Below are 57,671 nucleotides of genomic sequence, written 5' to 3'. Positions count from 1 at the left end.
TGCACCTGCTGGGGGGTCTCCAGCGCCCCGACGGCGGCAGCCTGTGGATCGACGGCCGCTGCATGGACGACCTCAGCGAGTCCCGCTGGGCCGTGACCCGGCGCAGCGGCATCGGCATCGTCTTCCAGTTCTTCAACCTGGTCACGAACCTCACCGTCGCCGACAACATCGAGCTGCCCGCCCTCCTGGCCGGCGCCTCCCCGCGGGACGCCCGCGCCGGGCGGCGCGAACTCCTCGACGAACTGGGGCTCACCGGCAAGGAACGCGCCATGCCGGCCGAACTGTCCGGTGGCGAACAGCAGCGCGTCGCCCTGGCCCGCGCCCTGGTGAACCACCCCGGCATCCTGCTCGCCGACGAACCCGCCGGCAGCCTGGACAGCAAGGGCACCCGCGAGGTCATCCGCCTGCTCGGCCGCTTCCACCAGCGCGGCCAGACCATCGTCATGGTCACCCACGACGCGCGGATGGCCAGTGCCGCCGACCGTGTCATCAGCTTCTTCGACGGGCGCATCCTCGATGACGCCGACCTCGCCGCCGGCGGCGGCAACCGTTCCGGCAAGGCTCCCGGGGGCGTCACCGGCGTGCTGGAACTGGGCACATGACCGTGCGCGCGACCCTGCGCTGGGCGCACGCCGACCTGCGGGCCCACCGGGGACAGACCCTGTTCACCGTCCTCACCACCGCAGGCATCATCGCCTCCCTCGTGCTCGCCGCGGCGCTGTTCAGCTACGCCACCAACCCGTGGGAGCGCGTCTTCACCCAGACCCGCGGCGCCCACGTCTGGCTCCACACCACCGCCGACGCCCCCGCGGGCGAACTCGTCTTCCTCGACGGCGTCCGTGACGCGGCCGGGTCGTACCCCACCACCCGCACGTCCGCCGAGGCGCGCGGTGTCCGGGCCGGGGTGGAACTGCGTTCCGCGGACGCGACCGAACCCCGGGTGGCCCGCCCCCAGATCACCGCCGGCGACTGGCTCGACCCCGGCGACCCCGACGGCATCGTGCTGGAGCGCTCGCTCGCCGAGGCCCTGTGGGTCGAACCCGGGGACGCCCTCACCTTCCCCGGCGGGCAGGCGGCGGACGGCCCGCAGACGCTGGAAGTCGTCGGCGTGGCCGAGACCGCCGAACTCCACTACCGGCCCGGCGAACAGCCCGGCATCGCCTGGGCCCTGCCCGACGCCTTCGCCCGCACCGCCGTCGAGGGCCGCGGCGGCCAGGCGGTCGGGCTGCGCCTGAAACAGCCCGAAGACCTGGACTTCCTCGTCCAGCGCGCGGTCACGGTGCTCGGCGCCGACCAGGTCACCCAGGTCACCAAGTGGCAGGAGGCCCGCGCCGATGCGGAGGACGGCTACCGCCTGCTCGGCCTGGTCTTCGGCATCTTCGGGTTCGGTGCGCTGCTCGCCGGTGCCCTCGTCGCCTCCGGCGCTATCAGCACCCGCATCCGGGGACAGCTCCGCGACATCTCCGTGCTCAAGGCCATCGGCTTCACGCCCGGCCAGGTCGTCCGCGTCTTCCTCGCCCAGCACCTGGGCATGGCACTCCTCGCGGTCGCCGTCGGCACCGGCCTGACCCTCGCCCTCGGCCCCCACATACCCGGCCGTATCGGCGAGGCGATGTCGGTGTGGCACCAGCTCCCCGGACACCTGCTGCTGCTCGCCGGCATCCCGGCCGGAGCGGTGCTCGTCATCGTCGTCGCCACGACGCTCGCCGCCTGGCGCGCCGGACGGGTGCCGCCGGTGCCCGCCTCCCGCGCCGCCCTGCCGTCCGCCGGCCCGGTCACCCCGCTCACCCGGCGCTTCCTCGGCATGTCCTTCTCCTCCACCGTCCTCCTCGGCTGGCGCGGCGCCTTCCCGCGCCGGGCCCGTGCCGTCACCGCCGTCGCCCGGCTCACCGTCCCGCTCACGCTCATCACCATCGCGCTGAGCGTGTGGACCACCATCGACCGCTTCCAGGAGGCCCCCGGAAGCATCGGCCTGCCCGCCGCTCTGACCGCCCGCTCCGCGCAGGGCGGCGAACTCGGCCCGCAGGAGACCCGGCGCCTGCTCGCCGAGCACCGCGAGGTCGAGGCCGTCCATCCCGGGGCGGAGGTCGCCGCCCTCGTCCCCGGCCAGACCGGCACCATCACCCTGCGCGGTCTGGGCACGCAGGAGGACCCCTACCCGTTCACCCTCGCCGAGGGGGAGTACCCGGACGGGCCCGACGAGGCCGTCGCGGGGCAGGGGCTGATGGACCTGCTGCAGGTGGAGATCGGCGACTGGGTGCGGATGACCGTCGAGGGCAGACCGCAGATCCTGCACCTCGTCGGCCGCAGCCTCGAACCCGAGGACGGCGGCAAGGTCGTCTCCACCTCGCTGGACACCCTGCGGGAACGCGACGCCGAACTGCGGCCGGAGTTCTCCCTGCTGCTGCTCGAACCCGGCGCCGACCCGCGCGCCGTCAGCTCCCAGCTCGCCGAGAACGCCCCCGGCGGCCTGGAGATATGGGAGGTCCCCAACCCTGCGGACGGGCTCGCCCCCGCGCTGTGGGGGATCGCCGGGCTGGTCACCGTCCTGGCGCTCATCGGCCTCACCGAACTCCTCACGTCCATCGGCTCGTTCGTCCGCGACCGCAGCCGCGACCTGCTCGCCCTGCGGGCCATCGGGCTCACGCCGCGGCAGATCAGCGGCGTCATCGTGGCCTCGGCGGGCTTCATCTCGCTGGCCGCGGCGCTCATCGGCACCACGCTGGGGGTGCTGCTCAGCGGCTGGCTCATCGACCTCCAGGGAGCGATGAGCGGCATCGGCTCGGGCATCGCCGCGCTGCCGTCCTTCTGGACGCTCCTCGCCCTCGCGGCCGCCGCGGTGTGCGGCGCCGTCGCCGCAGCCGCCCTCCCGGCGGCCCGCATCACCCGCCGCCGCCTCGCCGATTCGCTGAGCGCGACGCTCTGACCCGTCGGGGCGCACGGCGCGTGAGCCGGCCGGGGCCTCCCTCCTCCGGGACGGCGGCTCGGCGGACGGCCGAGAGCGGCCGGCGCCTGGAGGCGGCCCTCACCCGTCGCCGCCGCCCTCGCGGATCCACGAGCATGCGGCCGGGCACTGCCTGGGCCCGCGGGCCCTCACACGCTGGACGGGCTGGGAGCGGCCGGGCGGGCTGCGCGGGTCATGGCGCTGGCCAGGAGAGCGAGGTCGGTCGGCCCGTTGCCCAGTTCGCGGACCGTGCGGCGGGTCGGAGGGTCGCCCGCCCGCGCCCAGTCGAGCGGGACGACCGTCGGCCGGAGCGTGGCCGTGCGGGGGATGCGCCCGGAGACGCGTCCGCCCTGGAAGGGGAGGGAGGTGCCGTCCGGGAGGCGCAGGGAGCCGCGGCCGGGAACCGGGTCGTCGCCGTCGCGCCCGGTGAGACGCACCTCGAACGCGGCGCCGCGCGCCGTCGCGGTGTCGGCGACGGCGTCCGGGCGGCCGGAGGCGGCGATCAGGTGCACGCCGAGCCGGGCACCGTCGCGGGCCACGGCCTCCAGCGCGCGGACGACCGAACCGGCCGACGGCCGCCCCGGATTGCCCAGCGCCGGGTCGACCAGGGTGTCGAAGTCGTCGACCAGGACGACGAGCCGGGGCAGTGGGGGCGCGGCGGGGCGTGCGGTGGCTGCCGTGCCGAGCGGGCGGCGAGGGGAGACCACGCGGGTGGCGTCCGCCGGAGGGCCGTCGGAGGACCGGCCGTCGGCGACGAGTTCGGCGCGGCGTTTCAGTTCGGCGCTGAGCGACTGGGCGAACTCCCGCATCCGCACCGGGTCGCCCGCGACGAGGTGGTCCCCGGCGGGCGGCAGGTCCGCGCACCCGGACAGGCCGCCGCCGGCGGTCGCACGGTCCGCGTCGCCGTCGACGAGCAGCAGGGCGAGCCGGTCGGCGGGCGTGTCGGCGGCCAGCGAGGCGGCGACCGCGCGCAGCAGCTCCGTCTTGCCCGAACCGGCAGGACCGGTGAGGAGGAGGTGCGGGTGCGTGGTGGTGAGCGCGGCGGCGACCGGACCGCGCGGTCCCGCTCCCAGGGTGAGCGGCAGCCGGGTCGGCTGCGCGGCGGAAGCCGCCCACCGGGAGAGCAGCGCCGCCGGGGTGGCCCGCGCCAGGCCCAGCTCGTCGAGCAGCCGGCACGTCCGGGGCAGGGCGGCCGGGACGCGCGGGAGGTCGGTGCCACCGGACCCGGCCGGGGAGCCGTCGGCCTCGCGCAGCGGCGCCAGGGCGCGCGCGAAGCGCTCGGCCCAGGCGGCGGACACGCCGTCCATCGTGGCCACCGTGCCGTCCGCGTGCCGGCGGCCGGGGCGCACTATCCGTACGGCGGTCGCCACCGCGCCGCTGAGCAGCGCGAACGTGCCGCACGAGCGGAACGGCGGTGACGCCTCACCGGCGGCGCGGACGGTGTCGTCCAGCGGGGAGGCCGGTGTCGCCGACGGCGTCTCGGCCAGGCACAGCACATGGATGCCCGCCGCGGCGCCCTCGGCGGCCAGCCGGGCGACGGCGTCCCGCACGGGGGCCGGGCCGGGGTCGCCGTCCACGACGAGGACGGTGCGCGGGCCCCGGTACGCGGCGGGGGAGACGGATGCGGTCTCGTCGAGGCGGCGGACCAGTTCGCTCGTGCGGGCGGCGGCCTGGTCGCCGTCGTAGGCGACGAGCAGCCGGCAGTCCTGTCCGTGCGCGGGCCGCACGTGGGGCAGCCAGCCGAGCCAGGCCCAGTCCCGGGTGCGGTCGGTCTCGGCGCGCGCACGGTCGGCGGCGATGAGCACGGTCTCCAGCGCGCCGGGCCCGTGGAGGGCGGTGAGTTGAGCGAGGAGTGCGCGGGCCAGCGCGGCGAGCCGCGTGCGGGGCCCGGCCATGCCGAGGGAACCGGCGGTGCGGAGATCGACGGTGACCGGCTCGCCCGGCCCGTGGCTGCGGTGCGCGATGCCGATCCGCACGGTCAGGGCGTGCGGGTGCTGCGGCCCCCGCTCCCACAGCAGGGGGCCGGGGCCCAGTGCGGTCAGCAGCACGGTGGCGAGGTCGGGCCGCGTCACGTCCCGCGCGGCGGGGCCGCCTTCCGGTGGCCCGGGGGCGCGGCGGGCGGCAGCCCCGCCGCGAGCATCGAGGCTGGGCGCCGCTTCCGCCCGCCAGGTCGCCCATTTCCGCGCCCAGCCGGTGAGCCCTCGGCCCGAAGGCGCCGACGGCCTTGACGGCCCCGACGGCGCGGCGTCGCGGTCCGCGACCTCCGTCCCGCCCTCCGGTTTCGTGCGGTGGCCGTCCGCGACAGACATGCCGGGCGGGCCGGGCGTCGGGTCGGGGCCGCGACGGGCGGCGGTCCCGCCGCCGGGGGCGCGGCTGGGCGGCGGAGCGCTGAGCGTTCCCGGCGGCTCCGGGCCGGCCACGGGGCTCGGTGCAGGAGCCGGCTCGCCGGGGCCGTCGTCGGCGCCGGGGACCGCGGGCTGTGCGAGGCGGAGGCGGCCGTCGCCGTCCGGGACGGTGCCGAGCGGTACCGCGTCGCCGTCGGAGGTCTGGACGCGCGCCGCGGACTCGCCGAGGCGGACGGTGGCCCCCGCCCGCAGCGGCACCGTGCGGCCGCTCGGCACGTCCGAGCCGTCGAGCGCCGTCCCGTTGGTCGACTCCAGATCGGTCACGGTCAGCTGCCCGGAGTCGGTGACCGTCACCGCGCAGTGCAGCCGGGAGACGTCGGGGTCGTCGAGGGGCACGTCGGCTTCCGCGGAGCGGCCGAGCGTGACCCGTCCGCCGTGCAGGAGGTGCACGCCGCCCGCGTCGGGTCCGGCGACCACGTGCAGCCGGGCCCGCGCCCCGCCGGACGCCTCGGCGTGCGCGGCGGGGGAGGGGGCGTACAGCGACACCTCCGCGCCGTCGACCAGCGGCGGTAGGCCCACGATCTGCCGATGCGGGTCCAGCCGGCGTTCGCCGACGTACACCGGCACCGTCTCGTGCCCCCGGTCGCGGTCGCGGTCGCGTTCGGGCCGCTCGCTCCGCTCGGCGCCGTCCGGCGCGCCGGCGGCCGCGGCGACCAGTCCTTCCGCGATGGTGGCCAGGACGGTGCCGCTCGGGGCCGTGACGACGACGTCGGTCGCACGCGCGGCGGCCTGCCCGCCGCGCGACGCCAGGACGCCCAGACGGATCTGCATCGGTCCCTCCCGCTTCCCACCACCGCGTGCGTCTGCTCCCGCAGGCGCTCTCCGGCATCCTCGCATCCGGCGCCGACATCCGGCCGCGCCCGCACCGCCACATGATCTTGATTGGCGCGTTCGGTGCGCAAGGTGTCCGAGTGGGATTGTGCGTGATCCGGCCGCGATCGGTCCGGCCCCGAGGGTGATCGCTCCCGGTCTCCGCGACCGGGGCGCCGCCGGTGTGGGAGATCCCCCGGTCTTTCGCCGCGGGGGCGCTCGCCCGGTGTCCGGGAAGACGCCCGTGCGGGAACCTGCCGCCCCGCCCCGCACGTCTTCGACAGGAAGCGGTCGCCCCTGGGCCCGCAGGGCCCGCGTACGATCGCCTCGGCCCGGCCGCCGCCCGGTGCGACGGCCGTACAGTGGGCGGGACAGCAGTGCGAGACCCAAGGAGCGCATGACGTGCGGCCGGTAGGCAGCAAGTATCTCCTCGAGGAGCAGCTCGGGCGCGGGGCCACAGGCACCGTGTGGCGGGCGCGGCAGCGGGAGGTCGCGGGGGACGAGGCCGCGGTCGCCGGGCACCCCGGTGAGGCCGTGGCGATCAAGGTCCTGCGCGAGGAGCTCGCCCACGACCCCGACGTGGTGATGCGTTTCCTGCGCGAGAGGTCCGCCCTGCTGCGCCTCACCCACCGCAACATCGTCCGCACCCGCGACCTCGTCGTGGAGGGCGACCTGCTGGCGCTGGTGATGGACCTGGTCGAAGGCCCCGACCTGCACCGCTACCTCCGGGAGAACGGCACGTTCTCCCCGGTCGGCGCCGCCCTGCTGACCGCCCAGATCGCCGATGCACTGGCCGCCAGCCACGCGGACGGCGTGGTGCACCGCGACCTGAAACCGGCCAACGTGCTGCTGGCCGAGGGCCCGGACGGCATGCACCCGATGCTCACCGACTTCGGCATCGCCCGCCTCGCCGACTCACCCGGCCTCACCCGCACCCAGGAGTTCGTCGGCACCCCGGCCTACGTGGCGCCCGAGTCGGCCGAGGGCCGCGAGCAGACCTCCGCCGTCGACGTGTACGGCGCGGGCATCCTGCTCTACGAACTCATCAGCGGACGCCCGCCGTTCGGCGGCGACTCCACCCTGCAGGTGCTGCGCCGCCACCTCGACGACGAGCCGCAGCGTCCCCCCGGCGTCCCCGACCCGCTGTGGACGGTGATCGAGCGCTGCCTGCGCAAGCAGCCCGCCCAGCGCCCCAGCGCCGTCAACCTCGGACGTGCCCTGCGGACGGTCGCGGCGGGCATCGGCGCGCAGGCCACCCCGCAGCAGGCGGGCGCCGCGATGGGCGTCGCCGCGCTGCTCGCGCCCGACCCCGAGCCGACGACCGTGCCGGACGGCCGGCTGATCGGCGACTCCGCGCCGACCGAGGTCCTGCCGCAGGGCGGCGCCGCCGCGTACGACGGTCAGGGCGGCCCGGGGCAGGGCGGCTACGGGTACGACCCGAACGCCGCCACCAGCGTGATGCCGCAGACCGGCGGCCCCGGCGGACCCGGCCCCGGCGGCTATGGCGCCCCCGGCGGCTCCGAGGACGCCACCCGCGTCATGCCGACCAGCGGTCCCGGCGGACCGGGCGGCCCGCAGCAGTACCCCGAGCAGCAGCCCCCGCAGCCGGAGGGCCCCCACCCGTGGGAGAGCCAGCTGCGCGCGGCCCGCGACCGCAACGAGCAGACCCAGGTCCAGCCGCTCGACCCGTCCCTCGACCCGCTGCGCCGCCGCCCCCAGCGCCGGGCCCAGCAGCCCCCGCCGCCGCAGGCGCGCCCGCAGCAGCAGCGTCCGCAGCCCCACCGGCAGTCCTACGGCGGCGCCCCGGAGGCGCCGCCCCGCCCGCCGGCGCGCCGCCCCGAACGGCCCGCCCCGCAGCGGTACGAGCCCCGGCGTGCCGCGCCGCGCGAGGCACCACCGGCCCGCGAGCCGCGCCGCCGCAGCGCGAACCCGACGCGCATCCCGGGTCTGGGCTGCCTGAAGGGCTGCCTGGTCTCGATCCTGATCCTGGTCGTCATCGCCGTGCTGGTGTGGAACTTCACGCCGCTGCCGGAGTGGTGGGAGACCGGTCAGCAGTGGTGGGATCAGACCAAGGAGTTCTTCAACGACGTCGGCGACTTCTTCAGCAGCGCCGAGGACGCCACCGGCGGGCAGTAGCCCCCTCCGGACGGCACGTCACCGGGGAGATTTGTCGACTCTGGGAGGGTAAAACCCTCGCATTCACGACATGTCACCCCCGTTCTCCCGCCCGCAGGGGCCCTCGGCGCGTACTTTGTCGCCGTGCGGCCCCTCTTCCGTGACGGCGGGGCCGGTCACTCGGCGCACTCGGCTCACCCCACCCGGCTTCAGCGAGGGACGGAACGTGGCACGGAAGATCGGCAGTCGCTACACCGCTCGGCAGATCATCGGACGCGGCAGCGCGGGCACCGTATGGCTCGCGGACGGCCCCGACGGCCCGGTCGCCGTCAAGCTGCTGCGGGACGACCTGGCCTCGGACGAGAACCTGGTCGACCGCTTCGTGCAGGAACGGGCCGCGCTGCTCTCCCTCGACCACCCGCACGTCGTCGGCGTGCGCGACCTGGTCGTGGACGGCACCGACCTCGCCCTGGTCATGGACCTGGTCCGGGGCACCGACCTGCGCACCCGGCTGGAACGCGAACGACGCCTCGCGCCCGAGGTCGCCGTCGCGATCTGCGCGGACGTCGCCGACGCGCTCGCCGCCGCCCACGCCGCGGGCGTCGTCCACCGTGACGTGAAGCCGGAGAACGTGCTGCTCGACGCACACGGCCCCGGCGGGCCGGGCGGAGCGCCGCCGGCCCTGCTCACCGACTTCGGTGTGGCCAAGCTCATCGACTCGCCCCGGCGGCGGGCCGCCGCAGGGCTCCCGGCGGGTGCCGCCGGGACCGCCTCGGGAACGGGCGCGGCGACGGGGGGCGAGCGCACCCCGCGCGGACTCATCGGCACCCCCGACTACCTGGCCCCCGAACTCGTCGAAGGGCTGCCGCCGCGTGCCTTCGTCGACGTCTACGCCCTCGCCACCGTGCTCTACGAGTTGCTCGCCGGGTTCACGCCGTTCGGCGGCGGACACCCCGGCGCGGTGCTGCGGCGGCACGTCACCGAGACCGTCGCCCCGCTGCCCGGCATCCCGGACGAGCTGTGGCAGGTCGTCCACCAGTGCCTGGCGAAAGCCCCGGCGTCCCGCCTGCGCGCCCCCGAACTGTCGGAGCGGCTGCGCGAGGTGCTGCCCCTGCTGCGGGGTCTGCCGCCGCTGGACATCGACGACCACCCGGACGAGCCGTACGGCGCCGCCGCCGGTTCCGCGCCCGCTGCCGCGAGCGCCGACGAGGCGGCCGTCCCGGCGCAGGCGCGACCGGAGCCGGGGCGCGCCGCGGTGCCGCTGGTGCGCAGCAGCGCGAGCCCCGACGCGAACCGCGACACCCACACCTCGATGCGGGTGCCCGGCGCGGACGAGCTGGCCGGCGGCGCCCACGGTACGGCGCGCACGCCGCGGGCGGCGGGTGCGCGACGGGCCGGGTCGGCGCGCAACCGTGCGGCCGCCGCGGGGCGGCGGCGCCTGGTGCTGGCGGTCGCGGGAGTCGCCGTCGCGGCGGCGGTCGGCGTCGGAGGGTGGCTCGCGGCCGGGGACGACGGCACCTCGACGCGCCCCGCGCCCGCCGTCCAGCAGCCCTGAGCAGGGCCGCCCCCTCCGCCTCCCCCGCACGACGGGGCCCCGGGGGAAGCCCCCGGCCCCGTGCGGCGCCGCAGCGGGGCGCCCCCGGAGGGGCCGGGTCCGCCGGGCCAGCCGTTAGGCTGGGGGCGTGGCAGTCGTCGATGTATCCGAAGAGCTGAAGTCCCTCTCCTCCACCATGGAGTCGATCGAGGCCGTCCTCGACCTGGACAGGCTGAGGGCCGATATCGCCGCGCTCGAGGAGCAGGCGGCGGCCCCCGACCTGTGGGACGACGTGGACAACGCCCAGCAGGTCACCAGCAAGCTGTCCTACCTCCAGGGCCAGCTCCGCAAGGCCGAGGACCTGCGGTCCCGCATCGACGACGTCGGCGTGCTCTTCGAGCTCGCCGAGGACGAGGGCGACGCCGACGCCCGCGCCGAGGCGGAACAGGAACTGGCAAGCGTCCGCAAGGCCGTGGAGGAGCTGGAGGTCCGGACGCTGCTGTCCGGGGAGTACGACCCGCGTGAGGCCGTGGTCAGCGTCCGCGCCGAGGCGGGCGGTGTCGACGCCGCCGACTTCGCCGAGCAGCTGATGCGCATGTACCTGCGCTGGGCCGAGCGCAAGGGCTACCCGACCGAGGTGTTCGACATCAGCTACGCGGAGGAGGCGGGCATCAAGTCCGCGACCTTCACCGTGAAGGCGCCGTACGCCTACGGCACGCTCTCCGTCGAGCAGGGCACGCACCGCATGGTCCGGATCTCGCCGTTCGACAACCAGGGCCGCCGCCAGACGTCGTTCTCCGGCGTCGAGGTGCTTCCCGTTGTGGAGCAGACGGACCACATCGACATCCCGGAGAACGAGCTCCGCATCGACGTGTTCCGGTCGTCCGGTCCGGGCGGCCAGTCCGTCAACACCACGGACTCCGCCGTGCGGATGACGCACATCCCGACCGGCATCGTCGTGTCGTGCCAGAACGAGAAGTCACAGATCCAGAACCGCGCCGCGGCCATGCGCGTCATGCAGGCCCGCCTCCTCGCCCACCGGCGGGAGGAGGAGCAGGCCAAGATGGACGCGCTCAAGGGCGACGGCGGCAACTCGTGGGGCAACCAGATGCGTTCCTACGTGCTGCACCCGTACCAGATGGTCAAGGACCTGCGGACGGAGCACGAGGTCGGCAACCCGCAGGGTGTGCTGGACGGCGACATCGACGCGTTCCTCGAGGCGGGCATCCGCTGGCGCAAGCAGCAGGAACAGGCCGGGCAGAACTGATCCCCGCCCCACGCGGCACTCGCCCCGCCGATCTCCGAACGGTAACGATTTCCCGGCGCCCGGCCGCGCCAGTGGTCTGGGCCAGTGCCGCACCGCAGGCCCCGCACCTGCCCTGCGCAAAACGCACGTCCGTGCCCCGACGTGCGGTGCGGCGAAGTCGTGCGCGGTAGTTGACCACCGGGCACGGGGTCGGTTCACCTGAGGCGGTTCACTCGGAACCACTTCGAGGAGGCTGCACCGTGGCAGGGACGATCCCCCGACGACCCGGCAGACGACGCACCGCGTACGCGGTGGCCGGCGTCGCCGCGGCGGCGCTGCTGGCGCCACTGGTCACCGCCGTGCCCGCATCGACCGACGAGACCGCGTCCCGCTCCCTCCAGGGGGCGTACGAGCGGGCGGCGGAGCGGTACGAGGTGCCGCGGAGTGTGCTGCTGGGGGTGTCGTACCTGCAGTCGCGGTGGGACGGGCACGCCGGTGCGGCGAGTGTGTCGGGCGGGTACGGGCCGATGCATCTGACGGATCTGCGGACGGCGTTGGCCGAGTCCGGGGAGCACCATCACGGGGGTGCGGAGGATCCGCGGGGCGACACGGCCCGTCCGCTGGACGTGGCGGCGCTGTCTCAGACCGCCCGGGCGCACGAGAGCCGGGAGGCCGGGCGGGTGCCGGAGCGGCTGCGGACGCTGCCGGAGGCGGCGGAGCTGACGGGTATCGCGGCGGAGCGGCTGCGGGAGGATCCGGCGGCGAACATCGCGGGTGGTGCGGCGCTGCTGGCGCAGGCGCAGCGGGAGCTGGGTCTCCCGGCGAGCGAGGACCCTGCGGACTGGTTCGGCGCGGTCGCCGCCTACTCCGGAGCGGACGACGAGACCACGGCCGCGGTGTACGCGGGCGACGTCTTCGACGTCATCCGGAACGGCGCCGCACGCACCACGGACTCCGGCCAGCGGGTGACGCTGAACGCCCACGAGAAGGTCGAGCCCGAGGTCCGGCAGGTCCGGAAGCTCGGCCTGAAGAAGGGCGAGCGGAACCCGAACCTGGAGTGCCCGCGCAGCATCTCCTGCACGTGGATGCCCGCCCCGTACGAGGAGTGGACCAACCCGGACGGCTCCACGGACTACGGCAACCACGACAAGGGCGACCGCCCGCGCACCCAGGACGTGGACTACATCATCGTCCACGACACCGAGGCGACGTGGGACACCACACTCGACCTGGTGCAGGACCCGACCTACGTCTCCTGGCACTACTCGCTGCGCTCCTCCGACGGGCACGTGGCGCAGCACCTGAACCTCAAGGACGTCGGCTGGCACGCGGGCAACTGGTTCGTCAACGCCAAGTCGGTGGGTCTGGAGCACGAGGGCTTCCTCGTCGACCCGGACGCCTGGTACACCGAGGCGATGTACCGGACGTCGTCGCGGCTGGTGCGCCACCTCGCCCGCACGTACGACATTCCGCTGGACCGTCAGCACGTCCTCGGCCACGACAACGTGCCGGGCACCGTGCCTGCCACCATCCCCGGTATGCACACCGACCCCGGACCGTACTGGGACTGGGCGCACTACTTCCGACTGCTCGGCGCCCCCTTCCACCGCGAAGGCTCCTGGCGCGGCGCGGACATGGTGACGATCCTGCCCGACTACGACGCGCACCGGCCGGTCTACACCCGCTGCGACGACTCCGGCGACCCGTGCGCCCCGCACGGCTCCGCCGCCGTCCGCCTGCACACCGCGCCCGACCCGGACGCCCCGCTGGTGAAGGACATCGGCCTGCGCCCGGACGGCGACCCGTCGACCACCGGCGTCAACGACACCGGCGCCCGGGCCACCACGGGTCAGCAGTACGCCCTCGCCGGCCGCGACGGCGACTGGACCGCGATCTGGTACCTCGGCCAGAAGGCCTGGTTCCACAACCCCGCGGAGGAGCGGACGGCGGTCCCGGCCCGCGGCTGGGTCGTCACCCCGGAGGACGGTGAGGACTCGATCCCGGTCTACGGCCGCGCCTACCCCGAGGCGGGCGCCTACCCGGAGGACGTGCCCGTGCAGGCCGTGGTACCGCACCCGTACGAGCTGAAGGCGGGTCAGGAGTACGTCGCCGGACTGCGGACGAAGGGCGAGTACTACTACGCCGTCGAGTTCGACCCGTCCGGCCACCAGGTGGTGCGGGGCGAGGAGACGTACTACCAGATCCAGTTCGGACATCGCGTCGCATTCGTGAAGGCTTCGGACGTCGACGTGCGCCGCGCGCGCTGACGCAGCTCCGCTGTCTACCCGGGTGTCGGGAGACTCACACTCTCTTCACCCGGGTTGGGCAGGTCTTCGCTTGACGAGGGTGTGAAAACTGGGAAAGCTGTTCGCTCGGCGGGCGTGTGAACGGGGCGCGTTCGGGCGGGAATCGATGTGAACGACGACGACTTGACGCCCGGCGCCATGACGGCCCCTCACATTTCGGCACCTTCTGACGAGCATCTACTGGGGGTAGTTGGCAGATGAGCAAATCCAAGACGCGTGTGCGCGTCGCGCGCGTGGCGGCCGGTGCGGTGTTCGCCGCCGGCCTGTCGCTGACCGCGAGCGGTGCGGCGTCGGCCGTCGGCATCGACCTGGGCATCATCCAGGTCGGTGTCGGCGAGGAGGACGGCACCGTCGCCGGCGTGACCGAGGGCTCCACCGAGGGCACGGCGGTCGGCGTCACCGAGGGCCAGACCGAGGGCACCATCGCCGGTGCCATCCAGGGCACCGAGGGCGGCACCACCACCGACGGCGGCACCACCACCGACGGCGGGACCACCACGGACGGTGGCACCACCACCGACGGTGGCACGACCTCCGAGGGCACCGACGGCGGCACGACGACCGACGGTGGCACCACCACCGACGGCGGCACCACCTCCGAGGGCACCGACGGCGGCACGACCACCGACGGCGGCACCTCGAACGGCTCCACCGGCGGCGACACCGGCTCCACCGGTGGCGGCGAGGAGCCGAACACCGTCGGCGGCAGCGGTGGTGGCGAGGAGCCGGCCACCGTGGGCGGCAGCTCCGGTGGCAGCACCGGCGGCGACACCACCCCGGAGGGTGGCGGCAGCACCCCGGTCGGCCAGGAGCAGCCTCAGGACGAGCTGGCCGAGACCGGCTCCGCCGAGACCGCTCTCCTGCTGGTCGGTGCCGCGACCATGATCGCGGGTGGCGTCGGCTTCCGCCTGATGCCGCGCCTGCTCAACCGTGGTGGCGGTGCCGCGGCCGCCTGACACCAGGCGCCGTAGCGCTGCGTGACCTCCGGTGACGGCGGTCGCACCAGGCACGAGAGACGAGGGCCCGGAACGCGTACGCGTTCCGGGCCCTCGTGCGTTGGATCACGGGTGTGCGGAGCGCGGTCGCGCGCTCACACGGGGTGGAGTTCTAGGCCGTGGCCATCCGCTGGGCCAGGAAGGCGACCAGCGCGGCCAGTGCGAGCAGCAGCGCCATCAGCGCGGGACTCAGGGCGCCCAGCGGTCCGCTGAGCTGGAGACGTTCACGCTGCGCACGGCAGACCGAGCACCGGCCCTCGCTGACGGGACCCGCGCAGTTGGCACACACCAGTCGGTCGCATGTCATGCGATCCTCCTCCTCTGCCCGCCGTCGCCGTCGCCGTGGGACAGGTTCCCCGACGGCTCACCGGGCATTCCCTTCCCCTCCACTGTGCCAGGTGTCGGCGGCGGGTGCAGAAAAGCAGGCAGGCGTGCTGCCTGTTATGCGGTGGTACGTACCGTGAAGAAACCCACCTGTACCGGACGGCCACTGCGCAGCGCGCAGCGCGTCGCGTAGTGTCGCCTCAACCTGGGGGGAGCCGGTCATGGGCTTCCCCTCCTCCTACCCAGGCCAACGTGGTGCGAAAACCGTGATCCGATTCGACAATGTCTCCAAGACCTACCCCAAGCAGAACCGTCCCGCGCTCCGCGACGTCTCGCTGGAGGTCGAACGGGGCGAGTTCGTCTTCCTGGTGGGTTCCTCCGGCTCCGGAAAGTCGACCTTCCTGCGGCTGATCCTGCGCGAGGAGCGCGCCAGCCACGGTCAGGTCCACGTTCTGGGCAAGGACCTGGCCCGGCTCTCGAACTGGAAGGTGCCGCAGATGCGCCGCCAGCTCGGCACCGTCTTCCAGGACTTCCGGCTGCTCCCCAACAAGACCGTGGGCGAGAACGTCGCCTTCGCGCTCGAGGTGATCGGCAAGTCGCGCGGCCAGATCCGCAAGACCGTGCCCGAGGTCCTCGAACTCGTCGGTCTCGGCGGGAAGGGCGACCGGATGCCCGGCGAGCTGTCCGGCGGTGAACAGCAGCGCGTCGCGATCGCGCGGGCGTTCGTCAACCGGCCGATGCTGCTGATCGCCGACGAACCGACCGGCAACCTCGACCCGCAGACCTCCGTCGGCATCATGAAGCTGCTGGACCGCATCAACCGCACCGGCACCACCGTGGTGATGGCGACCCACGACCAGGCGATCGTCGACCAGATGCGCAAGCGCGTCATCGAGCTCGAGAAGGGCCGCCTGGTCCGCGACCAGTCGCGCGGCGTCTACGGCTACCAGCACTGACCCCCGGGCGGCGGCCCGCCCGCCGTCCCCCGCGGCACCCCGCTCAGCTCGCCCCCGCACGGAAGCAGGAAGGACGCCATGCGCGCCCAGTTCGTAATGTCGGAGATCAGCGTCGGTCTCCGCCGCAATCTCACCATGACGTTCGCGGTGATCGTCTCGGTCGCCCTCTCGCTGGCGCTGCTCGGCGGCTCGCTGCTCGCGACCGAGCAGGTGAACGCGATGAAGGGCTTCTGGTACGACAAGGTCCAGGTGTCGATCTACCTCTGCAACGAGAACGACGCCGAGTCGGACCCGAACTGCGCCAAGGGTGCCGTGACCCAGCAGCAGAAGGACGAGATCGAGGGAGACCTGAAGGACCTCGGCGTCGTCGAGAAGGTCTACCACGAGTCCGCGGAGCAGGCGTTCCAGCACTACCAGGAGCAGTTCGGCGACTCTCCGCTCGCGGACTCCCTGACGGCGGACCAGATGCAGGAGTCCTTCCGCGTGAAGCTGGAGGACCCGACGAAGTTCAACGTCATCAACACGGCGTTCTCCGGGCGGCAGGGCGTCCAGGAGGTGCAGGACCAGAAGAACCTGCTGGAGAACCTCTTCGGGCTGCTCAACGGAATGAAGATCGCAGCGCTCTTCGTGATGTGCATGATGCTCGTCGTCGCGTTGCTGCTGATCATCAACACCGTGCGGGTGTCGGCGTTCAGCCGCCGGCGGGAGACGGGCATCATGCGGCTGGTCGGCGCGTCCAGCTTCTACATCCAGATGCCGTTCATCCTGGAGGCGGCCATCGCCGGCCTGATCGGCGCCGGGTTCGCCTGCGTGCTGCTGGCCGGCGGGAAGTTCTTCCTCATCGACAACTGGCTCCAGCAGGAGATCGTCCTGATCAACTTCGTGGGCTGGGACGCCGTGGTGAAGGTGCTGCCGCTCATCCTGGCAGTTGGTGCGCTGATGCCCGCCTTTGCAGCTTTCTTCGCTCTGCGCAAGTACCTGAAGGTGTGACACACGACGCGAGTGACTGTTCCGACATCGCGTCTTCATCGGGCCGTGACTGCCCTAGACTCCGCAGCATGTCGGGCACGTGGAGAAATGCGCCTCCTCGCCGGGTACGGCGGGGGGCGGCGCTGACCCTGGTCTTCGCGGGCGCCCTGGCCACCGGTGCCGCCACCAACTCCTGGGGCGGCGTGCCGGGAGGGCCGGGCGCACCCGGAGTGCCCGGGCCACGCCACGAGTTGAACGGCGCGGCCGGCCGTACGCCGGGCGGCGCGGGCGCGGTACCGGCCGAGGCGGCCGAGGCCGCCGAGGCCAAGGTCGCCGCCGAGGAGCTGGTGAGCCGCAGCGGTGACCGCTGGGAGGCCGCCTACAGCGCCCACGAGTACGAGGGCTTCGAGCGTCGCATGGGCGGCGCGTACGTCGGCGTCGGCGTCTCCGTCGAGCGGTCCGACGTCTCCGGCGGCGACGAGGTCGTGCGCGTCGAGGACGTGCTGCCGGACAGTCCCGCGGACCGGGCCGGCCTCCGGCCGGGGGACCGGCTGCGAGCCGTCGACGGCGTGCCGGTGACCGGCGAGCCGGTCACCGAGGTGGTCGCGCTGCTGCGCGGTGCCACCGACGCGTCCCCGGGCCGCGCCGCCGACCCCGGTACGGCCGTCGACCTCACGCTCAGCCGCGGCGGCCACCAGTGGAGCGAGACCCTGGAGCGGGCCCGGCTCGCGGCCCGTTCGGTCTCCGTCTCCCAGCCGTCTTTGCGGGTCACGCGTATCGAGATCTCCTCCTTCACCGAGGGCGTCGGCGCCCGGGTGCGCCGGGCCGTGGCGGAGGCGCCCGAGGGCAGCGGCTTCCTCCTCGACCTGCGCGGCAACTCCGGCGGCCTGGTCGCCGAGGCCACCGAGTCCGCCTCCGCCTTCCTCGACGGCGGGCTGGTCGCCACCTACGACTACGACGACGAGCAGCAGGCGCTGTACGCCGAGGGCACCGGGAACACCGGGGCGCCGCTGGTGGTTCTCGTGGACGGCGGCACGATGAGCGCCGCGGAGCTGCTCACCGGAGCCCTCCAGGACCGGGGACGCGCGGTCGTCGTCGGGAGCCGGACGTTCGGCAAGGGCTCGGTCCAGGTGCCGCACCGGATGCCGGACGGGTCGGTCGCCGAGCTGACCGTCGGCCACTACACCACCCCGTCGGGCCGCCGGGTCCACGGCCGGGGACTGCTGCCCGACCTGGAGGTACGGTCCGGGGACCGCGCCGCCGAGCGGGCCTGTCGGGTATTGAGTGGCCTCGCAGCCGGGTCGTAGAGAAGAATGGCCTGGCTATGGCGAAGATGAAGACCCAGAGGGCCGGCAAGAAGGCCAAGGGCGCCGGCTCCGACCGGACGCTCGTCGCGCAGAACAAGAAGGCGCGGCACGACTACCTGATCCTGGACACGTACGAGTGCGGCATCGTCCTGACCGGCACCGAGGTCAAGTCGCTGCGGCAGGGCCGGGCTTCGCTGGTCGACGGCTTCGGCCAGGTCGACGACGGCGAGGTCTGGCTGCACAACGTGCACATCCCCGAGTACGCCCAGGGGACGTGGACGAACCACAGCGCGAAGCGCAAGCGGAAGCTGCTGCTGCACCGCTCGGAGATCGACCGGCTGATCGGCAAGACGCAGGAGACCGGCCACACGCTGGTGCCGCTCCAGCTCTATTTCGTCAAGGGCCGCGCGAAGGTCGAGCTGGCGCTGGCGAAGGGCAAGAAGGAGTACGACAAGCGGCACACGCTGCGCGAGAAGCAGGACCGGCGCGAGGCGGAGCGCGTGATCTCGGCGGTCCGCCGCCGCCAGCGCGCGTGATCGCGCCTGCGCCCCGGGCGGGACGGGGCGCGCCGGGCGGCCTGAGCCGACCGGGTGGCCGCCGGGAATACGGTGGCAGCCCACGGCGCTGATCCCGTACGATGGTCCCGTACCCGGGCGCTGCGGCGCATCGGGTGCGGAGATTCTCAACTCAACATGGGGATGATCGGTTTCGACAGCGGATGTCGAAGCAGGGGAAGCGAGCCGAGGAACGCGGCAATGATCTCGTTAACCATGTGCCGCAAAAAAATAATCGCCAATTCCAAGCGCGATTCCTTCGCCCTCGCTGCCTAAGTAGCGACTTGCGAAGTGTCGGCCCGGGGATGTTCCCGACCCGGTGTCCGGCATCAGCCAGGGGACTCACCGCGTAGGTCCGGTCACGGGACCTGCAGGGACATTTCACAGTGACTGAGCCCGTCGGAGACGTGTCCGCGAGATCTCCGGGGCTGAGAAAATCGCAGCGGACTGCGCTCGGAGAAGCCCTCCTTCTGCTCCGTTGGACGCGGGTTCGATTCCCGCCATCTCCACCATCACCATGTGTCGAAGAGCCCCTGACCGGCGGTACCACCGCCGGTCAGGGGCTCTTCTGCGTGCGGGGTCGCAGGTCGCGGGTCGCGGGTCGCGGTCGAAAAACATTGGTCCATACCTTGACTGGTCTGGACCAAACGGCTTGACTGCACTCCATCAACCTTCCCCCACCTCGCGGCCCACCGCAGGGCCGCGCGCGAAGGAGTGAGCAGTGTCCAGCAGCACGCGTAGACGCAGCTTGACCACCCGGCTCAAGGCCCTCCTCGCCGCCGCCGGCCTGGCCGGCGCGCTGGCCGTGGCCCTCCCGATGTCCACCGCCACCGCGGCGCCCGCCTGCGAGGCGGCCTGGAACTCCGGCACCGCCTACACCGGCGGCGACGTCGTCTCCCACGGTGGCCACAACTGGGAGGCCAAGTGGTGGACGCAGGGCGAGACGCCCGGCACCACCGGACAGTGGGGCGTGTGGGCGGACCAGGGCACCTGCGGTGACGGCGGCGACCCGGATCCCGACCCGGACCCGTCCGGCTTCCTCGTCAGCCAGGCGCAGTTCGACCAGATGTTCCCGAGCAGGAACTCCTTCTACACCTACGACGGCCTGGTCGCCGCGCTCGGCGCCTACCCGGCGTTCACCAACACCGGGAGCGAGACCGTACGCCGCCAGGAGGCGGCCGCGTTCCTCGCCAACGTCAGCCACGAGACGGGCGGGCTGCGGTACGTCGTCGAGCAGAACGAGGCCAACTACCCGCACTACTGCGACGAGTCGCAGCCGTACGGCTGCCCCGCGGGCAACGACGCCTACTACGGCCGCGGGCCCATCCAGCTCAGCTGGAACTTCAACTACAAGGCCGCCGGCGACGCGTTGGGCATCGACCTGCTGAACGACCCCTGGCAGGTGCAGAACGACTCGGCCACCGCGTGGAAGACCGCGCTCTGGTACTGGAACACCCAGTCCGGCCCCGGCACCTACACCGGTCACGAGGCCCTCACCGGCGGCCACGGATTCGGCGAGTCCATCCGCAGCATCAACGGCGCCCTGGAGTGCGACGGCGGCAACCCCGCCCAGGTCCAGAGCCGCATCGACAAGTACCGGGCGTTCACGCAGATCCTCGGCACCACCCCGGGCGGCAACCTCAGCTGCTGAGACGCCCTCCGTACCACCCCTCACCCTTCCGCCGCCGGCCGTGCCCGTCTCACGCCGGCGGCGGAAGGCCGCGCGGGGCCCGTCCTGCTGTCACCCGAACGGGTGGGTCTTGTGCCTTCGGCATATTCCGCTTCCGCGCGATCCCTACCGTGCCTCCCATGGTCACCTCCTCCCACGAGGCGTCGCACCGGATCTTCCAGGACCGCCCCGAACTCCTGGCACCGGTCTTCCGCCTTCTCGGCGTTCCGCTGCCGTCGCCTGCGGCGGTCGAAGTGCTCTCACCGGACGCCACCGAGATCCGGCCCCTGGAACGCAGAGTCGACAGCGTCCTGCGAATCCGGCCCGAAGGGGCGTGGGACGACTTCCTGCTCGCCATCGAGGCCCAGGGCCGCCGGGACCCCGCCAAACGGCGGAGCTGGGCGTACTACCTCGGCCATCTCGGTGCGAAGTACGACTGCCCCGTCCTGCTGCTGGTGACCTGCCAGGACCGGAGCACGGCCCGCTGGGCGTCCGGCCCGTTCTCCCTCGGACCGGACGGCTGGCGCACGGCCCTCACCGTCCACCCGCTGGTGCTCGGGCCGGACAACGTCCCCGTGATCACGGAGCCCGAGCACGCGGCACGCGACCTCGCGCTGGCCACGTTCTCCGCGATGACGCACGGGAACCATCCGGATGCCGCTGCCATACTGGAAGCTCTCGCCGCCGCGCTGGGTGCGGCGGACGGCGAGTCCGCTGAGTACTTCACCGAACTGCTGGAGATCGGACTGGGCGACAGCCCGGCCCGTGCCACCTGGAGGAAGCTGATGAGCATGGGGACCTTCTTCCCCGGGCGGGGGACCATCGTCGAGGAGTCGTACCTCAAGGGCATGGAGGAAGGCCGGGAAGAGGGGTGCGCCGCCGGGCGGGCGCACGCCGTGCTGCGGCTCCTGGAGAAGCGGGGCGTCCCCACGCTGGCCGCCACCCGGGCCCGGATCACCGGCTGCACCGACCTGGACCTGCTGGACGTCTGGTTCGACCGCGCGCTCACCGTCACCGACGCGACGGAGATCTTCGACCGCGACTGAGCCGGTCCCCGTGCGGGCTGCGGAAGCCGGCCAGGGCGACGACGGCCGCCGGCAGCGCGGTGCCGACCGGCACGAGGTAGGCGAGCGCCGGGCCGCCCGGCAGGTGCTGGGCCGCCCAGCCGCCCGCCGCCGAGCCGGCGGCGATCCCCGCCAGCAGGGCCGTCACGGCGAGGGTCATCCCCTCGTTCAGGCGGGCCGCCGGAGTGCGGCGCTGGATCAGCGTCATCCCCGTCACCATCGTCGGCGCGGTCGCCATGCCGGCCACCAGCAGCGTCCCCGCCAGCACGAGCAGGCTCCCGGACGCCGCCCCCAGCAGCGGCAGCGTCATCAGCGCCGCCATCGCCGCCACGCACCCCCGGAAGCGGCGCCGTACGGAGCCGGACGGGGCCCACGTGCCGAAGGCCAGCCCGGCCACCGCCGAACCGCCCGCCTGCACCGCCAGGACGGCGCCGCCCGCCGCGCCGTGCCCCAGCGCGTCCGCGTGGGCGAGGGTGACCACCTCCAGCGCGCCGAACACCGCGCCCGTGCACACGAAGGTCGCCAGCAGCGGCGGCATCCCCGGCAGCCGTACGGGCGCCCGGCCGCGCCCCGCCTCAGGCGGGGCGACGGGCGGCTCGGTGCGCCGCTGCGCCGCGAACAGCAGGATGCCGGTCAGCAGCAGCACCGCCCCCGTGAGCGTGCCGGCCTCGGGAAACAGCGCCGTGCACAGCAGCGCCGCCAGCACGGGGCCGCACACGAAGCACAGTTCGTCGGCGACCTGCTCGAAGGAGTTCGCGGTGTGCCGCGCGCCGTGGTCGTCCCGGTGCAGGTGAGCCCAGCGGGCCCGGGACATGCCGCCGGTGTTCGGCGTCGTCGCGGTCGCGGCGTACGCGGCGAACAGCGTCCAGTCCGGAGCCTGCAGACGTACGCACAGGACCAGCGCGAGCGCGCCGCAGGCGGCGAACGCGGCGGCGGGCACGGCCACCCGCGCCTGTCCGTAGCGGTCCACCAGCCGCGCGGTGAGCGGCCCCACGACGGCCGTCGCGGCCAGCCCGGTCCCGGTGACCGCACCGGCGAGGGCGTAGCTGCCGCGCTGCCCGGCGATCATCATCACGGCCGCCACGGTGAACATCCCCATCGGCAGCCGGGCGACGAGGTTCCCCACCGTGAACGCCACCGCGCCGGGCGGCGCGAACAGCCGCACGTAGGGCGCGGTCCAGCGGCGGGCAGGCGTGACCGGGGCAGGAGAGGTGGTCGGCATGGTGACCACCCTCGCGGCACGAAGGGCCAGCGGTCCAACACCTGTTGCGGTCCCGTTCACGCACCTGCGTTGTGCATGCGGGCGGGCGCCGTCGGGCGGGCCCGGCGCCGCGCGGGGGGCAGCAGCCGCATCCCGTCGGCGGTGGCGGTCGTCAGGCTTTCCGCGCCATCGCGCAGACTTCTGTGGAGACTTCCACCCGAAGATGCGGGGTTCACGGTGCGCAACCTTCACAGCGCGGAGCGGCTCAGGCCGGTCGACCTGGCCCGTGCGCACGGTCTGTCCACCCAGGCCGTGCGGAACTACGAGGAGGCCGGCATCCTGCCGGTCGCCGACCGCACGCGCCACGGCTACCGCACGTACACCCCGCTCCACGCACGGGCCCTGCGCACGTTCCTCGCTCTGCTGCCCGGCCACGGCCACCCGGCCGCGACGTCGATCATGCGGGCGGTCAACGAGGGAGCGGCCGAGGAGGCGTTCCGCCTCGTCGACGAGAGCCACGTCCAGCTCCTCGAGGACCGGCGCACGCTGCAGGCCGTGGAGCGCGCCCTCCACGACCTGACGTCGCCGGCCCCCGGGCCCGCCCCCGGTTCCGGCCCCGACGCGGCCGGGCCCGGACCGGGCGGCACGTTCATCGGTCCGCTGGCCCGGAAGCTCGGGCTCCGCCCCGCGACGCTCCGCAAGTGGGAACACGCCGGACTGGTGCACCCGCGCCGTGACCCGGCGACCGGCTACCGCGTCTACGACCAGGCCGACGTACGGGACGCCCGGCTGGTCCACCAACTGAGGCGGGGCGGCTACCTGCTGGAGCAGATCGCCCCGCTGATCGCCCAGGTGCGCGCGGCCGGCGGGCTGGAGCCGCTGGAGGCCGCACTGCGGGACTGGCACGACCGGCTGTCCGCCCGCGGCCGGGCCCTGCTCGCCGGCGCCGCCGAACTGGACGCGTACCTCCGCGCCCGCGGGTGAAAAAGGAGTTGCCGCGGCCGTCCGGCGCCGGGGACCGTGCGGGGGTGGACGGTGGCGAAGCCGTCCGGAAGGGGGAGCGGCTGTGCGGGGAAGCGGAGACCCGGTCGTCCAGGAGTTCGCCGTCGGAGGCCCGGGAGCCGGACCGTACGGCATCGCGGCCGGGCCGGACGGTGCGCTGTGGTGCACGCTCGTGCACCACGGCCGCATCGCGCGGCTCGCCCCGGACGGCACGGTCCGCGAGTACGACCTGGGCGCGCCCGAGTGCCGCCCCACGGTCATCGCTCCCGGACCGGGCGACGGCGCCCTCTGGTTCACCCGGCTCCAGGACCACCGGATCGGCCGGATCACCGTCGACGGCGACGTGCGGTCCTGGCCCGTTCCCACGCCCGACTGCGGACCCTTCGGCATCACGGCCGGGCCGGACGGCGCGATGTGGTTCACCGAGACCGGCGCCGACCGCGTCGGACGCATCGACACCGCGGGCGAGATCGCGGAGTTCGCGCTCCCCGTCGAGGGCGGCTACCCCTCGGCGATCACGGCGGGACCGGACGGCGCCCTGTGGTTCGCCCTCAACCAGGCCGACGCCCTCGGCCGCATCGACGTGCACGGCGACGTGACCCTGCACCCCCTGCCGACGCCCGGCGCCGCGCCGGTCGGCATCACCAGCGACGGCACCGCCCTGTGGTTCGTCGAGATCGCGGCGGGCCAGGTCGGCCGGATGACGGTGGACGGCGCGGCCGAGGAGTTCCCGCTGCCGGACCGGACGGCCAAGCCGCACGCGATCGTGGCGGCGTCCGCGGGCGAGTGCTGGTTCACCGAGTGGGGCGCGGGCCGTGTCGGCCGCATCACGGCCACCGGCGACCTCGCCTCATACGCCCTGCCCTCCCCGTCCTGTGAACCCCACGGCATCGCCGTGGGCCCCGACGGCGCGGTGTGGACGGCCCTCGAGACCGGCTCCGTCGCCCGCCTGAGCGCACCCTGACCGGCCGCACGCCCCCTCAGCCGTGCTCCGACGCCGCTTCCGTCCGCTGTCGCTCCGCCCACCACGGGCATGCTGGACATGATCCGCTGCCCGTGGCGGCGGACTACCGTGCGTCCATGAGAAGCATCTTGGCGCGGGAAGCCCCGCGTCACCGTGACGCGGTCCCGGGCCGGGACTGCCGCGCGCGTGCGGGTCGCACGCGCGCGAGCGGCGGGGCGGGGCGATGACCGCGCCCCGGGACGTCGAGCCGCGGCTGTTGCGCGGGTTCGTGGCCGTGGCGGAGGAGCTGCACTTCACGCGGGCCGCCGCGCGGCTGTACGTGGCCCAGCAGGCGCTGAGCCGGGACGTCGCGCGCCTCGAACGGGAGGCCGGCGCGACGCTGTTCGTGCGGTCGACGCGGCGGGTGACGCTCACCGCCGACGGTGAGCGGCTGCTGCCGTACGCGCGGGCGGTGCTGGCCGCGCACGACGAACTGGCCGCCGCGTTCGCGCCCGCCGGGCGTCCGCTGACCGTGGACGTCGCCGCGCCGGTCAGCACGGGGCGCGAGGTGCTGGAGGCGGCACGCGGACGGGCACCGCGCACGGAGTTCGTGGCCCGCTACCGTGCGGGCCTCGCGGGCGCGGCGGCCGAGATCCTCGCCGGCCGGCTGGACGTCTCGTTCGGCCGCGTCGCCGGGCTCGCGGCCGAGGTGTCGGCCGGGCTGGAGCACCGGCTCGTCCGGTACGAGCGGGTCGCCGTGCTGCTGCCCGAGGACCACCCGCTCGCGGCGCTCCCCGAGGTGCCGCTCGGCCGGCTGGACGGCGAGACCCTGTACGCCGGGGCGGGCAACGACGACACCGCCGAGTGGACCGACTACGCCCGCGCGCTCTTCGCCGGGCGCGGCATCCGCCTCGCGCCGCCGTTCCCGAGGATCGAGGGCGAGGAGGAGTTCCGCCGTGTCGTGCGGGGGCGCGGCTGGTCGGTGCTGGCCACCGAGGTGTTCACGGGCGTGGAGGGCATGGTGCTGCGTCCGCTCACCGACCCGGTGCCGCTCGCGCCGGTCTCGGTCGTGTGGCGCCGCGGTCTGCGCCACCCGGGCCTGGACGCCCTGCTCGCCTCCGCCGCCGACCTGTCCCGCACCTCCGGCCGGTTCGCCGTCCCGCCCGGCGCCTGGCTCCCGGAACCGGACCGGGACCTCGCGCACCGTCACACTTCTGTGTAACAGATGTTGCACAGTGGTGTGGCGCGGGCTACGCTGAGCGGTATGGCAGCGACCATAGGGTTCCGCCCCACGGACGAGGACGCTCGCATCATCGAGGCGGCAACGCGCGAGGGCGAGGCGACCAGCGACGTCATCAGGCGCGCGCTGCGCCTTCTGGAACGAGAAGTCTGGCTGGAGCAGGCACGCAAGGATGCGCAGCGACTCCACGCGGAAGACCTGTCGGCCGACGAGGACGCCTGGTGATTCGCGGAGCCGTCTACCGGGTCGACCTCGGACAGGCGCAGCGCGGTCACGAACAGGGCGGGCGACGCTATGGCCTGGTGCTGTCCCCGACATCCATGCCGTGGAGCCTCGCCACGGTGGTGCCCACGTCCACGCGGGCGCAGCCGGCCGTCTTCCGGCCCGAGCTGTCCATCGCCGGTGCACGGACGCGCCTGCTGGTGGATCAGCTTCGATCCATCGATGTCCGGTTCCTCCACGGTGAGCCGGTCGACTACCTCACCCGGGACGACCTTGCCGAGGTCGAGCACGCCGTGAGCCGCTATCTGGGCCTCTGACCGCACAGCTGCTCACGTCGGCTCCGTCCGTGGCGTGAGCGCGTCGTTGCGTCGGTGTGACGCACCGCCACGGGGGTGAAACGCGCGACGCCTAGCGTCCGGAACGTCCAGCAGGGCGAGTCGGAGGAGGGCCGGATGCGCGCGCGGCGGCGCTGGATGGAGCGGTGGGACCCGGAGGACCGGGGGTTCTGGGAGACCGAAGGGCGGCACGTGGCGCGGCGGAACCTCGTCGGGTCGGTGTGCGCCGAGCACGTCGGCTTCTCGGTGTGGAGCATGTTCGCCGTGCTCGCCCTGTTCATGGGCGAGGCCCACGGCGTGGACGCGGCCGGGAAGTTCACTCTCGTCGCCGTCGCGTCGCTGGTCGGGGGTGCCCTGCGGGTGCCGTACGGCTTCGCCGTCGCCCGGTACGGCGGCCGCGACTGGACGGCGTTCAGCGCCGCGCTGCTGCTGGTGCCGTGCGCCGGGCTGTGCGCGGTGTTCGCGGCGCCGCCCGGCAGCGTGCCGTACGGGGTGCTGCTGCTCGTCGCCGTCACCACGGGGGTCGGCGGCGCCAACTTCGCCTCCTCCACGGCCAACGTCAACGCCTTCTACCCGCTGCGTCTCAAGGGCCGCGCCCTCGGCCTCAACGCGGGCGGCGGCAACATCGGCGTCGCCGTCGTGCAACTCGCCGGGCTGGGGCTGATCGCCCTCGGCGGCGCCGGGCACCCGTGGGTGCTGCCCGCGCTGTACGTGCCGCTCGTCGTCGCGGCGACCGTGTGGGCGCTGCGGCGGATGGACAACCTGGGCCCGGTGCGCGGCGACACCGGCGCCGTCGCCGAGGCGGCCCGGCACCGGCACACCTGGATCGTCGCCGCCCTCTACATCGGCACCTTCGGCTCGTTCATCGGCTACGGCTTCGCGTTCGGGCTGGTGCTCCAGGGCCAGTTCGGCCGTACGCCGCTGGAGGCGGCCTCGCTCACGTTCGTCGGGCCGCTGCTCGGCTCGCTGCTGCGCCCGGTCGGTGGCCACCTGGCCGACCGGTGGGGCGGCGCCCGCGTGACGCTGGCGGTTTTCGCGCTGATGACGGGCGCCACCGTGCTGGTCGTGGGGGCGTCCGTACGCGGCTCGCTGCCCCTGTTCGTCGCCGGATTCGTGCTGCTCTTCGTGCTGACCGGCGCGGGCAACGGCTCCGTGTACGCCCTGCTGCCCGGCATCCACGAGGCCGGCGCGCGGTCCCGCGGCCTGGTGGGGGAGGCCGCGGCGGCGCACGCCCGGCGCATGGCCGGGGCGGCGATGTCGCTGATCGGCGCGGTGGGGGCGTTCGGCGGGGTCGGCATCAACCTGGCACTCAGCCGCTCCTTCGCCGCCACGGGCTCCGGGACGGCGGCGTTCGCCGTCTTCGCCGCCTACTACGTGCTGTGCGGCGCCCTCGTGTGGGCGGTGTACGTGCGCCCGCCGCGGCCGGGCCCGGCGCCGGCCGAGCGGGCGCGTAACACTGGAGAAACGCCGGTGAACCGGCGGTGACACGCGGGGCGCCCACCATGGCCGGGGGCACCCGCAGAACCCCGCACCACAGGGACGAGGGACGATGAGCGAGCAGGAACCCGTCAGGCCGCTGGACGGCTTCACCGTCGGCGTCACCGCCGCGCGCCGCGCCGATGACCTGGGCGCGCTGCTGGAGCGGCGCGGCGCCACGGTCCAGCACGCGCCCGCGCTGCGCATCGTGCCGCTGGCCGACGACGCGGAACTGCTCGCGGGAACGAAACGCCTGATCGCCGAGCCGCCCGACCTGGCCGTCGCGACGACGGGCATCGGCTTCCGCGGCTGGCTGGAGGCCGCCGACGGCTGGGGCCTGGGCGACGAACTGCGCGCCGCGCTCGCCGGTGCCGAGATCCTCACCCGCGGCCCCAAGGTGCGCGGCGCCGTACGCGCCGCCGGACTGCGCGAGTCCTGGTCACCGGAGTCCGAGTCGATGGCCGAGGTGCGCGACCGGCTGCTGGGGGAGGGCGTCCGCGGGCGCCGGATCGCCGTGCAGCTGCACGGCGATCCGCTGTCGGACTTCGTCGCGGCGCTGCGCGCGGACGGTGCGGAGGTGGTGGGCGTCCCGGTGTACCGGTGGCTGCCGCCGGAGGACCTGGCACCCGTCGACCGCCTCACCGACGCCGTGCTGGCCGGGGCCGTCGACGCGCTCACCTTCACCAGCGCCCCGGCCGCGGTCTCGCTGCTGGAACGGGCGGGGGAGCGGGGCGTACGGGACCCGCTGCTGGCGGAGCTGCGCGACGGACGGGTGCTCGCCGCCTGCGTCGGGCCGGTCACGGCGGCCCCGCTGGAGGCGGCCGGGGTGCCCACCGCCAGCCCCGAACGCTTCCGGCTGGGCCCGCTGGTCCAGCTGCTGTGCGCGCGGCTGCCGGAGGGCGCCGCCACGTTCGAGGTCGAGGGCCACGGGGTGGAGCTCCGCGGCCACGCCGTGGTGGTCGACGGGCGGCTGCGGGCGGTGCCTCCGGCGGGCATGGCCCTGCTGCGGGAGCTGGCCCGCCGCCCCGGCTGGGTCGTCTCCCGCGCCGACCTGCTCCGCGCGCTCCCCGGAGCGGGGACGGACGAGCACGCCGTCGAAACCGCGATGACCCGGCTGCGCGCCGCGCTCGGCGTGCGCGGCGTCGTCCAGACCGTCGTCAAGCGCGGCTACCGCCTCGCCGTCGAACCGGACGGGCGCTGACGGACTTCGGTCCACCTCGTGAGATCCAGTGGGTTGGTACACCGGACGTTCTGGGACGACGGGCACACAGGCATGTCACTTGTCACCGGAAAGAGGTAACCCCTCGCTCAACGGGGGTACACCCCTGGTGAGGAATCTGATCGTGCGTCACCATGGCAGTCGGGTCGCACCACGCTTCGGTGCGGTCGTCCGGACGTGCCACGTACCTGGGGGTGGACATGACGGTGATCGACCAGCGGTTACCGGAACATGACGACGACACACTCATCGTCGTCACTGCCGAGGAGTTCGAGGAGGCTGCGCGCCGCTCCCTCGCCGAGCTCGGCCTGACCTACGCAGAACTCGAACAGCAAGCCGAGCAGCGGCACTTCACGTCCGCTCGTGCGCACGCACTCTGGGTCTCCATCGGCGGCACGGTTGACCTCTGAGCTCGGAAGGCGGGCTCGCGACTTCGCTCAGCAGTTGCAGTACACGCTCAACAAGACGATCTGCCAGCACGTTCGTATGGTCGCGGTCCAGCGGCCGTTCTTCGCCGGCCCGCCCGTGTTCACCATCGGCTCAGGGCTCTCGAGGTCGAATCCGACTCAGCCCACCGGTTTCCCGCTCGGTATCGACAACAAGAAGCCGCGGGTCTGGATGAGCCTCTCCTACCAGGTCCGCATGGACGACGAACAGTGTTACCTGGCGGTGCACTCCTCCTACTGCGGGATCTTCGCCGAAGCAGACCTGAGCACGTGCCTGTGCCACTTCGACTTCGAGCGCGAGAAGGAGCACTACGCGGGGGCTCACCTGCAGGTTCATGGGAGCTCACCGGCGCTCGACAAGCTCAACCGCGGGCACGATGTCGGCCGGACCCTGGACAAGCTCCACTTTCCGGTCGGCGGGAAGCGCTTTCGTCCCAGTCTCGAGGACGTCATCGAGTTTCTGGTCTCCGAACGCCTGGTCGATGCCCGCGAGGGTTGGGAACAGGTCGTCGAGGACGGTCGAGACCAGTTCCAGCGCCAGCAGCTCAAGGCTGCCATGCGGCGGAACACCGCAGTGGTGCAGGCATGGGTGCGCGATCATGGGCAGGCCATGGTCAGGGAGTGAGCACCGCCTGCCGGCGTTTCGAGACTTCAGCCTCGACGCAGCTGACCTCCGGTGTTCGTCGGTCGGCGCTGTAGCGAAAACCGGTGGCCGGGCGGGTCGTGTGTGGGGAGGATCGCCGCATGGGCCACTTCCTCGAGACCGAGCGGCTGGTGCTGCGCGCGTTCACCGCCGACGACGCCGACGACCTGTTCGCGCTCGACGACGACCCCGAGGTGATGCGGTTCCTCAACGGCGGCCGCCCCGCCGACCGGGAGGCGATCCGCACGTGCACGATGCCGCGGCTGCTGCACGTCCACGCCTGCACCGGGACGCGCGGCTACTGGGCCGCGCAGGAGAAGGGCGCCGGCACGTTCCTCGGCTGGTTCGAGTTCCGCCCGCCAAGCGACGACAGCCCCGCCGTGGTCGAACTCGGCTACCGGCTGAACCGGGCGTCCTGGGGGCGCGGCTACGCCACCGAGGGGTCCCGTGCGCTCATCGACAAGGGGTTCGCGGACCTCGGCGTCGAGCGCGTCACCGCGAACACCATGGCCGTCAACGTCCGCTCCCGGCGCGTGATGGAGAAGTCCGGCCTGGTCCTCGTCCGCGCCTTCCACGGGGACTGGCCGGACGCGATCGAGGGCTCCGAGCACGGCGAGGTCGAGTACGCGCTCACCCGTACCGCGTGGGAGCGGGCCCGCTGACGGCGCTCCGCGGCCGGTGAACGTCGCGGACCCGGTGGGCGTACCCAGGGGTGGAGGCTCGACCGGAGGTCGCAGGGTGCGGGACGATGCGCGGGTGAAGGACGGCGCGGCTCACGACGACGGCGCGGCTCACGACGACGACGCGCTGATGCGCGCCCTGTACGAGGCGCACGCCGTGCCGCTGTACGCGTTCGTGCTGCGCCTGGTCGGCGGCGACCGGCATCGCGCCGAGGACGTGGTGCAGGAGACGCTGCTGCGTGCCTGGCGCAACGCCGAGAAGCTGCATCGCGGCAGCCCGGCCGCGCTCCGCCCGTGGCTGGTCACCGTCGCCCGCCGCATCGTCATCGACGGTCACCGCAGCCGCCAGGCCCGCCCGCACGAGGTGGACCCCGGGCCGCTGGAGTCCGTGCCTGCCGCCGACGAGATCGACCGGGCGCTGCGGGCCATGGTGATCTCCGAGGCGATGGCCGACCTGACCGCCGCACACCGGCGGGCGCTCGTCGAGACGTATCTGCGGGGCCGCAGCGTCGCCGAGGCCGCGGAGGCGCTCGGGGTACCGCCCGGTACCGTGCGGTCGCGGGTCTTCTACGCGCTGCGTTCGCTGCGCCTGGCCCTGGAGGAACGGGGGGTGACGTCATGACGGGCGACCCCCTCGGCACGCCGGACACCCCCGGTCCGCCGCCGTCTCCGCACACCGACGTCGGGGCCTACGCCCTCGGTCTGCTCACGGACGCCGAGGCGTCCCGCTTCGAGGACCACCTTGCCGGGTGCACCCGGTGCGCCGAGGAACTGGAGGCGAATCTGGGCCTGCGTCCCCTCCTCCAGGAGGTGGCCTCCGAGGCGTCTTTCGGATCCGTGCCGTCTTCCGGGTCCGGGCCGGCATCCGGTGCGCACGAGGGCGGGGGCCCGCTGGACCGGGCGCTCGCCGCCGCGGCCTCCGAACGGCGCCGCGCGCGACGGCGCCGCCACGCCCTGGCGGGCGCCGTCGCGGCGGTCCTGCTCGCCGCCGGCGCGCTCGGCGGCGTGGCCGTCGGCCCCCTCGCCGGTGACGACGACGCCGACCGGCCGCCGCCCACCACGGCCGAGGCGGCGCGTGCCGCCTTCGCGCAGGGGGAGAAGTTCTCCGACCACGACCCGTCCACCAGCGTCGAGGCCACGGTGTCGCTCCAGGAACGGCCCTGGGGCACCCACGTCACCCTCCGGATCGGGAACCTCACCGGCCCGCGCGCCTGCGACCTGGTGGCCGTCGGCGGGGACGGCGGCCGGCAGACGGTCGCGACCTGGTCGGTGCCGGGGTACGGCTACGGCATCGAGGGCACCGCGTACGAGGAGCCGCTGTACGTGGCGGGCGGCGCCGGCCTCACGCCCGACCGGATCGACCACTTCGAGGTCCGCACGCTCGAGGGCGAGAAGCTGGCCGCCATCCGGATGGAAACCCCCGCGGACGGGCTGTGACGCGCGGCACCACGCACGGGACACGCCCGCACGACACCCGCAGGTCGCGTACGGTGGACGGCTGCCCTGTGAGAGAGAAGGGGGCCGCATGGGAGCGCAGGACACCGTGGACAGAGCAGACGGCCGGGCCGCGGACGCCGAGGGCGTGCGCGAACGGGAGACGCGTCGCGAGCAGACGCATCTGGACGCCGTGTACCGCCGTCTGGAGGAGAAGATCCACGAGGCCGAGTTCCTCATGGACGACGCCGCCAAGCGGGGGCAGGTCGGCACACCCGGCGCGCTCGCCGAACGCGACGCGCAGGTCTTCCGGGCCGGGATCCACCTCAACCGGCTGAACAGCGAGTTCGAGGACTTCCTCTTCGGCCGCATCGACCTGCTCGACGGCAAGACCGGCGAACGCGGCCCCGACGGCGCCTACACCTCCGTGGAGCCGGCCGACGACGCGGTGCGCCCGGACGGCGGCGCGGACATCGCCGAGACCCTGCACATCGGACGCCTGGGCGTGCTGGACGCCGACTACGCCCCGCTGGTCATCGACTGGCGGGCGCCCGCCGCCGCCCCCTTCTACCGGGCCACTCCCGTGACCCCCGGCCGGGTGGTGCGCCGCCGCGTCATCCGCAGCAAGGGCCGCCGCGTGCTCGGCGTCGAGGACGACCTGCTGCGCCCGGAGATCCGCGCCACCCTGGACGGCGAGGAACTGCCCGCCGTCGGCGACGGCGCCCTGATGGCCGCCCTGGGCCGGGCCCGCGGCCACGCCATGCGGGACATCGTGGCGTCCATCCAGGCCGAGCAGGACGAGGTGATCCGCGCCCCCGCCGCCTCCGTCACCGAGGTCGAGGGCGGCCCCGGCACGGGCAAGACCGCCGTCGCCCTGCACCGCGCGGCCTACCTCCTCTACCGGGACCGGCGCCGGTACGCGGGCGGCATCCTGGTCGTCAGCCCGACCCCCCTGCTGGTGTCGTACACCGAAGGCGTGCTGCCCTCCCTCGGCGAGGAGGGGCAGGTCGCCATCCGCGCGCTGGGCTCGCTGGTCGACGGTGTCGAGGCGAGCGCGTACGACGACCAGCCGGTGGCCCGCGTCAAGGGCTCCGCCCGCATGGTCGGGGTGCTGCGCCGGGCCGCGCGGGGCGCCCTGGAGCTGGGCGAGGTCCCGCAGCGGCTGCGCGTGGTGGCCTTCGGCTCCCGCGTCGAGCTGGGCGCGGACGAACTGCGGGCCGTACGCCGCCAGGTGCTGGGCGGCACCGCGCCGGTGAACCTGATGCGGCCCCGGGCCCGGCGGCTGCTGCTCGACGCGCTGTGGGAGAAGTCCGGCGCCGCCCGCCGGCACGCCCACGATCCCGAACTCGCCGCCGAGGTGCGGCAGGGCTTCGACGAGGACCTCGACGAGGAGACGGACTTCACCGACTTCCTCGACGCCTGGTGGCCGGAACTGACCCCGCGCCGCGTGCTCGCGGCGCTGGCCGACGAGAAGCGGCTCGCCCGCTGGGCACGCCGGATGCTCCGCGGCGGCGAGGTGCGGCTGCTGGCCCGCTCGCTGCGCCGGCTGGGCGTGGACGGCACGGGGCCGCTGTCCGTGCACGACGTCGCGCTGCTGGACGAGCTGCGGCAGCTCCTCGGCCCGCCCGCCGCCCGGCCGCGCAGGCAGGAGGACGATCCGCTGGACCAGCTCACGGGGCTGGAGGAGGTGACCACCGCCGCCGACCGCAGCGGCCCGCGCCGGCGGCGGCCCGATGTGGAGGAGGAGCGCCGCGACTACGCCCACGTCATCGTCGACGAGGCGCAGGACCTGACGCCCCTGCAGTGGCGGATGGTGGGACGGCGCGGCCGCCACGCCACCTGGACCGTGGTCGGCGATCCGGCGCAGAGTTCCTGGACGGACACCGACGAGGCCGCCGCCGCGCGCGCCGAGGCGTTGGGTGGCCGTCCGCGCCGTCGTTTCGAACTCACCGTCAACTACCGCAACCCGGCGGAGATCGCCGAACTCGCCGACCGGGTGCTGGCGTTGGCCATGCCGGGCAGCACCCCGCCGGAGGCCGTGCGCCGCACGGGCCTCGTCCCGCGCTTCGTCGCGGCCGTCGGCGCGGACGGCGCGGACGGCGCGGACGGCGCGGACGGGGAGGGCAACGGCGAGGACCTGCTGGGCCGGACCGTACGGGCCGAGGCCGAGCGGCTGCTCGCAGAGGTGGACGGCACGGTCGGCGTGGTGGTCGCGATGGGGCGGCGTACCCAGGCACGGCAGTGGCTGGCCGGCCTGGGCGACCGGGCCGTGGCGCTGGGCAGTCTGGAGGCGAAGGGACTGGAGTACGACGCCACCGTGGTCGTCTCGCCCGCCGAGATCGCGGAGGGCCTGTCCCCGCGCGAGTTCACCGAGGGCGGCCCGGGCGCCGGCGGAGCGGGGCTGAGGGTGCTGTACGTCGCGCTCACCCGTGCGACGCAGCGGCTCACCCTCGTCTCCGGCCCCCGCGACCTGCCCGACGCCGACGGGGTGCCGGACCTGCTGCGGGACTGAACGTGCCGCGCCGCTCCCCGAGGGGAGCAGGGCGGCACGTGCGGACCGTGAGCGGGCGTCAGCCGCCGCCCGCACGCCTGCCGGGCCCGCACGCCCCCGCCGTCACCCGGTGGGCCCGTCGGCCCGCCGCGCGGCCCCGCCCTCCGTACGCTCCTCCACCCGGTCGTCGGGCCGCCGGGGCGGCCGGACGGAGGCCCCGGCGGGGACGGACCCGCCGGCGGGCAGCCGGGGCGCGCCGGTCCGCGCGTGGGTGGCGTACAGCGTGAGTCCCACGAACGCCAGTCCGCCGACCACGTTGCCGACCAGGGTCGGAATCTCGTTCCAGAGCAGGTAGTCGGCGACGGAGAAGTCGCCGCCGAGCAGCAGGCCGGAGGGAAAGAGGAACATGTTGACGACCGAGTGCTCGAAGCCCATGTAGAAGAAGACCAGGATGGGCATCCACATCCCGATGACCTTCCCGGACACGGACGTCGACATCATGGCGGCGACCACGCCGGTGGAGACCATCCAGTTGCACAGCACGCCGCGCACGAAGAGCGTCAGCATGCCGGCGGCGCCGTGCTCGGCGTAACCGACGGTCCGTCCCTCGCCGATGGTGCCTATGGCGCGGCCCACCTCGTCGGGGCCGGTGGAGAAGCCGAAGGTGAGGATGACGGCCATCATCAGCGCGACGGTGAGCGCTCCGGCGAGGTTGCCGAGGAACACCAGCCCCCAGTTGCGTGCGACCGCCCGGACGGTGACGCCCGGCCGCCGGTCCAGCAGGGCGAGCGGCACGAGGGTGAACACGCCGGTGAGCAGGTCGAACCCCAGCAGGTAGAGCAGGCAGAAGCCGACCGGGAAGAGGAGCGCGCCGAGGAGGGGCTGGCCCGTCCGGACGGTGACGGTCACCGCGAAGGCGGCGGCGAGCGCCAGGATCGCGCCGGCCATGTAGGCGCGGATCACCGTGTCACGCGTCGACATGAAGACTTTGGACTCACCGGCGTCGATCATCCTGGTGACGAACTCCGGCGGACTGAGGTAGGACACAGCGGGCCTCTTGGGATCGGAGGAGGGCGGGCCGCACCCCGCCGGCGGCGGGGGCATCGGTGCCGCCACGCGGCACCGGGGCGCCCCAGTCTGCCGACCGTACGTTCCCGCGGCGTCCGAACGCCGCTTCCCGTCCCGCCGAACGCACAGGGCCCGGAAGGAGGGATGGCCGAACGGGCCCTGTTTGTTAGCCTGAGGGTGGCACCGGCCCGATCCATGCCCCCGGGCCCAACCATCGTCGCTTCGAGCGACCACTTGCCGCGAGGCGAGCTGGCGGGTCGGTGCCACCTTCTTCTCGTCGCCCCGCTTCGCCGGGCTCCGCTCGGGCCGTCAGCCGAGCACGCGCACCTGTTCGGCCTGCGGGCCCTTCCGGCCCTGAGCGATCTCGAACTCCACGCGCTGGGCGTCCTCCAGGCTGCGGTATCCGTCACCGTTGATCGAGCTGTAGTGGACGAAGACGTCCGGCCCGCCGCCCTCCTGAGCGATGAAGCCGTAGCCCTTCTCCGCGTTGAACCACTTGACCGTGCCCTGAGCCATTGTTCGGTCTCCTGTGTACGTACATGAGCGTGTGCGGGCAGGATCCTAGAACGATTCGGACCGTTTTCGACTGATTGATGCCGTGGAGGGCGCATGTCGCTTCCCGTTTCCGCGCGGCGCCCGGGGTTCCTCGCGGGGCGCCTTCTCTCGTATGGTGGAAGAATGATTCCACGAGAGGGGTCAGGTTTCTGCGTACCAGTCGGTAGGTGGGACTATCTGGTGACGCGCCGCGCGCAACGGTCCCCGGCGGACCGGGCCGGCGCCCGGTAGCACAGGGAAAGCAGAGGAAGTCGGCCATGGCAACGGCGCCCAGCGTCTCGTACTCGATGACGGTCCGTCTGGAAGTCCCCGCGGGCGGGACCGCGGTCAGTCAGCTCACCACTGCCGTGGAGTCCTCCGGCGGCTCGGTCACCGGTCTGGACGTGACGGCCTCCGGCCACGAACGGCTCCGGATCGACGTCACCATCGCCGCCAGCTCCACCGCGCACGCGGACTCCATCGTCCAGCAGTTGCGCGGCATCGAGGGCGTCACACTCGGCAAGGTCTCCGACCGGACGTTCCTGATGCACCTCGGCGGCAAGATCGAGATGTCGTCCAAGCATCCGATTCGCAACCGCGACGACCTCTCCATGGTCTACACCCCGGGTGTCGCCCGCGTCTGCACGCAGATCGCGGAGAACCCCGAGGACGCCCGGCGGCTCACCATCAAGCGGAACTCGGTCGCCGTCGTCACCGACGGCTCCGCCGTCCTCGGCCTGGGCAACATCGGGCCCAAGGCCGCGCTTCCGGTGATGGAGGGCAAGGCCGCGCTGTTCAAGACGTTCGCCGGCATCGACGCCTGGCCGATCTGCCTGGACACCCAGGACACCGACACCATCGTCGAGGTGGTCAAGGCGGTCGCCCCCGGCTTCGCCGGCATCAACCTCGAGGACATCTCGGCGCCGCGCTGCTTCGAGATCGAGGCGCGGCTGCGCGAGGCCCTGGACATCCCCGTCTTCCACGACGACCAGCACGGCACCGCCATCGTCGTCCTCGCCTCGCTGCACAACGCGCTGCGCGTGGTCGGCAAGAACATCGAGGACGTGCGCGTCGTCATGTCCGGCGCCGGAGCGGCCGGTACGGCGATCCTCAAGCTCCTGCTGGCCGCCGGTGTCAAGCACGCGGTGGTCGCCGACATCCACGGCGTCGTGCACGGCGGACGCGAGGACCTGGTGGACGCCGCCCCCGACTCGCCGCTGAGCTGGATCGCCCGCAACACCAACCCCGAGGGTGTCACCGGCACCCTCAAGGACGCGGTGGCCGGCTCCGACGTGTTCATCGGCGTGTCCGCTCCCGACGTCCTGGCCGGCGAGGACGTCGCCACGATGGCCGACGGCGCGATCGTCTTCGCGCTCGCCAACCCCGACCCGGAGATCGACCCGGCCGAGGCGCGCCGCACCGCGGCGGTCGTCGCCACCGGACGCTCCGACTTCCCGAACCAGATCAACAACGTGCTGGTCTTCCCCGGCGTCTTCCGCGGCCTGCTGGACGCGCAGTCGCGTACGGTCAACACGGAGATGATGCTGGCGGCGGCGCGCGCGCTCGCCGACGTGGTGCTGGAGGACGAGCTCAACGCGAACTACATCATCCCCAGCGTCTTCAACGAGAAGGTCTCCGGAGCGGTGGCCGGCGCGGTCCGCAAGGCCGTCAGGGCCGCCGGGGAATCCGCGACGCAGCCGGCGACGGAGGCGGCCGGCACGTCGGGGGAGTGACCCGGACGGGTGACACCTCTCACGGGTCCCGGCCCGCGTCCGCCCGGCGCGTCGCGGGTGTCGGCACCCGTGTGGCCCGTAGGGTTCGAGAAGCCGGAAGGGCGCCGGAAGGGTGTCGGATTGGCGTTCCCGCCGCAGGTGGGGGCAGGATGCGTCTTCGGGCGCGAGGGTCTGAACCTTAGGACCCGGGTCCGGGGACTGTCCGAGGGCCCTGGCAGCATCGGCTTCGACTCACGCCTCAACGGCAAGAAGAACACGGGAGTAACGAACTATGAACCGCAGTGAGCTGGTGGCCGCTCTGGCCGATCGTGCCGAGGTGACCCGCAAGGACGCCGACGCCGTTCTGGCCGCTCTGGCCGAGGTGACCGGCGAGGTCGTCTCCAAGGGCGACGAGAAGGTCACCATCCCCGGCTTCCTCACCTTCGAGCGCACGCACCGCGCCGCCCGCCAGGCGCGCAACCCGCAGACCGGTGAGCCGATCCAGATTCCGGCCGGGTACAGCGTCAAGGTGTCGGCCGGCTCCAAGCTGAAGGAAGCCGCCAAGGGCAAGTAAGGGCTATCGCCCTCCGAGCACGAGGGGCGGCCACCCTCCCAGGGTGGCCGCCCCTCGTCGCGTCCGAAGCGCCGGCGGTCCGCCTGCCGTGCGGCGCGGGTGCGCCCTACGGGCGCTCGACGTTGGCGCCGAGTTCGGCGAGCTTTTCCATGAAGTTCTCGTAGCCGCGGTTGATCAGGTCGATGCCGTGCACGCGCGACGTGCCCTGCGCGGCCAGTGCCGCGATGAGGTACGAGAACCCGCCCCGGAGGTCCGGGATGACCAGGTCGGAACCCTGGAGCTTCGTCGGCCCGGACACGACCGCGGAGTGGAGGAAGTTGCGCTGCCCGAAGCGGCACGGCGTGCCGCCCAGGCACTCGCGGTAGAGCTGGATGTGTGCGCCCATCTGGTTCAGGGCCTCTGTGAAGCCCAGCCGCGACTCGTACACCGTCTCGTGCACGATGGACAGCCCGGACGCCTGGGTGAGCGCCACGACCAGCGGCTGCTGCCAGTCGGTCTGGAAGCCCGGGTGGACGTCCGTCTCCAGCGCGATGGCCTTCAGCGGGCCGCCCGGGTGCCAGAAGCGGATGCCCTCGTCGCCGATCTCGAACGCGCCGCCGACCTTGCGGTAGGTGTTGAGGAACGTCATCATCTCGCGCTGCCGGGCGCCGTGGACGTAGACGCTTCCCTCCGTGGCGAGCGCGGCGCTCGCCCAGGACGCGGCCTCCAACCGGTCCGGGAGGGCCCGGTGGGTGTAGCCGTCCAGCCGGTCGACGCCGGTGATGCGGATGGTGCGGTCGGTGTCGACGGAGATGATCGCGCCCATCTTCTGCAGCACGCAGATGAGGTCTTCGATCTCCGGCTCGACCGCCGCGTTGGAGAGTTCGGTCACACCCTCGGCCAGAACGGCGGTGAGCAGCACCTGTTCGGTGGACCCGACCGACGGGTACGGCAGGCTGATCTTGGCGCCGCGCAGCCGCTGCGGCGCCTCCAGGTACTGGCCGTCGGCGCGCTTCTCGATGGTCGCGCCGAACTCCCGCAGCACGTCGAAGTGGAAGTTCACCGGACGGCCGCCGATGTCGCAGCCGCCGAGGCCCGGGATGAAGGCGTGGCCGAGGCGGTGCAGCAGCGGGCCGCAGAAGAGGATCGGGATGCGGGACGAGCCGGCGTGCGCGTCGATGTCGCCCACGTCGGCGCTCTCCACCCGCGAGGGGTCCATCACCAGTTCGCCCGGCTCCTCGCCCGCGCCCACGGTGACGCCGTGCAGCTGCAGCAGGCCGCGCACCACCCGCACGTCGCGGATGTCGGGCACGTTGCGCAGGCGGCTCGGGCCGCTGCCGAGCAGCGCCGCGACCATGGCCTTGGGCACGAGGTTCTTCGCGCCGCGGACACGGATCTCGCCCTCCAGTGGGCTACCGCCGTGGACGAGCAGGACATCTTCGGTGCCGGACATGGAGCTCCGCGTTTCGAACGGGGTTTCAGGGGACAGCACTCAAGACTAATGGCCCACAGGCCGCTTTCCGTACGCCCTGTGCGGGCCCGCCTGCTTCCGGAACCGTTTCTTCCGGCGTGGGAGGTGCCCGGATCGTCGGCCGGCGGAGGTCCCGGTCACCGCATGCCCACGGGGTGACCGGCGGTTTCGCGCCTTTCCGGGGGCCGGAGTGCGGCCGGAAGGTATCCCTGTCGGTGCCACGAGTGGGATCATTGCGGCATGACCGAGGTGTCCTCCCTCACCGGGCGGCTGCTGGTCGCCACCCCGGTGCTGTCCGACCCGAACTTCGACCGCGCCGTCGTGCTGCTCCTCGACCACGACGAGGAGGGCTCGCTGGGCGTGGTCCTGAACCGCCCGACGCCCGTGGACGTCGACGACATCCTGGAGGGCTGGGGCGATCTCGCGGGCGCCCCGGGGGTGGTGTTCCAAGGGGGGCCGGTGTCGCTGGACGCGGCGCTGGGGCTGGCCGTGGTCCCCACGGGCAACGGCGACCACGGCCCGGACGGTCCCCTCACCGGCGCGGCCGGTCCCCGCACGGGCCCGGAGAGGCCGGCCCGCGACGGGGCGCCGGACGCCGCGGGGGGAGCGGACCCCGCGCCCGGAGCGGACCTCGCGGGCGACGCGGCGGCCGAGGCCGCGGACGTGCTGGGCGGCGTCACCGGCCCGGACGCCCCGCGCGGCCCCGGGGACGGCCCGCTGGGATTCCGCCGTGTCTTCGGCGCGATCGGCCTGGTCGACCTGGACGCGCCGCCCGAGCTGCTGGCGGCCGAACTCGGCTCGCTGCGCATCTTCGCCGGGTACGCCGGCTGGGGCGCGGGCCAGCTCGAGGACGAGCTCGCCGAAGGCGCCTGGTACGTCGTGGAGTCCGAGCCGGGTGACGTGTCCTCGCCCGCCCCCGAGGGCCTGTGGCGTTCCGTACTGCGGAGGCAGCGCAGCGAACTGGCCATGGTCGCGACGTACCCGGACGACGCCTCGCTGAATTAGGCTTGGGTCACATGAGCACTCTCGAGCCCGAGCGCGGGACCGGTACCGGCACTCTCGTCGAGCCGACCCCGCAGACATCGCACGGTGACGGCGACCACGAGCGGTTCGCCCACTACGTCCAGAAGGACAAGATCATGGCCAGCGCGCTCGACGGGACGCCCGTCGTCGCGCTCTGCGGCAAGGTCTGGGTGCCGGGTCGCGACCCGAAGAAGTACCCGGTGTGCCCCATGTGCAAGGAGATCTACGAGACCATGGGCGCCGGCGGCGGCAAGAACGGCAAGGACGGCGACGGCAAGGGCGGCAAGAAGTAGCGCCCGCCGCGGCGCACACCTGACGCCGCACACCGCGCAGGGCTCACACGGCGCGCTCCGCCGGGCACCCTCTCGAACGAGGGTCCGGCGGGGCGCGCCGTGCTGTGCGCGGCGGCCACCCGTGCCCGCCCGGCGCGCCCCTGCCCGCTGCTCCGTGCTCCGGCCGTTCCGGCGGCATTCGATTGGTCGAGACCTCTTGTGGCCCGCGACGGTCGGCTCTAGCCTCCTGCCCGGCCCGGTTGTGCAATGCGAAACGCGCATTGCACATGTTGCAACGCTGTGTCGTTCCGCCGTCGACCCGCCAGGGGGCACGCCATGAGACCGTCCGCACTCCGACTCCTCTCCCGGCCGGCCGCCGTCCTCGGTCTGGCCACCGCCCTGGCCCTCACCGGCTGCGCGCCGTCCACCTCGTCGGGCGGTGCGGAGCAGGGCGGCGACGACCGGACGGGCACGCTGCGCGTCTGGCTCTTCCGCGAGGTCGACAACGCGCCGAAGCAGCGGATCGTCGACGACGTCGTCGCCGGGTTCGAGAAGCAGCACGACGGCGTGACCGTCGACGTGCAGTACATCCCCGTCGACAGCCGCGCGGAGAAGATGAAGGGCGCCCTGAACGACCCCTCCTCCGCTCCCGACGTCGTCGAGTTCGGCAACACCGACACCGCCGGCCTGGTCGAGAACGGCGCCCTCCTCGACGTCACCGACGCCTTCGAGGAGTGGGACGAGACCGCGGACACCGATCCCACCGCACGGCAGTCGGTGACCGTCCAGGGCCGCGTGTACGGCGCTCCGCTGTTCGTCGGCGTCCGCGCCCTGTACTACCGCACGGACGTGTTCGACGACCTCGGCCTCGAACCGCCCGCCACCCTCGACGAACTCGCCGACACCGCACGACGGATACGGCAGGAGCGCCCGCAGATGTACGGCATCGCCGTCGGCGGCTCGTACACCTACGGCGCCCTGCCCTTCGTCTGGGCGCACGGCGGCGAGGTCGCCGAGAAGCGCGGCGGCGCATGGACGGCGACGATCGACGACGCGGCCGCACGCAAGGGCGTCACCGCGTACACCGACCTCTTCGGCCCCGGCAACTGCCCGCCCGCCACCTGCGCGCAGATGGGCGGCAACGACACCGTCGAAGCCTTCGCCAACGGCAAGGCGGGCATGGTGATCGGCGGCGACTTCAACCGCGAGGCCGTCGGGAACAGCGAAGTGGCCGGCAGCTACGACGTGGTGCCGCTGCCCGGCGTCCGGGAGGGGGAGATCGCGCCCGCCTTCGCCGGCGGCAACAATCTCGGCGTCATGCGCGGCACCGGCCACCGCGGTCTGGCCGTCGACCTGATGCGGCGGCTGGCGGGCAAGGAGACGCAGGAGCGGCTGTTCGCCGAGATGGGCTTCCTGCCGACCTTCACCGACACCCGGCAGCAGGTCGCCGCCGAGGAGCCGTTCGTCGAGCCCTTCGTGCGGACGCTGGACGTCGGCGCGAAGTTCGTGCCCGCCACGCCCGCGTGGTCGGCCATCGACGCGAGCCAGGTGCTGCCCACCATGTTCCAGCGCGTCGTCAGCGGCAAGCAGGACGTACCCGGAGCCACCGGGGCCGCCGCACGCACGATGGACGAGGCCTTCGCGCGGTGAGCGGCCCGGCCGTCGCCGCGCGCCGCGGGGGCGGGTGGACGCCCTGGCTCTACCTCGCCCCCGCGCTGCTGGTGATCGCGGCACTGCTCGCGTACCCGATCTACCAGCTCGGCCTGATCTCCCTCTACGAGTACACCCAGGCCCAGGTCAGCGGCGGGCAGCCGACCACGTTCCAGGGCCTGGGCAACTACGCCGAGCTGGCGCGCGACCCGAAGTTCTGGGACGTGCTGCTGGTCACCGTCGGCTTCGCCGCCGCCTGCGTCCTCGGCACCCTGGCCGTCGGGTGCGCGCTGGCCGTCCTCCTGACCCGGGTGCGGGCGGTGCCGCGGCTGGCGCTGATGCTGGCCTCGCTCGGCGCCTGGGCGACCCCGGCCATCACCGGGTCCACCGTCTGGGTGTTCCTCTTCCACCCCGACTTCGGCCCGGTCAACCGGGTCTTCGGACTGGGCGACTTCTCCTGGACGTACGGCCGGTGGAGCGCGTTCCTCCTGGTGTTCCTGGAGGTCGTGTGGTGCTCGTTCCCGCTCGTGATGGTGACGGTCTACGCCGGAATCCGCGCCATTCCCGCAGAGGTGCTGGAGGCCGCCGCCCTCGACGGCGCGCGGACGCCGCGGATCTGGCGCAGTGTCATGGCGCCGATGCTGCGGCCGCTGCTGGTTGTGGTGACCATCCAGTCGATCATCTGGGACTTCAAGATATTCACGCAGATCTACGTGATGACCGGAGGCGGGGGCGTCGCCGGCCAGAATCTCGTGCTCAACGTGTACGCCTACCAGAAGGCGTTCGCGTCCGCCCGCTACGGCCTGGGTTCCGCGATCGGCATCGTGATGCTGCTGATCCTGCTGGGCGTCACGCTCGTCTATCTGCGCGTGCTGCGCCGCCGGGGTGAGGAACTGTGACGACCACACCGACCACACCGACCACACCGACCACGAGGACCGCACAGGCCGCGAAGGTGCCGGGCCAGCGGAACGCGCCGACGCGACCGACCGCGTCCCGCGGCGTACGCCTGCCGCGGATTCGGCGCCCCTGGCGGCTGCTCGCCGAGACCGGGGCGCTCGCGACCGCACTGGTGGTCGCCTTTCCCCTCTACTGGATGGTGCTCTCCGCGTTCAAGCCGCAGGCCGAGGTGCAGTCCGACCGGCCCGTGCCGTGGACGACGAGCCCCACCCTGGACAGTTTCCAGCGGGTCTTCACCCAGCAGGACTTCGGCCGCTACTTCCTCAACAGCCTGCTGGTCGCCGGGACCGTCGTGGTCGCCTCCGCGCTCATCGCGTTTCTCGCGGCCACCGCGGTCGCCCGATTCCGGTTCCGTTTCCGCACCACCGTGCTGATCATGTTCCTCACCGCGCAGATGGTCCCGATCGAGGCGCTCACCATTCCCGTGTTCTTCCTGATGCGGGACGTCGGCGCGCTCAACTCGCTGGTCTCCCTGATCCTTCCGCATCTCGCCTTCTCCCTGCCGTTCGCGGTGTGGATGCTGCGCGGATTCGTGAAAGCCGTTCCCGCGTCCCTGGAGGAGCAGGCGTACCTCGACGGCGCGAGCCGCAGCCGGTTCCTGTGGCAGATCCTCTTTCCACTGGTGCTCCCCGGGCTGGTGGCCACCAGCGTGTTCTCCTTCATCTCCACCTGGAACGACTTCCTGTTCGCCAAGTCGTTCCTCATCAGCGCCACCGAGAACTCCACCCTCCCGATGGCACTGCTGGTCTTCTTCGACACCGAAACCCCCGACTGGGGAGGCGTGATGGCCGCCTCCACCGTGATGACCGTGCCCGTGCTGGTCTTCTTCGTCGCCGTACAGCGCCGCCTGGTCTCGGGCCTCGGCGGCGCCGTGAAGGACTGATGCCCCGTGCCGGAGAAACCCCGGCTGATCCCCGCCCCGCGTGTCCTGGAAACCGCCGGCGGCCCCCCGTTCACGTTCACCGGCACCACCGCCGTCGAGGCCGGGCCGGGCACCGACGGCGCGGCCCGGCTGCTGCGCTCCGCCCTGGGCGCCGCCACCGGGCTGCCGCTCCCGCCCCGCCGCAGCGGGGACGAGGGCCCGTACGTCGCGCTGGCCGTGGACGACGACGGCTCCGCCGTCGGGCCCGGCCCGGAGTCCTACCGGCTGGACGTCCACGCGGGCGGCGTGCGGATCACGGGCGGCGGAGCGGCGGGCGTCCACCACGGGGTGCAGACCCTGCGGCAGCTCCTGCACCCCGCCGCCTACCGGCGCGCCCCGGTCCGCGGCGGCCCGTGGACCGTCCCGCCCGTGCACGTGGAGGACGCGCCCCGCTTCCGCTGGCGCGGCCACCTCCTGGACGTGGCACGGCACTTCCAGCCGAAGGACGACGTGCTCCGCTGCCTGGATCTGCTCGCCCTGCACAAGCTCAACGTGCTGCACCTGCACCTGACCGACGACCAGGGCTGGCGTCTGCAGATCCGCCGCCACCCCCGGCTCACCGAGGTCGGCGCCTGGCGGCCCCGCACCCGCCTCGGCCACCGCGCCTCCCCGCTGTGGGACGAGCGCCCGCACGGCGGCTTCTACACCCACGACGACGTCCGCGAGATCGTCGCGTACGCCGCCGAACGCCACATCACCGTCGTCCCCGAGATCGACGTCCCGGGCCACTCCCAGGCCGCCGTCGCCGCCCACCCCGAACTCGGCAACGCCGACGCCGTCGACACCGCCGCCCTCGGCGTCTGGACCGACTGGGGCGTCAGCCCGCACGTGCTCGCGCCCACCGACCGCACGCTGCGCTTCTACGAAGAGGTGCTGGAGGAGGTCCTGGAACTCTTCCCCTCGCCCTGGATCCACGTCGGCGGCGACGAGGTCCCCACCGGCGAGTGGCGTGCCTCGCCCGCCGCCCAGGACCGCATCCGCACCGAAGGCCTCTCCGGAGAACCCGCCCTGCACACCTGGTTCGTGAGCCACTTCGCACGCCACCTGGCGGCACGCGGCCGCCGTGCGGTCGGCTGGGACGAGATCCTCGACGCCGGGGCCGGCCGCCTCCCGCCCGACGCCGTCGTCTCCTCCTGGCGCGGCTACGCGGGCGGCATCGCCGCCGCCGAGGCCGGACACGACGTGGTGATGTGCCCCGAGCAGCAGGTGTACCTCGACCACCGCCAGCACCCGGGCGAGGACGAGCCGGTGCCGCTCGGCCACGTCCGCACCCTGGAGGACGTCTACCGCTTCGAACCCGTGCCGCCGCGACTGGCCGGAACGCCCGCGGCGGCCCGGGTGCTGGGCGCCCAGGCGAACATGTGGACCGAGGCCGCGGAGACCCGGCAGCGCGTCGACTACCAGACCCACCCCCGGCTGGCGGCCTTCGCCGAGGTCGTCTGGTCCGCCCTCCCGCCGCCCGCTGCGCGGCCGTTCGACGACTTCCGCGACCGGCTGGAGGGCGCACACCTGGCCCGTCTCGACGCCCTCGGCGTCGACTACCGGCCGCCCGCCGGGCCCCGGCCGTGGCAGCGTCGTCCCGGGGTGCTCGGACGCCCGATCGAGGGACCACCCCCGATCGTGTGAGGCGTGCGCGAGCGGCCCCCGTTCCCGGGCGCGGACTGCGACCGTGGAGGCGTACGCCTCGCAGCGCACGGGCGGCCGTGCACGCCCGGCACGCACGCGCACCCGTCGTGGTCGGTCTCCGCCCGCGACGCGCGCGCACCGGATCTCCCGAGAGCACGCGAACGCGACGAACGGCATCCGTCCCGGCATGCGGAACGCACCGGAACGTACCGCCGGAACCGCCGCGATCCGGTCTCGAGGGAAGGTATCGGCACAGCTCTCCCCTAGCGGACCCTCGCGTCGGCAGTCGAGTGAGATGTGCCAGAGTTGCCACGTCCGGGCTGTGAGCACGTACCGTACGGCAGGGCAGCCGGGACGGCCGGGGAAGGGGCAGCTGGATTGAGCACGCACGCACCGCATGCACCACAGGCGGCGCAGTCCGCTGCGCAGCCGGGCGCGCCGGTCACCCTGCCGGCCACGCTCGACGAAGCGGTCGCCGCGCTCACCGCCATGCCCGCGGCCGTGCCCGTCGCCGGCGGCACCGACCTGATGGCCGCCGTGAACTCCGGCCGGCTGCGCCCCGCCGCCCTCGTCGGCCTGGCGCGGATCAGCGAGATCCGCGGCTGGGAGTACCAGGACGGCCACGCCCTCCTCGGGGCCGGACTCACCCTCGCCCGCATGGGCCGCCCCGACTTCGCCGCGCTCATCCCCGCGCTCGCCGCCGCCGCGCGCGCGGCCGGTCCGCCGCAGATCCGCAACGTCGGCACGCTCGGCGGCAACATCGTCAGCGCCGCCCCCACCGGCGACACCCTGCCCGTGCTCGCCGCCCTGGAGGCGGCGGTGCTGGTCGCCGGGCCGTCCGGCGGACCGGGGGAGGGCGGCGTCGCGCGGCGGGAGATCCCCGTCGGCCACCTGCTCTCCGGCAGGGAGATGCTCCGCCCCGGCGAGATCGTCGGCTATGTCCGGGTGCCCCTGCTGCACGCCCCGCAGACCTTCCTCAAGGCCACCGGCCGCACCGGCCCCGGCCGTGCCCTGGCCTCCGCCTCGGTCGTGCTCGACCCGGCGCGGCGCGGGGTGCGCTGCGCGGTCGGTGCCGTCGCCCCGATGCCACTGCGGCCGCTGGAGGCCGAACGCTGGGTCGCCTCGCTCATCGACTGGGACGGCGACCGCGGCCTGGCCCCGGAGGCGCTGCACGCGTTCGGGGAGTACGTCGCCATGGCGTGCATCCCCGACCCGTCGCCTCCGGAGGACGGCGGGGAGACTCCCGTACTTCCGGCCGCCGCCCTGCACCTGCGGCGCACCGTGGCGGCGCTGGCCCGCCGAGGACTCGGGAGGGCGCTGGCATGACCCACGAGCCGCACGACCGGCAGGACCCGTACGACCCGCAGGACCCGTACGGCCCCGAGGGCAGCAACCCAGGAGCGGGCACGCACGAGGGGTACGGCGACGGGCACGGCGGCTACGGCCACGCGGACGCCGGATACCCCCCGGAAGCCGGATACCCCCCGGGCGCCGTCGGCTACGGCGACTACGGCACCCCCTACGACGCGGGCGCGGCGCAGTACGGCGGGCACGGCCCCGCGCCGCACGCCGGCCACCCTGCGCCCGCGCCGGGGAGTTGGGGCGGCGAGTACGACGCGGACGCCACGGCGTTCGTGCAGCTCCCCGGCCCCGGCAGCAGCCTGCCCGGCGCCGACCCGCTGGCAGCCCCCGGCACCGGCCAGGGCTACACCCCGCCCGCACTCGGCGACTTCGAGCCCGGCGCGGCCGGCGGCCACTCCGGCACCGGGTACGCGGGCACCGGCCACTCCTCCGGAGCCGACTACGCCGGCAGCGGGTACTACGGGACGGAAGGGCACGCCGTGCCCACGGCCACGGGCCCCGGTGGCGAGCCGGTACACGGCGGAGGGGGTCACCTCGGCGGTTCGCCGATGACTCCGGCCGCGAGCACCGACCCCTCGGCTGCCGGGCAGTGGACCATGCCGTTCGCCGTGGCCTCCGATCCCGCGCCGCACGGCGGTCACCCCGAGCGGGGGCAACACCCCGGCCCGGCCCACGACGACGCCACCTTCGGCGCCGGCGCCGCGGCGGACGACGCCGACGCCCACCCGCAGAGCGGCGGAATGGCCGCCGCGATGGGCCAGGGTGCCGCGGCCGCCCTCGCCGGCTCGCACGAGGCGCGCACCCAGCGCCGCCCGCTCGGGTCGGGCGGCGGCGCCGGCCGCCCCGACGAGTCCGCACCCGGCGACGGCCCCGACCCCTACCGCTCTCACGGGCCCGACACCACCGCCGTGCCCCACGCCCGGCAGGCTCCCGGCGCGGTCGAGCCGCCGCACGGGCCGGCGGAGTGGCCGCACTCCGGTCCCGCCACGGCCGAGGCCCCGGGACACGGTGTGGGCGCCGCCGGGCAGGAGACGCAGCTCGCCGACGCCCTCGCACGCCGTCAGGTGCCCTTCGCCGGTACGCCCGGAGCGGACGCCCCGCCCGCCGTGCACTGGCCGGAACCCGGGGACGTGCCGCAGCCGGACGTGCCGCATCCGGGCGGCCCTCGGCCGGACCTGGCAGATACCGCCGGGCCGCGCCCCGGTGGCGGTGCCCCTCCCGGTGCGCATCCCGATGCGGGACCGGACGGGTACGGCGCCGGACAGGTGCCTCAGCAGGGCGGCGCGTTCGACCCGGAGAGCCTGCCCACCGTCTCACCGTCCAGCGCGATCCCGTACGCCGACTCCACGCCCTCCGGCGCTCGGGATGCCGCGTCCGGGAACGACGTCGGCGCCCTTCCCGGGGGCCCGGACGACGCGGGACCGCCCGCACCCGCGCCCGTCCCGCCCGCCGGAGGCCCGGCGGGCGGACCTCGGACGCCCACCTGGCCCGAGCCCGGCTCTCTCCCCGCGACCGGCGACGACCCCCTCCTGGCCGCCGGTGCCGTGCCCTTCCCCGGTCCCGCGCAGGAGGCCGGGTGGCCGGGGCCGGTTCCGGACGCCCCCCCGGCGGAGGAATCCGCGGCCGTGCCGGGGGGTCCGGAAGCGCCGGGGCACCACGCGGCCGGCGAGCACGCGGAGCCGGCCGGGGGCGCGGAGGCCGCCGGGACGGACGAGCCTGCGGCCGCACCGGAGCCCTCCTCGCCCGCGCCGTCCCCGGCCGTCCCGTCCCCGGCCGCCGCCGGAGCAGGGGCCGTATCGGTCAGCAAGATCCCGTTCGTGGAGTCCACTCCGGGCGCCGGCGTGCCCACCCCGCCCGCACCGGCCGCGACCGTGCGCACCGAGCCCCCGGCCGCCGCTTCGGAGACGGAGCCCGCCACGTCCGAGGGCGTCGGGGCCGCTGAGGCGTCCGGGGCACCTGCGGGGGCCGACGGCTGGCCGCACGACGGCTCGGGGCCGGGCCCGGACGACTCCGGCGAGTACGTCACCACGCCCGCCGCCCGTGCCGCAGCGGCAGCGGAGCCCGCCGAGGCCGCGGAGCCCTTCGAGCCCGTCGAGGCCGCGGGTCCCCCCGAAGCCGCGGACCCGGTCCCGCCCGGTACGCCGGACCCCGCCGGCCCCGCCCCCGCGGACCAGCCCGAACCGGCCCCCGCCGGGCTCGCGCACAGCGACCACCCCCACGTCTCGTACGTGCTGCGGGTGAACGGCGTGGACCGGCCGGTCAGCGAGGCGTGGATCGGCGAGTCGCTGCTCTACGTGCTCCGGGAACGCCTCGGCCTCGCCGGCGCCAAGGACGGCTGTTCGCAGGGCGAGTGCGGCGCCTGCTCGGTGCAGGTGGACGGCCGGCTGGTCGCCTCCTGCCTGGTGCCCGCGGCCACCGCGGCGGGCAGTGAGGTCCGTACCGTCGAGGGCCTGGCCGAGGACGGTGAGCCGTCCGACGTGCAGCGCGCGCTCACCGCCTGCGGCGCCGTCCAGTGCGGCTTCTGCGTGCCCGGCCTGGCCATGGCCGTCCACGACCTGCTCGAGGGCAACCACGCGCCGACCGAGCTGGAGACCCGGCAGGCGATCTGCGGCAACCTCTGCCGCTGCTCCGGCTACCGCGGCGTCCTGGACGCGGTCGACACGGTGGTCTCCGACCGTGCCGACCGTGCCGCCCGCGAGGGGCAGCCCGAGGGAGGCGACGCGTGACACGTCCGCCGGTCCGCCGCCCCCGTTCCCGCTCCCGGGCACCCCGCGAAACCGCGCGCGGCACCGCGCGCCCGCGCACGCGAAAGGCGACGGCATGACCAGCACGGCCGACGGCCCGGGCGTGGTGCCGGGCACCCCCTCCCACGGCACGCCCGTCGGACCGGGCACGCCCGTCGGACCGGGCGGGCCGGCCGCCCCGCCCGAGCCCTCGCTCGGCATCGGCGCCTCCCTGCCCTCCGTCGACGCGGCAGCCAAGGCCGAGGGCAGCTTTCCGTACGCCGCCGATCTGTGGGCCGAGGGTCTGCTGTGGGCGGCGATCCTGCGCGCCCCGCACCCGCACGCGCGCATCACCGGCATCGACACCTCACGGGCCGCCGCCCTGCCCGGCGTCCGCGCCGTCGTCACCCACGAGGACGTGCCCGGCGACCCGGCGTACGGCCGGCGAGTCGCCGACCGGCCCGCGTTCGCCCGCGACGTGGTCCGCCACCACGGCGAACCGGTCGCCGCCGTCGCCGCCGACCATCCCGACACCGCCCGGCTCGCCGCGGCCGCGATCGCCGTCGAGTACGAGGTGCTCGACCCGGTCACCGACCCGGAGCAGTCCTTCGAGGCCGAGCCGCTGCACCCGGACGGCAACCTGATCCGCCACATCCCGCTGCGCTACGGCGACCCGGACGTCACCGGCGAGGTCGTCGTCGAGGGCCTGTACCGCATCGGCCGCCAGGACCCGGCGCCCATCGGCGCCGAGGCGGGCCTCGCCGTGCCGCGCCCGGACGGCGGCGTGGAGATCTACACCGCCTCCACCGACCCGCACTCCGACCGCGACCAGGCCGCCGCCTGCTTCGGCCTGTCGCCGGAGCAGGTCAAGGTCGTGGTCACCGGCGTGCCCGGCGCGCTCGGCGACCGCGAGGACACCGGCATGCAGGTGCCGCTGGGCCTGCTCGCGCTGCGCACCGGCTGCCCGGTGAAGATCGCCGCCACCCGCGAGGAGTCCTTCCTCGGCCACGCCCACCGCCACCCCACGCTGCTGCGCTACCGGCACCACGCGAACGCCGACGGCAGGCTCCTCAAGGTCGAGGCGCAGATCCTGCTCGACGCCGGGGCCTACGCCGACACGTCCTCCGACGCGCTGGCCGCCGCCGTGTCCTTCGCCGCCGGCCCGTACGTCGTTCCGCACGCCGTCGTCGACGGCTGGGCCGTGCGCACCAACAACCCGCCCTCCGGGCACCTGCGCGGCGAGGGGGCCATGCAGGTCTGCGCCGCGTACGAGGGCCAGATGGACAAGCTCGCCGCCCGGCTCGGCGTCGAACCCGCCGAACTGCGGCTGCGCAACGCCCTTGCCACCGGTGACCTGCTGCCCACCGGCCAGACCGTCACCTGTCCCGCGCCCGTCGCCGAACTCCTCACCGCCGTACGGGACGCGCCGCTGCCGGCGCTGCCCAAGGACAGCCCCGCCTCGGAGTGGCTGCTGCCCGGCGGCCCCGAGGGCGCCGGCGAACCGGGCGCCGTGCGGCGTGGCGTGGGCTACGGGCTGGGCATGGTGCACATGCTCGGGGCCGAGGGCACGGACGAGGTCAGCACGGCGACGGTGAAGGTCGAGGGCACCGTGGCGACCGTGCTGTGCGCGGCCGTCGAGACCGGCCAGGGCTTCTCCACCCTCGCCCGGCAGATCGTGCAGGAGACCCTCGGCATCGAGGAGGTGCACGTCGCCTCCGTGGACACCGACCAGCCCCCGGCCGGTGCCGGTGCACGCAGCCGCCACACCTGGGTCTCCGGCGGCGCGGTGGAACGCGCCGCGAAGATGGTCCGCACCCAGCTCCTCCAGCCGCTCGCGGCCAAGTTCGGCATGTCCACAGAACTGCTGACCGTCGCCGACGGGAAGATCACCTCGTACGACGGGGTGCTGTCCACCACGGTCGCGGAGGAGCTGGCGGGCAAGGAGCTCTGGGCGACCGCGCAGTGCCGCCCGCACCCCACCGAGCCGCTCGACGACTCCGGGCAGGGTGACGCGTTCGTCGGTCTCGCCTTCGCCGCGGTGCGCGCCGTGGTCGACGTGGACGTGGAACTCGGCTCGATCCGCGTCGTGGAGATGGCGGTCGCGCAGGACGTCGGCCGCGTCCTCAACCCCCAGCAACTGCGGGCCCGCATCGAGGCCGGCGTCACCCAGGGCATCGGGGCGGCGCTCACCGAGCACCTGCGCGTCGCGAAGGGCGTCGTACGCCACCCCGACCTGACCGCCTACGCGCTACCCACCTCGCTCGACGCACCGGAGATCCGGATCGTGAAACTCGTCGAGGAGCGTGACGTGGTGGCGCCGTTCGGCGCCAAGGCCGTCTCGGCGGTGCCGGTCGTGGCCTCCCCCGCGGCGGTCGCCTCCGCCGTACGGGCCGCCACCGGCCGTCCCGTCAACCGCCTGCCGATCCGGCCACAGGCCGCCGTCACCGAGACCTGACGCGAGGACGCCGGCACGCGCCGGGGCGCCGGGCCGCCCGGCCCGGCGCCCCGGCGGGAGCGGTCGGCGTCAGCCGGCGCGGGTCAGCCGGTACTCCGTGGTGGGGAAGCCGCCGTTGGCGCTGCACAGCGAACTCGACCGGGAGTCGGTCCAGTTCCATCCCACCGGAACCAGGCAGGCCCACAGCCCTTCCGAGGGCGCCACGACGTTGTAGCTCATGCCGTTGGGCACGCCGCAGCCGGCGTCCCAGGTCTTCCACGTGTACGTCATGCCCGGCGGCACCGAGCACTGCCAGGCCGCGTGCGCGGGGGCGGCGGTGCCGAGGCTCAGACCGCCGGCGGCCATCAGGGTCACGGCCGCCGTGGTCAGCGTCGTGCGCAGCTTTCTCATCGAGGGTTCCTTTCGCGGCGGCGTCCTTCGCCGCCGGCAGCACATCCGAGCAGAGCGCCTGTGGCGTCTCAACACGTGAGCGCGCTGGAGGGCGGGAGAGGCCCCGAACCTCTCCCGCGTGGGTGAACCCGGGGGCGGAATCCTCCCGTCCGGCGCATGGCGGGGACCGCCGGAGACAGGGGCGGTCACCGTTCCCCGGGGGCGCGGGACACCCGTGTCGCGGGCAACCACCATTGCCGCGGCGGCCGGGCCGTGTTGGGCTGCCTGCCCGCGCTTCGGTCGCCGTCGCGGCGGGCGACAGGGACTACCGGAGAGACGATGGGCAGCAGTCGGCAGGGCTTCTTCGAGCGTGTGAGTGCACGACGTGACGCCACCGCGCTCGCGATCCGCGACGCGCTGGTGCGCCACGTGCGGGCCTACGGTGCGCAGCCGTCCACCGCACGGATCACCCTGCTGCACGAGGTGCACGAGACGTGGCGCCCGGTCCTGTGCCGTGCGCCGGGAGGCGAGCCGCTGCACCGCGACGACCTCGCCGTCTACCGCGAGCTCGCGCGCTCCCGGGCCCTCCATGCCTTTCCCTTCGCCGACTTCCGGGCCGGCTTCGAGGTGGCGCACACCGCGGGACTCCGGGCGTGCCTCGCCGTGGCCGAACCCGGCGAGTCGGTGCAGCCCGTGGCGTTCACGGCCTGGGGCGTACGGGAACTGCCGCGCGTGCTCGACGTGGTGACCGAGTCCTACCTGGACGTGCACCGTTCCCGGGGCAACGCCCCGGCGGCGCGGGCGCTGCTGCTCGACGCGCTGCTGGCCGGGCGCGCACCGGGCCCGGAGTCCGACGCCGGACACCTGGTGGTGGTGTTCCGCCCGAGGGAGCGGGGCGCGGCCGTGGCGGCGGGGACCACCGCCGCGGTGGAACGCCTGCTCGGCGAACGCTCCGGGCTGCTCTGGCGCGGCGGTCCGGCCACCGGCGAACTCCTGGTGACGGTGCCGGTGGAGAGCACCCTGCAGCGGGCCCGGGAGGTGGCGCGGGACTTGGCCGTCGATCTCGCCGGGGCCTGGCGGAGCAGACTGCACGCCGCGGAGGCGTTCGGGGCCTCGCCCGCCGAAGTGCCCGCCGCCCTCCGGGAGGCGCGGAGGACGCTGCGGCTGGTGACGGCGCTGCCGGATGCGGGGGACCGCCCGTACCGCGAGGACGACCTCCTCGTGGAACTCGCGGTGGCGCGGCAGCCGGACGTACGCCTGCGCCTGACCCGGCTGCTGGAGCCGCTCGACCGCGGCCCGGACCTGCGCCGCACGCTCGAGTCCCTGCTCGCCTGCGGGCTGGACCGGCAGCGTACGGCCGCGGCACTGCACCTGCACCGGCGGTCGCTCGCCTACCGGCTGGGCCGGATCAGGGAGCTGACCGGTCTCGATCCCGCGACGCCGCACGGCATCCAGGTCCTCCGGGCGGCGCTCTGCGCCGCGCGGCTCGACGCGCTCCCCGAGTGACCGGCCGGGTGCGCACTCCGGAGGCGCCACCTGACCGCCTGACCGCCTGACCACCCAACCGCCTCACTGCCTCACTGTGAACCCGTCGGCGCACGCCTCGGGGCCGGACTCCCGCCAGGAGTCCGGCCCCGAGGCGTGGGGGCGTGGGGGTCCGGTGCCGCCCGTCGTCAGTCGGGCCAACTGCCCGTCAGCCGGTGCACGGCCGTGGCGCCACCGCGGTCGACGGCCGCCTTGACCGCGGCGAAGATCGCGCCCTGCAGCGTCGCGGCGACCAGGACCTCCGTCCAGCCGCGGTCGCGGTCCGTGGCGTTCGGTGCGTCGTCGGCGTTCCCGACCGCCTTCCACACCCTCTTGAACAGCGCACCCGCGAGCATGCCGCCGGCCGCGCCCAGCACCATGCCCACGGGCCTGTACGCGATCCGTGCCGCGTTCACCGGCGGGACTTCTTCCTCCGCCGCGCGACGAACACGACGGCGAGCGCGGCGAGGCCGCCGGCCAGCAGTCCCCGCTTGCCGCGTGTGGCCTCCGCCGCCTGCGCGGCCTTGTCCTGCACCGGAGCCGGGGTGTTCGCCTGTGCCTTGGCGGCCAGGGTCTGCGCCGTGCCGGTCACCCGCTCCGCCGCCTGCGCGGCCTTGTCACGCACGGGCTCCGGCGTCCTGTCCCGTGCCGTCCGGAGCAGGCGTGCACCCTTCTCCTGTACCTGCGCGGTCTTCTCCTGCACCTGCTGTTTCACCTCCGCCGCGGTCTGCTGCGCGTGGGCCCTGAGGTCCGACTTGTCGGCCAGCGCTTGCACCGTCTCGCCGAGCTTCTCGCGGGTCTCCTCCGCCTCTTCGCGCAGCTTCTCGGGTGTCTCCTCGCTGCTGGGCGCTGGTTCGGTCATCGGTGCGCGCTCTCCTTGATGTGGGTGACGTCCGTCTTCACGTTGTCGATGGCCTCCTCCGGCACCGGCGGCGCCGCCTGCCGGACCTTGTCCCTGCCCACCGCCGCGAGCGCCCCGGCCAGCGCGAACAGCGCGACCGTCACCACGAGTGCGGACAGCCACAGCGGCCAGACCAGGGCGAGGGCGACGACCGCGGTCGCGACCGCCGCCTGGAGGGCGAGCACGGAGACCAGCCCGGCGCCGCCGAACAGGCCACCACCGATGCCGAAACGTTTACCCTTCTGCTTCATCTCCGTCTGCGCGAGCCGGAGTTCGGTCCGCACCAGATGGGAGATCTCCTCGGAGGCCTGCTTCACCAGGTCTCCGACGGGGGCGTCCTGACGCCCGGTCGCTGGAGCATCCGGCGTTCCGTTCATGCCCGTTGCCTCTCTCCTGTCGTCACGACGACGACGGCGTGCACCGTCAATTCGGCCTCGCCGCCCGCGTACCCGGTCCGCTCAACGGAACACATCGCCGCCGTCGGCCCCTGCGCCTCCGGGGTGCGTGCGGGGGCAGGGTGTCCCGTAGTACTCCTGTGGAGTCCGACCCCACCTCTCCTCACGGGAGTTCACCGATGGCCGTTCGCCGCGTCATGCCCGTCCTCCAGTCCGACGCGACGGAGGAGAACAGCGCGTTCTACGCGATCCTCGGCATGGAGGAGGTCATGAACCTCGGCTGGATCACGACGCTCGCCTCGCCGTCCACCCCCGCGGCACAGGTCAGTGTGATGACCGCCGACAGGACCGCGCCCGTCACGCCGCACATGAGCGTGGAGGTGGACGACGTGGACGCGGTCCACGCCCTCCTGCGGGAACGCGGCGCCGAGATCGTGCACCCGTTGCAGGACGAGGAGTGGGGAGTGCGGCGCTTCTTCGTCCGGGACCCCGACGGCCGTGTGATCAACGTCCTCTCCCACCGCTGACCCCTCCGGGCCGACCTTCGCCCCGGCCGGGCACGGTGGCGGCCCCCCGCCGTGCCCGGGAGGTGACGGGGCGGGGTCACCCGAACGGGGGTGTCGGGCTGACCGTGCGGGTGCGACCGCGCCTACGTTCGAACGACGCGACACCGTGAACGTCAGGAGGCCGACCATGCACCTCCGCACCGCAGCCGCCACCGCGGTCCTGGCCTGCACCGCCCTGCTGCCGGCGGTCGGCGCCGCACACGCCCAGCCCGGCGGTCAGGACAAGGACTGCTCGGACTTCGAGACCCAGCTGGAGGCCCAGCAGGTGCTGGACGGGGACCCCCTCGACTTCTTCCGCCTGGACACCGACGAGGACGGCATCGCCTGCGAGTCGCTGCCCGGCACACCGGTGGCGGCGAGCACGAGCCCCAGCGCCTCGGCCCTGCCGAACCCGCCGGCCTCGACACCGGGCGCCCCGGCCCCGACCACGGCCACACCCACCACCACGCCCCCGACAGCGCCCACCCTCACGCCCACCGCGCCACCGCCCTCGACGGTGCGCCCCAGCGGCGCGCCGCCCGCCGGAGTGGGCGGTACCGCGGACGCGCGGGACGGCGGCGCGGGTGCCGTGCTCCCGCTCGGTCTCGGCCTCACGGCCGCCGCGGTGGCCGGCGGCGTGCTCGCCCTCGCCCGACGTCGCGGACGCGGCTGACCGGCGCGCGGCCGCACCTCCCCGCCCCGGCGGCGGGCCGCCGCCCTCGCTCGCGCGGGCGGTCCGCCGGAACGCGGCGACATTGCGGCCGCCTCCGGGTGGGGAGACCCTGGAAGTGTCGGCGCGTTGCGGAGCCGGCCCGGCGCGTGCGACGGGGCGCACGGCGAGGGGCAGCGGCCGGTGCCGCACGTGCGACGCGAGTACGGACACGCTGCACACATGCGCGGGGCGCGGCCCCGCCCGACCGCCTCGATCCGACCCGGTGGGACGACGCCCCGTCCGACAAGGGAACGATCATGAGCACCCCCAGTACCCCCACCCCCCCCCCCACTCGCCCCACCCCGGAACCCGCCGACCAGGAACAACAGCGCCCGGCGCAGCGCCGACCCGTCACCGGCCCACA

50 protein-coding genes and 1 other RNA gene (1 of these 51 running past the window's edge) are annotated in these 57,671 nt (G+C 74.2%); 41 read left to right on the top strand and 10 right to left on the bottom strand.

Going from position 1 to position 57,671, the window contains the following annotated elements; all coding sequences use genetic code 11:
- Positions 1-602, top strand: the 3' portion of a protein-coding gene (locus RM572_RS23035; protein WP_311675325.1) for an ABC transporter ATP-binding protein. It extends 208 nt beyond the left edge of the window; only the last 602 of its 810 coding nucleotides appear in the window; its start codon lies off the left edge, out of view; it ends in the stop codon at positions 600-602.
- 2 nt (positions 603-604) lie between these two features.
- The gene (locus tag RM572_RS23030) at positions 605-2,926 is read left to right on the top strand and encodes an ABC transporter permease (RefSeq protein WP_311675352.1); all 2,322 of its coding nucleotides are present in this window, start codon (positions 605-607) and stop codon (positions 2,924-2,926) included.
- Between the two features lie 167 nt (positions 2,927-3,093).
- Here RM572_RS23030 and RM572_RS23025 read toward each other — a convergent pair whose 3' ends face one another.
- On the bottom strand, positions 3,094-6,120 hold the full coding sequence (locus RM572_RS23025; protein ID WP_311675324.1) for an FHA domain-containing protein: 3,027 nt from the start codon (positions 6,118-6,120) through the stop codon (positions 3,094-3,096).
- A gap of 441 nt (positions 6,121-6,561) precedes the next feature.
- Here RM572_RS23025 and RM572_RS23020 point away from each other — a divergent pair, with 441 nt between their 5' ends.
- From RM572_RS23020 to RM572_RS23000, 5 genes are all read left to right on the top strand, one after another.
- Positions 6,562-8,295: a serine/threonine-protein kinase gene (locus RM572_RS23020; protein ID WP_311675323.1), complete on the top strand. Its 1,734-nt coding sequence runs from the start codon at positions 6,562-6,564 to the stop codon at positions 8,293-8,295.
- Positions 8,296-8,500: 205 nt separating this feature from the next.
- Positions 8,501-9,829 carry a serine/threonine-protein kinase gene (locus RM572_RS23015; RefSeq protein WP_311675322.1) on the top strand — a complete coding sequence of 443 codons (1,329 nt, stop codon included), beginning with the start codon at positions 8,501-8,503 and terminating at the stop codon, positions 9,827-9,829.
- A gap of 127 nt (positions 9,830-9,956) precedes the next feature.
- A complete protein-coding gene (gene prfB, locus RM572_RS23010; RefSeq protein WP_136183900.1) occupies positions 9,957-11,075 on the top strand; it encodes a peptide chain release factor 2 in 1,119 nt (372 codons plus the stop codon).
- Between the two features lie 239 nt (positions 11,076-11,314).
- On the top strand, positions 11,315-13,321 hold the full coding sequence (locus RM572_RS23005) for an N-acetylmuramoyl-L-alanine amidase (RefSeq protein WP_394813685.1): 2,007 nt from the start codon (positions 11,315-11,317) through the stop codon (positions 13,319-13,321).
- 236 nt (positions 13,322-13,557) lie between these two features.
- Positions 13,558-14,316 carry a hypothetical protein gene (locus tag RM572_RS23000; RefSeq protein ID WP_311675321.1) on the top strand — a complete coding sequence of 253 codons (759 nt, stop codon included), beginning with the start codon at positions 13,558-13,560 and terminating at the stop codon, positions 14,314-14,316.
- A 151-nt stretch (positions 14,317-14,467) separates the two neighbouring features.
- On the opposite strand, the gene RM572_RS22995 is transcribed toward RM572_RS23000, so the two are convergent.
- Complete coding sequence (locus RM572_RS22995) at positions 14,468-14,662, bottom strand: hypothetical protein (protein ID WP_027763423.1); 195 nt, start codon at positions 14,660-14,662, stop codon at positions 14,468-14,470.
- Positions 14,663-14,945: 283 nt separating this feature from the next.
- Between RM572_RS22995 and ftsE the strand changes: the two genes are divergently transcribed.
- The 7 genes from ftsE to RM572_RS22960 all read left to right on the top strand — a co-directional run bounded on the left by ftsE (position 14,946) and on the right by RM572_RS22960 (position 21,180).
- On the top strand, positions 14,946-15,635 hold the full coding sequence (gene ftsE / locus RM572_RS22990; protein WP_027763424.1) for a cell division ATP-binding protein FtsE: 690 nt from the start codon (positions 14,946-14,948) through the stop codon (positions 15,633-15,635).
- 78 nt (positions 15,636-15,713) lie between these two features.
- Positions 15,714-16,625, top strand: coding sequence for a permease-like cell division protein FtsX (gene ftsX, locus RM572_RS22985; RefSeq protein WP_027763425.1), 912 nt, complete (start codon positions 15,714-15,716; stop codon positions 16,623-16,625).
- A 68-nt stretch (positions 16,626-16,693) separates the two neighbouring features.
- On the top strand, positions 16,694-17,911 hold the full coding sequence (locus RM572_RS22980; RefSeq protein ID WP_311675320.1) for a S41 family peptidase: 1,218 nt from the start codon (positions 16,694-16,696) through the stop codon (positions 17,909-17,911).
- A 17-nt stretch (positions 17,912-17,928) separates the two neighbouring features.
- Complete coding sequence (gene smpB, locus RM572_RS22975; protein WP_051308156.1) at positions 17,929-18,447, top strand: SsrA-binding protein SmpB; 519 nt, start codon at positions 17,929-17,931, stop codon at positions 18,445-18,447.
- 158 nt (positions 18,448-18,605) lie between these two features.
- Positions 18,606-18,977: a transfer-messenger RNA gene (ssrA, locus tag RM572_RS22970) on the top strand.
- Between the two features lie 236 nt (positions 18,978-19,213).
- Positions 19,214-20,116 carry a glycoside hydrolase family 19 protein gene (locus tag RM572_RS22965; RefSeq protein WP_311675350.1) on the top strand — a complete coding sequence of 301 codons (903 nt, stop codon included), beginning with the start codon at positions 19,214-19,216 and terminating at the stop codon, positions 20,114-20,116.
- 158 nt (positions 20,117-20,274) lie between these two features.
- Positions 20,275-21,180 carry a hypothetical protein gene (locus tag RM572_RS22960; protein WP_311675319.1) on the top strand — a complete coding sequence of 302 codons (906 nt, stop codon included), beginning with the start codon at positions 20,275-20,277 and terminating at the stop codon, positions 21,178-21,180.
- Here the strand turns inward: RM572_RS22960 and RM572_RS22955 are convergent.
- A complete protein-coding gene (locus tag RM572_RS22955) occupies positions 21,146-22,420 on the bottom strand; it encodes an MFS transporter (protein ID WP_311675318.1) in 1,275 nt (424 codons plus the stop codon). The genes RM572_RS22960 and RM572_RS22955 overlap by 35 nt on opposite strands.
- A 216-nt stretch (positions 22,421-22,636) precedes the next feature.
- Between RM572_RS22955 and RM572_RS22950 the strand changes: the two genes are divergently transcribed.
- The 13 genes from RM572_RS22950 to RM572_RS22890 all read left to right on the top strand — a co-directional run bounded on the left by RM572_RS22950 (position 22,637) and on the right by RM572_RS22890 (position 34,551).
- Positions 22,637-23,383: a TioE family transcriptional regulator gene (locus RM572_RS22950; protein WP_311675317.1), complete on the top strand. Its 747-nt coding sequence runs from the start codon at positions 22,637-22,639 to the stop codon at positions 23,381-23,383.
- Between the two features lie 82 nt (positions 23,384-23,465).
- Positions 23,466-24,365 carry a Vgb family protein gene (locus RM572_RS22945; RefSeq protein WP_311675316.1) on the top strand — a complete coding sequence of 300 codons (900 nt, stop codon included), beginning with the start codon at positions 23,466-23,468 and terminating at the stop codon, positions 24,363-24,365.
- 223 nt (positions 24,366-24,588) lie between these two features.
- Positions 24,589-25,566: a LysR family transcriptional regulator gene (locus tag RM572_RS22940; RefSeq protein WP_311675315.1), complete on the top strand. Its 978-nt coding sequence runs from the start codon at positions 24,589-24,591 to the stop codon at positions 25,564-25,566.
- 42 nt (positions 25,567-25,608) lie between these two features.
- Complete coding sequence (locus tag RM572_RS22935) at positions 25,609-25,809, top strand: hypothetical protein (protein WP_311675314.1); 201 nt, start codon at positions 25,609-25,611, stop codon at positions 25,807-25,809.
- Complete coding sequence (locus RM572_RS22930) at positions 25,806-26,123, top strand: type II toxin-antitoxin system PemK/MazF family toxin (RefSeq protein ID WP_311675313.1); 318 nt, start codon at positions 25,806-25,808, stop codon at positions 26,121-26,123. Before RM572_RS22935 ends, RM572_RS22930 begins: the two co-directional genes overlap by 4 nt.
- 135 nt (positions 26,124-26,258) lie before the next feature.
- Complete coding sequence (locus tag RM572_RS22925) at positions 26,259-27,626, top strand: MFS transporter (RefSeq protein ID WP_311675312.1); 1,368 nt, start codon at positions 26,259-26,261, stop codon at positions 27,624-27,626.
- 64 nt (positions 27,627-27,690) lie between these two features.
- The gene (locus RM572_RS22920) at positions 27,691-28,818 is read left to right on the top strand and encodes a uroporphyrinogen-III synthase (protein WP_311675310.1); all 1,128 of its coding nucleotides are present in this window, start codon (positions 27,691-27,693) and stop codon (positions 28,816-28,818) included.
- Between the two features lie 218 nt (positions 28,819-29,036).
- Entirely contained in the window at positions 29,037-29,246 is a 210-nt protein-coding gene (locus RM572_RS22915) for a hypothetical protein (protein ID WP_311675308.1), read from the top strand.
- A gap of 34 nt (positions 29,247-29,280) precedes the next feature.
- Positions 29,281-29,907, top strand: a complete 627-nt coding sequence (locus tag RM572_RS22910; protein WP_311675307.1) for a hypothetical protein — start codon at positions 29,281-29,283, stop codon at positions 29,905-29,907.
- Between the two features lie 119 nt (positions 29,908-30,026).
- Entirely contained in the window at positions 30,027-30,587 is a 561-nt protein-coding gene (locus RM572_RS22905) for a GNAT family N-acetyltransferase (RefSeq protein ID WP_311675306.1), read from the top strand.
- 76 nt (positions 30,588-30,663) lie between these two features.
- Positions 30,664-31,227 carry a sigma-70 family RNA polymerase sigma factor gene (locus RM572_RS22900; protein WP_394813684.1) on the top strand — a complete coding sequence of 188 codons (564 nt, stop codon included), beginning with the start codon at positions 30,664-30,666 and terminating at the stop codon, positions 31,225-31,227.
- Positions 31,224-32,042, top strand: a complete 819-nt coding sequence (locus RM572_RS22895; RefSeq protein WP_311675303.1) for an anti-sigma factor family protein — start codon at positions 31,224-31,226, stop codon at positions 32,040-32,042. Before RM572_RS22900 ends, RM572_RS22895 begins: the two co-directional genes overlap by 4 nt.
- A gap of 88 nt (positions 32,043-32,130) precedes the next feature.
- Complete coding sequence (locus RM572_RS22890) at positions 32,131-34,551, top strand: HelD family protein (protein WP_311675301.1); 2,421 nt, start codon at positions 32,131-32,133, stop codon at positions 34,549-34,551.
- A gap of 102 nt (positions 34,552-34,653) precedes the next feature.
- Here RM572_RS22890 and RM572_RS22885 read toward each other — a convergent pair whose 3' ends face one another.
- Positions 34,654-35,577, bottom strand: coding sequence for a formate/nitrite transporter family protein (locus RM572_RS22885; protein ID WP_311675300.1), 924 nt, complete (start codon positions 35,575-35,577; stop codon positions 34,654-34,656).
- 330 nt (positions 35,578-35,907) lie between these two features.
- A complete protein-coding gene (locus tag RM572_RS22880; RefSeq protein WP_027763438.1) occupies positions 35,908-36,114 on the bottom strand; it encodes a cold-shock protein in 207 nt (68 codons plus the stop codon).
- Between the two features lie 296 nt (positions 36,115-36,410).
- Here RM572_RS22880 and RM572_RS22875 point away from each other — a divergent pair, with 296 nt between their 5' ends.
- Both RM572_RS22875 and RM572_RS22870 read left to right on the top strand, forming a co-directional pair.
- Entirely contained in the window at positions 36,411-37,865 is a 1,455-nt protein-coding gene (locus tag RM572_RS22875; protein ID WP_311675299.1) for an NAD-dependent malic enzyme, read from the top strand.
- Between the two features lie 271 nt (positions 37,866-38,136).
- On the top strand, positions 38,137-38,418 hold the full coding sequence (locus RM572_RS22870) for an HU family DNA-binding protein (protein ID WP_027763440.1): 282 nt from the start codon (positions 38,137-38,139) through the stop codon (positions 38,416-38,418).
- Positions 38,419-38,524: 106 nt separating this feature from the next.
- On the opposite strand, the gene murA is transcribed toward RM572_RS22870, so the two are convergent.
- The gene (murA, locus tag RM572_RS22865; RefSeq protein WP_311675298.1) at positions 38,525-39,850 is read right to left on the bottom strand and encodes a UDP-N-acetylglucosamine 1-carboxyvinyltransferase; all 1,326 of its coding nucleotides are present in this window, start codon (positions 39,848-39,850) and stop codon (positions 38,525-38,527) included.
- A gap of 258 nt (positions 39,851-40,108) precedes the next feature.
- Here murA and RM572_RS22860 point away from each other — a divergent pair, with 258 nt between their 5' ends.
- The 9 genes from RM572_RS22860 (at position 40,109) to RM572_RS22820 (ending at position 52,861) form a co-directional block, all read left to right on the top strand.
- Positions 40,109-40,873 carry a YqgE/AlgH family protein gene (locus RM572_RS22860; protein WP_311675297.1) on the top strand — a complete coding sequence of 255 codons (765 nt, stop codon included), beginning with the start codon at positions 40,109-40,111 and terminating at the stop codon, positions 40,871-40,873.
- An 11-nt stretch (positions 40,874-40,884) separates the two neighbouring features.
- A complete protein-coding gene (locus RM572_RS22855) occupies positions 40,885-41,184 on the top strand; it encodes a DUF3039 domain-containing protein (protein ID WP_311675296.1) in 300 nt (99 codons plus the stop codon).
- Positions 41,185-41,499: 315 nt separating this feature from the next.
- The gene (locus tag RM572_RS22850) at positions 41,500-42,813 is read left to right on the top strand and encodes an extracellular solute-binding protein (protein WP_311675295.1); all 1,314 of its coding nucleotides are present in this window, start codon (positions 41,500-41,502) and stop codon (positions 42,811-42,813) included.
- A complete protein-coding gene (locus RM572_RS22845) occupies positions 42,810-43,712 on the top strand; it encodes a carbohydrate ABC transporter permease (RefSeq protein WP_311675294.1) in 903 nt (300 codons plus the stop codon). The genes RM572_RS22850 and RM572_RS22845 overlap by 4 nt, the downstream gene beginning before the upstream one ends.
- Positions 43,713-43,831: 119 nt before the next feature.
- On the top strand, positions 43,832-44,656 hold the full coding sequence (locus RM572_RS22840) for a carbohydrate ABC transporter permease (RefSeq protein ID WP_311675349.1): 825 nt from the start codon (positions 43,832-43,834) through the stop codon (positions 44,654-44,656).
- Between the two features lie 6 nt (positions 44,657-44,662).
- A complete protein-coding gene (locus tag RM572_RS22835; RefSeq protein ID WP_394813683.1) occupies positions 44,663-46,321 on the top strand; it encodes a beta-N-acetylhexosaminidase in 1,659 nt (552 codons plus the stop codon).
- Positions 46,322-46,699: 378 nt separating this feature from the next.
- Positions 46,700-47,647, top strand: coding sequence for an FAD binding domain-containing protein (locus tag RM572_RS22830; protein ID WP_394813682.1), 948 nt, complete (start codon positions 46,700-46,702; stop codon positions 47,645-47,647).
- Complete coding sequence (locus RM572_RS22825) at positions 47,644-50,409, top strand: 2Fe-2S iron-sulfur cluster-binding protein (protein WP_311675293.1); 2,766 nt, start codon at positions 47,644-47,646, stop codon at positions 50,407-50,409. The genes RM572_RS22830 and RM572_RS22825 overlap by 4 nt, the downstream gene beginning before the upstream one ends.
- 94 nt (positions 50,410-50,503) lie before the next feature.
- Entirely contained in the window at positions 50,504-52,861 is a 2,358-nt protein-coding gene (locus RM572_RS22820) for a xanthine dehydrogenase family protein molybdopterin-binding subunit (protein ID WP_311675292.1), read from the top strand.
- A 69-nt stretch (positions 52,862-52,930) separates the two neighbouring features.
- Here RM572_RS22820 and RM572_RS22815 read toward each other — a convergent pair whose 3' ends face one another.
- Positions 52,931-53,251 (bottom strand): hypothetical protein, encoded by a 321-nt coding sequence (locus tag RM572_RS22815; protein ID WP_027763450.1) that lies wholly within the window; start codon positions 53,249-53,251, stop codon positions 52,931-52,933.
- A 351-nt stretch (positions 53,252-53,602) separates the two neighbouring features.
- Here RM572_RS22815 and RM572_RS22810 point away from each other — a divergent pair, with 351 nt between their 5' ends.
- Entirely contained in the window at positions 53,603-54,736 is a 1,134-nt protein-coding gene (locus RM572_RS22810) for a PucR family transcriptional regulator (RefSeq protein WP_311675291.1), read from the top strand.
- Between the two features lie 167 nt (positions 54,737-54,903).
- Here RM572_RS22810 and RM572_RS22805 read toward each other — a convergent pair whose 3' ends face one another.
- The 3 genes from RM572_RS22805 to RM572_RS22795 are packed head-to-tail and all read right to left on the bottom strand — an operon-like array spanning position 54,904 to position 56,032.
- Positions 54,904-55,170 carry a DUF4235 domain-containing protein gene (locus RM572_RS22805; RefSeq protein ID WP_311675290.1) on the bottom strand — a complete coding sequence of 89 codons (267 nt, stop codon included), beginning with the start codon at positions 55,168-55,170 and terminating at the stop codon, positions 54,904-54,906.
- The gene (locus RM572_RS22800) at positions 55,167-55,616 is read right to left on the bottom strand and encodes a DUF3618 domain-containing protein (RefSeq protein ID WP_311675289.1); all 450 of its coding nucleotides are present in this window, start codon (positions 55,614-55,616) and stop codon (positions 55,167-55,169) included. The genes RM572_RS22805 and RM572_RS22800 overlap by 4 nt, the downstream gene beginning before the upstream one ends.
- Positions 55,613-56,032, bottom strand: a complete 420-nt coding sequence (locus RM572_RS22795) for a phage holin family protein (RefSeq protein WP_311675288.1) — start codon at positions 56,030-56,032, stop codon at positions 55,613-55,615. The genes RM572_RS22800 and RM572_RS22795 overlap by 4 nt, the downstream gene beginning before the upstream one ends.
- Positions 56,033-56,229: 197 nt before the next feature.
- Between RM572_RS22795 and RM572_RS22790 the strand changes: the two genes are divergently transcribed.
- Entirely contained in the window at positions 56,230-56,577 is a 348-nt protein-coding gene (locus tag RM572_RS22790) for a VOC family protein (RefSeq protein ID WP_311675287.1), read from the top strand.
- A 166-nt stretch (positions 56,578-56,743) separates the two neighbouring features.
- Complete coding sequence (locus RM572_RS22785; RefSeq protein WP_311675286.1) at positions 56,744-57,268, top strand: excalibur calcium-binding domain-containing protein; 525 nt, start codon at positions 56,744-56,746, stop codon at positions 57,266-57,268.
- The last annotated feature ends 403 nt before the right edge of the window (positions 57,269-57,671 follow it).

The organism is Streptomyces hazeniae (assembly GCF_031845485.1).
Classification (GTDB): Bacteria; Actinomycetota; Actinomycetes; order Streptomycetales; family Streptomycetaceae; genus Streptomyces; species Streptomyces hazeniae.
The sequence above is the reverse complement of the archived record's forward strand: the minus strand, read 5'-3'. Positions and strand labels throughout refer to the sequence as shown.

Coding starts and splice junctions, on each gene's coding strand:
- RM572_RS22880 (WP_027763438.1), bottom strand. CDS start 36,114: ATGGCTCAGGGCACGGTCAAGTGGTTCAACGCGGAGAAGGGCTACGGC.
- RM572_RS22925 (WP_311675312.1), top strand. CDS start 26,259: ATGCGCGCGCGGCGGCGCTGGATGGAGCGGTGGGACCCGGAGGACCGG.
- RM572_RS22855 (WP_311675296.1), top strand. CDS start 40,885: ATGAGCACTCTCGAGCCCGAGCGCGGGACCGGTACCGGCACTCTCGTC.
- murA (WP_311675298.1), bottom strand. CDS start 39,850: ATGTCCGGCACCGAAGATGTCCTGCTCGTCCACGGCGGTAGCCCACTG.
- RM572_RS22915 (WP_311675308.1), top strand. CDS start 29,037: ATGACGGTGATCGACCAGCGGTTACCGGAACATGACGACGACACACTC.
- RM572_RS23025 (WP_311675324.1), bottom strand. CDS start 6,120: ATGCAGATCCGTCTGGGCGTCCTGGCGTCGCGCGGCGGGCAGGCCGCC.
- RM572_RS22870 (WP_027763440.1), top strand. CDS start 38,137: ATGAACCGCAGTGAGCTGGTGGCCGCTCTGGCCGATCGTGCCGAGGTG.
- RM572_RS22875 (WP_311675299.1), top strand. CDS start 36,411: ATGGCAACGGCGCCCAGCGTCTCGTACTCGATGACGGTCCGTCTGGAA.
- RM572_RS22795 (WP_311675288.1), bottom strand. CDS start 56,032: ATGAACGGAACGCCGGATGCTCCAGCGACCGGGCGTCAGGACGCCCCC.
- RM572_RS22860 (WP_311675297.1), top strand. CDS start 40,109: ATGACCGAGGTGTCCTCCCTCACCGGGCGGCTGCTGGTCGCCACCCCG.
- ftsX (WP_027763425.1), top strand. CDS start 15,714: ATGCGCGCCCAGTTCGTAATGTCGGAGATCAGCGTCGGTCTCCGCCGC.
- RM572_RS22995 (WP_027763423.1), bottom strand. CDS start 14,662: ATGACATGCGACCGACTGGTGTGTGCCAACTGCGCGGGTCCCGTCAGC.
- RM572_RS22905 (WP_311675306.1), top strand. CDS start 30,027: ATGGGCCACTTCCTCGAGACCGAGCGGCTGGTGCTGCGCGCGTTCACC.
- RM572_RS22935 (WP_311675314.1), top strand. CDS start 25,609: ATGGCAGCGACCATAGGGTTCCGCCCCACGGACGAGGACGCTCGCATC.
- RM572_RS22815 (WP_027763450.1), bottom strand. CDS start 53,251: ATGAGAAAGCTGCGCACGACGCTGACCACGGCGGCCGTGACCCTGATG.
- smpB (WP_051308156.1), top strand. CDS start 17,929: ATGGCGAAGATGAAGACCCAGAGGGCCGGCAAGAAGGCCAAGGGCGCC.
- RM572_RS22895 (WP_311675303.1), top strand. CDS start 31,224: ATGACGGGCGACCCCCTCGGCACGCCGGACACCCCCGGTCCGCCGCCG.
- RM572_RS22890 (WP_311675301.1), top strand. CDS start 32,131: ATGGGAGCGCAGGACACCGTGGACAGAGCAGACGGCCGGGCCGCGGAC.
- RM572_RS22850 (WP_311675295.1), top strand. CDS start 41,500: ATGAGACCGTCCGCACTCCGACTCCTCTCCCGGCCGGCCGCCGTCCTC.
- RM572_RS22980 (WP_311675320.1), top strand. CDS start 16,694: ATGTCGGGCACGTGGAGAAATGCGCCTCCTCGCCGGGTACGGCGGGGG.
- RM572_RS22800 (WP_311675289.1), bottom strand. CDS start 55,616: ATGACCGAACCAGCGCCCAGCAGCGAGGAGACACCCGAGAAGCTGCGC.
- RM572_RS23000 (WP_311675321.1), top strand. CDS start 13,558: ATGAGCAAATCCAAGACGCGTGTGCGCGTCGCGCGCGTGGCGGCCGGT.
- RM572_RS22790 (WP_311675287.1), top strand. CDS start 56,230: ATGGCCGTTCGCCGCGTCATGCCCGTCCTCCAGTCCGACGCGACGGAG.
- RM572_RS22920 (WP_311675310.1), top strand. CDS start 27,691: ATGAGCGAGCAGGAACCCGTCAGGCCGCTGGACGGCTTCACCGTCGGC.
- RM572_RS22825 (WP_311675293.1), top strand. CDS start 47,644: ATGACCCACGAGCCGCACGACCGGCAGGACCCGTACGACCCGCAGGAC.
- RM572_RS22785 (WP_311675286.1), top strand. CDS start 56,744: ATGCACCTCCGCACCGCAGCCGCCACCGCGGTCCTGGCCTGCACCGCC.
- RM572_RS22960 (WP_311675319.1), top strand. CDS start 20,275: ATGGTCACCTCCTCCCACGAGGCGTCGCACCGGATCTTCCAGGACCGC.
- RM572_RS22820 (WP_311675292.1), top strand. CDS start 50,504: ATGACCAGCACGGCCGACGGCCCGGGCGTGGTGCCGGGCACCCCCTCC.
- RM572_RS22955 (WP_311675318.1), bottom strand. CDS start 22,420: ATGCCGACCACCTCTCCTGCCCCGGTCACGCCTGCCCGCCGCTGGACC.
- RM572_RS22940 (WP_311675315.1), top strand. CDS start 24,589: ATGACCGCGCCCCGGGACGTCGAGCCGCGGCTGTTGCGCGGGTTCGTG.